Consider the following 56802-nt stretch of genomic DNA (forward strand, 5'->3'; position numbering starts at 1 on the left):
CCCCGCACGAACCACGCCGCCTGCGTCGTCCTGCCGTTCTCGCAGCCCTGGCCGAGCACGTACAGGTCGGTGGCCTTGCCCGGGATGTCGGGGCTGTCCTGCGTGAACCTCACCGACTTGGACCCCGGCCCTGGGGGAGAACCGCGGCGGGCCGGCCCGGCCGGCACCCACTCCGCCACGACAAGGGCCCCGCTCCCGGTGTGGAACCGGGGGCGGGGCCCGCGTGCTTCAGGCGTGCCGTGGATCAGTAGCGGCGCGTGATCAGCGCGCGCTTCACTTCCTGGATCGCCTTCGTGACCTCGATGCCGCGCGGGCAGGCGTCCGTGCAGTTGAAGGTCGTGCGGCAACGCCACACGCCGTCACGGTCGTTGAGGATCTCCAGCCGCTGCTCGCCGGCCTCGTCACGCGAGTCGAAGATGAAGCGGTGGGCGTTCACGATCGCGGCCGGACCGAAGTACTGGCCGTCGTTCCAGAACACCGGGCAGGACGACGTGCACGCGGCGCACAGGATGCACTTGGTGGTGTCGTCGAACCGCTCGCGGTCCTCGGCGGACTGCAACCGCTCCCGGGTCGGCTCGTTCGTCTCCTTGGTGACCAGGAACGGCATGACGTCCCGGTACGCCTGGAAGAACGGCTCCATGTCCACGACCAGGTCCTTCAGGACCGTCAGGCCCTTGATGGGCTCGACCGTGATCGGCTTCTCGGGGTTGATGTCCTTGATCAGCGTCTTGCAGGCAAGGCGGTTCTTGCCGTTGATCCGCATCGCGTCCGAGCCGCAGATGCCGTGCGCGCACGAGCGGCGGAAGGTGAGGGTGCCGTCGACGTCCCACTTGATCTTGTGGAGGCCGTCGAGGACCCGCTCCTTGGGGTCGATCTCCAGCTGGAAGTCTTCCCAGGTGGCCTCCGCCGCGACCTCCGGGTTGAACCGGCGGATGCGGAAGGTGACCGTGATGTAGGGGGAGTCGGCGAAGCCGGGCTCGGGCTGGCCGGCCGCGTCCGCCTTGTCCAGAACAGGGGTAGCCATCAGTACTTACGCTCCATCGGCTGGTAGCGGGTCTGGACGACCGGCTTGTAGTCGAGACGGACGGTTTCCGAGCCGTCGGCGCCGACCTCGCGGTACGCCATGGTGTGGCGCATGAAGTTGACGTCGTCGCGGTTCGGGTAGTCCTCGCGGTAGTGACCACCGCGGGACTCCTTGCGGGCGAGGGCCGACACCGCCATGACCTCGGCCAGGTCGAGCAGGTTGCCCAACTCGATCGCCTCCAGCAGGTCCGTGTTGAAACGCCGGCCCTTGTCCTGGATCGCCACGTTCTTGTAGCGCTCCTTGAGCTCGGCGATCTTCTCGACGGCCGTCTTGATCGTCTGCTCGGTGCGGAACACCATGACGTTGGCGTCCATGGTCTCCTGGAGCTCGCGGCGCAGCGTCGCCACCCGCTCGTTGCCGGTGGAGGCGCGCAGCCGCTCGATCTGATCGACGACGAAGGACTCCGGGGCGTCCGGCAGCTCGACGTAGTCGGCCTTCGCCGAGTACTCGGCGGCGGCGATGCCCGCGCGGCGGCCGAAGACGTTGATGTCCAGCAGCGAGTTGGTGCCGAGGCGGTTGGCGCCGTGCACGGACACGCAGGCGACCTCGCCGGCCGCGTACAGACCCGGGACGACGGTGGTGTTGTCCGCCAGGACCTCACCCTCGACGTTCGTCGGGATGCCGCCCATCGCGTAGTGCGCGGTCGGCTGGATCGGGATCGGGTCCGTGTACGGCTCGATGCCGAGGTAGGTCCGCGCGAACTCGGTGATGTCCGGGAGCTTGGCGTCCAGTTGCTCCGGCGGCAGGTGGGTCAGGTCCAGGTAGACGTGGTCGCCCTCGGGACCACAGCCACGGCCCTCGCGGATCTCCGTGTAGATGGAGCGGGACACGACGTCACGGGACGCCAGGTCCTTCATGACGGGAGCGTACTTCTCCATGAAGCGCTCGCCGTCCTTGTTGCGCAGGATGCCGCCCTCGCCGCGGGCGCCCTCGGTGAGCAGGATGCCCATGCGCCAGATGCCGGTCGGGTGGAACTGGAAGAACTCCATGTCCTCCAGCGGGAGGCCGCGCCGGTAGACCGCCGCCTGACCGTCACCGGTCAGCGTGTGGGCGTTCGACGTCACCTTGAAGAACTTGCCGGTGCCGCCGGAGGCGTAGATGACGGCCTTCGCCTGGAAGACGTGGATCTCGCCGGTGGCGAGCTCGTACGCCACCACACCGGCCGACCTCTTGACGCCGTCGACCTCGGTGATCAGCTGGTCCAGGACGTAGAACTCGTTGAAGAACTCCACGCCCTCCTTGACGCAGTTCTGGTACAGCGTCTGGAGGATCATGTGGCCGGTGCGGTCCGCGGCGTAGCAGGACCGGCGGACCGGGGCCTCGCCGTGGTTGCGGCTGTGACCGCCGAAGCGGCGCTGGTCGATGGTGCCGTTCGGCGTCCGGTTGAACGGCAGGCCCATCTTCTCCAGGTCGAGGACGGCGTCGATGGCCTCCTTCGCCAGGATCTCGGCGGCGTCCTGGTCGACCAGGTAGTCACCGCCCTTGACCGTGTCGAAGGTGTGCCACTCCCAGTTGTCCTCCTCCACGTTGGCCAGCGCGGCGGCCATGCCGCCCTGCGCGGCGCCCGTGTGGGAGCGGGTGGGGTAGAGCTTGGTCAGGACCGCGGTGCGGCTGCGCTTCGTCGCCTCGATGGCGGCGCGCATGCCCGCGCCGCCGGCGCCGACGATGACGGTGTCGTACTTGTGGATCTTCATGATTCTCGCAGCCCCGTGCCTAGCGGATGTTCGGGTCGAAGGTGAAGATCACCAGCGTGCCCAGCAGGATGGTGAACACCGTGGCGGTGTAGAGCAGGCCCTTCAGCCACAGCCGGCTGTTCGGGCGCTCCGCGTAGTCGTTGATGATCGTGCGCAGGCCGTTGGCGCCGTGCAGCATCGCCAGCCACAGCATCAGCAGGTCCCAGACCTGCCAGAACGGGGACGCCCAGCGGCCGGCCACGAAGGCGAAGCCGATCTTGGAGACGCCGCCGTCCAGCACGAGCTGGATCAGCAGGTGGCCGATGACGAGGACGACCAGCACGATGCCGGACAGGCGCATGAACAGCCAGGCGGCGAGCTCGAAGTTGCCCCGGGTCGACTTCGGGGACTTCTTGGTGCGCTTGCGCGGCGCCTCGATCAGCGGGGCCGGGTTGTCGACGGTGTACACGGGAGCGCCCTCGACGGGGCCGACTCCGGAGGCCGCGGTTTCAGTCGTGGACATCGGCGTCAGCTCCCAAACAGGACACGGTAGGCGTGGCCGAGGACCGGGTAGATCGCCCCGAGCATCAGCACGATCCAGACACCCATCACGGTCCAGAACATCTGCTTCTGGTAGCGCGGGCCCTTCGACCAGAAGTCGACGGCGATGACGCGCAGGCCGTTGAGCGCGTGGAAGAGGATGGCGGCGACGAGGCCGTACTCCAGCAGCGCGACGATCGGCGTCTTGTACGTGGCTACGACCTTGTCGTAGTCCTCGGGGGAGACACGCACGAGAGCGGTGTCCAGCACGTGAACGAACAGGAAGAAGAAGATGAGGACGCCGGTGACTCGGTGAGCCACCCAGGACCACATTCCTTCCCGGCCGCGGTACAGCGTTCCAGCCGGCACGGAAGAACCCTCCGGGAGCGGGGACTAGGGCCGCGCCGGCTTCACTGTCGGTCGGGCCCGGCCGGGTACGGTCCACCGGCCCTCTGCATGGTATCCACGTGCCACCGTGGTGCTTACGGGGGGCCTACCGGTGTGATCAAAGTGGCACGCGGTTGGGCTAGCGGGTGCGGTCGGCGGGGCGGGTTCGACTGTCATTTGCCGGATGCGGGGGTGTTTGGGCTGGTCGCGCCCACGTGGCGGCAGCCACAAATCGAACACAGCCCCGCGCCGCTGAGCAGGGCGAGCAGCCGTCCCCGGGCGAGACGCCGGAGCTCGTCCGCCGCCACCACCCGTTCCTCCTCGGGATCGTTTGCCAATCGTGACCGGATCGCTTCGAGGATGTGGTCGATGACCTCGCCCGGGGCGGCATCGCCCGGATAGATGACGAACGCGTGTCCGAATCGGGCCTCGTACGCGGCGTGCGCGGCGCTCAGGGCCATGTGGGCCGCCGAGTAGGTGCCCGCGGGCAGCTCGGGGAGGGGCTCACCGGCCAGGGCCTCGGCCAGGTCGCCGGGGGAGAGGTCGTACGCCGCCTCGTCCGCCGCGGCCAGCAGGGCGGCCAGGTCGGGGTAGGGGCGGTGGTCGGCGATCCGGTGCGACCAGCGCGGGCTGTGCAGGCAGTGCAGGAGAAGGGCGCGCGCCTCGTCCGCGGGCGCGGTGTTGAAGGCGTCGAGGGGGGTGGGGAGATACGGCAGGCGGTGGGCGGGCAGCGTGGGTCCTCGCGTCACATGCGGTGTGGCAGGGGATGCTGTGAAAAGTGTGACGTCAGGTTATCGAGAGCGGTCACGCTGTGTCCGAGGGATGCCTGAAATTCACCCGGACGGGAGAGTTTCGGAACGCCTGGATGACAGCTGAGCGGGCGATCGGTCGTACGTTGGCAGGGTGATCCAGCACAGGCACAGGCGCCGGGGCCCGGCGCGGCAGGTGAGACGGAAGCGGGCGGTGGTGGCCGCCGCGTTCGCCGGGACCATCGCGCTCGGCACGGGCGTCGGCGTGTGGGCCGCCTCGGACGGGGGCGGCGGACAGCCGGACGGAAGCGCGCGGCAGTCGTCGTCCGGCACCGGCTCCGGCGATCCGGGCACACCGTCGGCGAGCCCCGGCCCGAGCCGCTCCTATCCGCTGTCGCGGGCGCCGCGCACGATACCGGCGGTGCGCTCGCACACCCCGGCGCGCGGCCCCGGCTGGACACCGCGGCCGGGCGGACGGGTGGTGGTGAGCGACCCGGAGCTGGCCGACGAGGGGCGGCTCATAGCCGGGGAGCTGGGACTGCGCTACGCGGGGGAGAAGGACGACGTGCGGGCGGGCGACGTACGGCTGGCGCTCGGCGGCGGGGGCGGGAACGAGGAGTCGTACACCATGACCGTCCGCGGCGGGCGGGTCGACATCAGCGGACCCGGCGAGGCCGGCGTCTTCTACGGCACCCGCACCCTGAAGCAGGAGGTCCACGGCGGCGGTACGGCACCCGAGGGCGTCGTACGGGACGAGCCCGCCAAGCCGGTGCGCGGGTTCATGCTGGACATCGCGCGCAAGCCGTACGGCGAGACCTGGATCGAGGACCGGATACGCGAGCTGGGGGACCTGAAGTTCAACGAGCTGGGCCTGCACTTCTCCGACGACCAGGCATTCCGGATCGAGTCCGACAGCCACCCCGAGATCGTCTCCACGGACCACCTGACCAAGGCCCAGGTCAGGAAGATCATCGCGCTGGCGGGCAGCCGGCACATCACCGTCGTCCCCGAGATCGACTCGCCGGGGCACCTGGGCGCCGTCATCGCCGCCCACCCGGACCTCCAGTTGCGCAACGCGAGTGGCGTGCCGACGCGGGGTGCCGTCGACATCTCCGAGGACGCCTCCGCGAGGATCGTCGACGACCTGCTCGACGAGTACGCCGGGCTGTTCACCGGCGGCCAGTGGCACCTGGGCGGGGACGAGTACCAGGCGCTGACCGTCAGGGACCCGCAGGCGTCGTACCCGCAACTGGCCGCCGCCGCCCGGCGGGCCTTCGGCGCCGGCGCGACCGTCGCCGACCTCGCCACCGGCTGGCTGGGCGACCGCGCCGCCACCGTCCGCGCCCACGACCGGACCGTCCGCGCCTGGAACGACGGCTTCTACCGCGGCACCTCCGTGCGGCCCGACCCGGACATCCAGGTCGCCTACTGGACCGGCAAGGAGATCGGCGCCCGGCAGCCCGTGGAGTACCTGAGCGCGGGCCGGAAGGTGCTCAACTACAACGACGAGTTCCTCTACTACGTGCTCGGGCAGCCGCAGACCTTCGTCTACCCGACCGGACAGCGGATCTACGAGCAGTGGAACCCACGCGTGCTGCGCGGCACGACCGCCGTGCCGGAGCGCTACGACGGGCAGATCCTCGGCGGCTCCTTCGCGGTCTGGTCCGACTTCCCGAACGCGCAGACGCAGGCACAGGTCGCCGCCGGCATCCGGATGCCGCTGCGGGCCACGGCGCAGAAGCTGTGGGACCCGGGCACGCCCGCACTGTCCTGGGCCGACTTCCGAGGGCTGGCGGACCGGCTGGACCGGTAACCGGGTGGACGCGCGGCGGCGTCCGACCATATGTTCCGGTGTCCGCGCGCGTCCTCGTGACGCGCGCGTCCGTACCAGTGGCCGCGCCTCGCCTCGGGGAGAGCCGACGCGCCGGCCCGGCTCTCGTCGTCCCGGGGGAACTCCGTCATGACCTCACCCATGCCCACGCCGCCGTACCCGACGCCGCCGTACCCCGGGCCGCCGTATCCCGCCCCGCCCGGGGCCTGGCTGCGCTCGCCGGCCGCGCTCGGGCGGGCCACCGCCGTACTGCTCGGGCTCGTCATCGCCACCGACCTGTTCGCCTGCCTCGCGGACCTGCTGGAACTCGACGTCACCGGCGACATCGCCGACGGCGCCGGCGGGACCGGCGTCGTCGACCGGGCCGACCGCGCGGACGCGCTCTACGCGGTGGCCGGCGTCTCCCAGACGGTCGCGCTGGTCGCCACGATGGTCGTCTACCTGTGCTGGCTGTGGCGGGTCCGGGTGAACGCCGAGGTGTTCGACGCCTCCCGGCACCGGATGAAGCGCGGCTGGACGATCGGCGGCTGGTTCTGCCCGGTCGTGAACCTCTGGTTCCCGCGCCGGATCGTCGCCGACAGCTGGGACGCCAGCGCCCCCTGGGGCGCGCGGTCCGGGCACACGCCGGTCAACGCCTGGTGGACGCTGTGGATCGTCAGCCTCCTCGCGGGCCGGTACGCGTACACCACGTCCCGGAACGCCGAGACGGCGGTCGAACTGCGCGACGCCGCCCGGGTGATGCTGTTCTCCGACGGAATCGACATCGCGGCGGCCGTCCTCGCCATCGTGGTGGTCGTCCGGCTGACCCGTATGCAGGAGCGCAAGGTGCTCTCGGGCGAGTTGCCGGCCCCCGTCTTCGGCTGACCCCGCCGCGTCGCCTTTGGCTGAAATACCTCTGCTGTGACACTCCCGCGCCGTCGCGCGCAGTAAGGGGAAGTGTGGGCTCCGTACCGGTCGGTGCCCTGGCGAGGGAGGCATTCATGAGCCTGGTGGGACTGATCGCACAGGCCGACGAACGCGGACTGGCCGCCAGTGGATTGGCTTGTTTGGATCGGTGCCTGCCACTGCTCGGGGGTGACGACGAGCTGCTGCGCCCGCTGTGGGCCCGCCTCGCCGACGGCTCCGACTGGTCCGCCGGCCTGGCCCTGGCCCGTACCGCGCTCGGCCCCGCGGACCCCGCCGACGACGAGGCCGCGCGGCTCACCCGGCGCATGCTGGAGTCGGCTCCGGCCGAACGCACCGCCGGCGCGGTACGGCCCTGGGCCGACGCCTGCTCGGTCGCCTCGCTGCGCGTCCACGGGCTGCTCGACCCCGCCGCGGACGGCGGCCCGGCCCCGGACTGCGTCGACGCCGGGCGCGCGGGCGACCCGGCGGACCTGCCGCCGCTCGTCGCCGCCGAGCTGCGCCGCCAGGCCGCCGTGCTGGAACTCCTCGCGGGGCACGGCGCGCAGGGGCTGCGCCGGGCGCTGGAGGTGTCGGCGGAGGGCCGGCGGGTGCTGCGCGCGGTGGTCTCGCGCCGGGCGCGCAGCGTCGCCGAACCGGGGGCGTGAGGGGAGCCTGTGACTCTCGTGCGGCGGAGGTGGGATGGTCCTGCGACGGTTGGCCGAACGTCGGGAGGAACGTTTCGAACGACAGTGACGGAACTCCGCCCCGGCTCGCTCTTCCCTGTGTGACAGCCCAAGTGACGACTCATGTGACAGCTCAGGCGGCCGACCCGTCCCCGGCGGCACGGCAGGAGACCAGGCCGAGTGCCGCGGCCAAGCCCGTGCGGTGGGCGGCGGACGCGGTGGCGACCATGCGCGAGGGCGCGCGGGTGCGGCTCGACTACTCGGCCCAGAGCCTGTGGCGGGTGGACCGGATGATCGAGGAGATACGGCGCGAGGGGCCGCCGTACGAGGCCGTCGAGGGCGCGCTGCGCGGCTTCGGCGCCTACGCCGGCGAGGTGATCGTGCGGCAGACCGGCGCCGAGTGGTGGGCGACCGGCGGCGAGCACTGGCTGCGCACCCCCGACGGCCGGATGTGGGACCCCCTCGACGAGGCCCGCCGCTGCTACGGCGGCCACGGCTCGCTGCGGCTGCTGTGCCGGGACGCGACCGCCCCCGGCTGACCGGTCCGGCCCGGCTGTGACACTTCCGTCGGGGCCGACGCTGATGATCGTGAAGGGCGGGGACACGGCCGGAGCGTGTCGCACCGTGAGGCAAGCGCCACGCAGTGGCCAGGAACTCGGCACGAACGAGGACGGTCTTGGGCCAGGGAGGGGAACCCCGCCGCCCGCAGCCGCGGGACGGGGAGCTGGGCGCGGCCGTCGCGCGGGCCCAGGACGGCGACGAGACCGCGTTCGCGGTGGCCTACCGGATCGTGCAGCCCGGCCTGCTGGGCTACCTGCGGGGGCTGGTCGGCGAGGACGCGGAGGACGTCGCCTCCGAGGCCTGGCTGGAGATCGCGCGCGACCTCGGCCGGTTCCGGGGCGACGGCGCGGGCTTCCGCGGCTGGACCGCGACCATCGCCCGGCACCGCGCGCTGGACCATCTGCGCCGGCAGCGGGTACGGCCCCGGGCGGCGCTGCTGGAGCAGGACGCCCTGGAGCTGCCCGGCCGGCACAGCACCCACGACCAGGCCCTGGAGTCGCTCTCCACCGCACGCGCGCTGGAACTGGTCCGCGCGCTGCCCCGGGACCAGGCCGAGGCGGTGCTGCTGCGGGTGGTCGTCGGCCTCGACGGCCCGGCCGCGGCCCGAGTCCTCGGCAAACGCCCCGGCGCCGTCCGCACGGCCGCGTACCGGGGCCTGCGGCGCCTGGCCCGCCAACTGGGCACGGACGGTGCGAGGGACACGGATACGCCGCCGCGGGGTGAGCCGGGGTGAACGCGCCGGCGGGTGTGGGACGTATCCATAGCGGCGGGCGTCGGCTCCGCGGACGTTGCCGGCAGCGGCGCCGGGGGCGGGGACGTGGCCGTCGGGGTCGTGGCCGCAGGGTCGTTGGGGCCTTGGCCCCGGGTGTTCGGGTGGGGCTTCGGCGGAGTGCGAGGTCCGGGGCGGGTGCGTATGGCCTTCGCTCCCCGGACGCGTTCGCGGCTCGGCTCCGGGGCGTTCGGGGGCTGGGCTTCCGGCGCCCGCGGGGCCTTGGGGGCGGGGACTCACAGGCCGGGGGTGGAGGGTGGCTCCGGGCCGGGGCCGTCATGGCCGGTGGTCGTGGGGCGTACGGCCTGGTGGTCCGTCGCTTCGGGCGCGGGGCTGTCGCGTTCGGTGCCAGGGGCGCGGAGTTGTGATGGTCGGCAGGTGCGGGCGCGTGGCTGTGGTGGTCGGCAGGTGCGGGCGCCCGGGGTTCAGGCCAGTGGGTGCGGGTGGATCGGCGTACGGAGTTCCGGGTGGACCGGGTGAGGGCGGGAACGGGCATGGGTGAACGGCACAGCGGCGGCGGGCTGACCGGTCGTCGGCGTGCGCACCCCGGCGGTACCGTCGCCACGCCGGACCCGGCCGACGCCTCCGGGCTGGAGGCACGGCTCGCCGCCGCGCTGCGCGCCGACGGCGTCGACGCCGAGGCCGAGCGCAGCGCCGTCGCCGCCTTCCGGGCCGCGCGCGACGCGGGAGCGCACGACGCCCGGACCCGCGCCCGGGACGACTGGCGGCCCGGGCGGCCGGCACCCGTCCGCCGCTCGCTGCGGACCACCCTCTCGGTCGCGCTGGCGAGCCTCACGCTGGGCGGAGTCGCCGTCGCGGCCATCGGCTCCGCCGGCTCCGGCACGCACGCCGACGACCGGAGCCGATCGCCACGGTCCACGCGGCCGGCGGCGAGCACTCCGCCCGTCTCGGCCGCCGCCACGGCAGCCGGGCCCTCGGACACCGCGCCCGCGGACCGCCCCGACCGGCCGGCCACCGCCCGGGACACCCTCGCCCACTGCCGTGCCTACGCCAGCGCCGGGGACCGCGGCGGTGCCCTGGAGGCGACGGCCTGGCAGCGGCTCGTCACGGCGGCGGGGGGACCGGAGAAGGTCGCCGCCTACTGCGCCGCCCGGCTGGAGCGGAAGCAGGGCGGGAAAGCCGACGACGCAAGCACGTCCGGCAACTCCGGCAACTCCGGTAACTCCGGCAACTCCGGTAACTCAAGCAACAATGGCAACACCGGGAACGGGGAGGGCAAGGGCGGCGGCAGCCAGGGGAACGCGGGCGCGGGCAACGCGGCCGAAGGGAACTCGGCCGGCGGCGAGGCGGCCGGCGGTGACTCCTCCGGCGGCAAGCCCCAGGCATCCCGTCGGTGATCAGTTCCGGAGAGGCGGGCCGCGCTGCACGGAGTGGTCGGCGTGGCGTCGGACAGCCGAGCCGCCGGGGCCGGAGCGCTGGAACCGAGGCAACGGCCGGGGCCGCCACCCCCCACAGGAGAGGCCCCGGCCGTCGCGCGGACGGGCCGCGCGCGGCCCGTACTCCCTTCAGCGCCGTGGGTGCGGTTTCTGTCACACCTCGCCACAGCGCGGCCACATCGCGACCTCGTCCCGACCTCACGCTGCGCACATCCGGACCCGGTCACGAGTTAGTTGCATCTTCTACAGACATGGACGGCAGCGGGTTCACGCCGTAACGTGCCTTTCGCGCCGACCGAAGACAGGCGTAAAGGGAGTACGGTGCTGGGGGACGACGCGGAGCTGACCACCGCGGTGCGTGCGGCACAGGACGGGGACGAGACCGCGTTCCGTACGGTGTACCGCGCGGTGCAGCCGCGCCTGCTCGGATACGTCCGCACCCTGGTGGGCGACCTCGACGCCGAGGACGTCGCGTCCGAGGCATGGCTCCAGATCGCCCGTGACCTGCACCGCTTCAGCGGTGACGCCGACCGGTTCCGCGGCTGGGCCGCCCGGATCGCCCGCAACCGCGCCCTGGACCACATACGCATGCGGGGCCGGCGCCCCGCCATAGGCGGCGACGAGACCGAGCTGACCGGCCGCGCCGCCGAGTCCGACACGGCCGGCGAGGCCATCGAGGCCCTGGCCACCGACAGCACCCTCTCCCTGATCGCCCGGCTCCCGCAGGACCAGGCCGAGGCGGTCGTCCTGCGCGTGGTCGTGGGCCTGGACGCCAAGACCGCCGCCGAGACCCTCGGCAAGCGCGCGGGCGCCGTCCGTACCGCCGCGCACCGCGGTCTGAAGCGCCTCGCGGAGCTGATCGGCGCCGATCCGGAATCGGCGGGCGGACTGGACGCGCTCCCGCTGCCAAGAGAACCGCGCCGAGGCGCGGTGACGTCCGCAACTGTGACGCATACGCGTGCGCGGACGCAGAAGGACATGTGATGGCCGACGAGCAGTACACGTGGCTGAACCGTGAGACGGCGGAACGCCTGCTGCGCGGTGAGTCACTGGAAGCCGTCGACCCCTCCGCCCGTGACCAGGCCGAACGTCTCTCCCGGGCGCTCGGCGCGCTGTCCGCGGAGGCGGCTTCCGCCCCCGGTGAGCTCCCCGGCGAGCAGGCGGCCCTGGCCGCGTTCCGCAAGGCCCGCGAGGCCGCCGAGGCGGAGCGCACCGCCGCCGCGCACGCCCCCACCGCCCCCCGCACCCCGGCACGCGGCGCCGACGCCGGCCTGGTCCGCATCGGTGCCCCGGCCCGTACCGGAACCCGCACCCGGCGCCCCCGCTGGGCCCGCCCGGTACGCCTGGCCCTCGCCGCGGCGGTGGCCGCGGGCACGCTCGGCGGGGTCGCCGTGGCCGCCGGCACCGGAGTGCTGCCCACGCCGTTCGGTGACGATCACCCCCGCCCCGCCACCTCCGTCTCCCCCGACACGACCACCGGACAGCCGCTCACCTCACCGTCCGCACCGGGCGGCGGGACGGGCACCGGCGCACCGGACGGCGGTACGCGGGGGCATCGCGGCGGCACCGATGACGAGGCCGCGGGGACGGGCGACGGCACCGGTGCCCCCTCCGCGACGTCCGGCACCGGGTGGCTGGGCGCCACCGCGGCCTGCCGTGCGCTGCGGGACGGCAAGGACCTGGACGCCGGCCGCCGGCGCGCGCTGGAACACCTGGCGGGCGGCCCCGGCCGGGTGACCACGTACTGCAAGGTGCTGCTGGGCACCGGCGACTCCGCCTCCGGCGGCACGGGCGGCGTGAACAGCGGCGGCAGCGGCGATAAGACCACCGGCCAGGGCTCGGGCAACGGCAAGGGCGGGGGCAAGGACAACGGCAAGGACAACGGCAAGGGCGGCGAAGACGGCCCCGCCGACCCGGACGGCGGCAAGGGCAGCGGCAAAGCCGGGGGCAACGGCAACGGCAGCGGCGGAGACAACGGCAAGGGCAACCGCAACGGCGGCGGCAACGGCAAGGGCGGAGACGAGGACGGCGGAGAAGGCAACGGCAAGGGCGGCGGTCGGCAGCACGGTGGCGCCGACCCCGCTCCCTCGGCCTTCGCGCCCGCGCACCGCGGCACACCCGGCAACGGCTCCACGACCCCGTCACCGACTCCGACGTACACCGCGCTCTGATCGTCATAACCCCACCTGACCTGCACTTTTGCGGTCACCGAAAGTTTTTCGGCGCGAGGTGTGACGTTTCTGGAGCCCGGGACGCAGTAATGAGTGAGCCGACTGGTCATCGGCCGTCGCACGGAGCCGGGGTTCCCCCCGTACCCGCGGCTCGTGCACCTGGCGCGGGCGGGACACGTTCCCCCGGTCCCGCCCGCGCCCCGCAACGCACAGCCCTCGGCAGGACGTCTCACCAGGACACGACGACCTTGTCGCCGATCCTCACCTGCGCGAAGAGCCGGGCGATCGCCGTCTCGTCCCGGACGTTGACGCATCCGTGGGAACCGCCCGCGTAGCCGCGCGCCGCGAAGTCGTACGAGTAGTGGACCGCCTGGCCACCGCTGAAGAACATCGCGTACGGCATCGGCGAGTGGTAGAGGGTGGACACATGGTGCCGTGACTTCCAGTAGACGGTGAACACCCCTTCGCGGGTCGGGGTGTACTGCGCGCCGAACCGCACCGCCATCGTGGACAGGGTCCGTCCGTCGACCATCCAGCGCAGGGTCCGGCTGGTCTTGCTGATGCACAGCACCCGCCCGGTCCTACAGCGCGGATCCGCCGCGGCGGCCGGCCGGGCAGCCCCCGGATACAGCTCCCCCCTGCCGGGCGGACGGGTCATCGCCACCAGCCGCTGCCAGGTGACGGCGTCCGTCGCGCCGGTCCGGGGCAGTCCGCGCTTGCCCTGGAAGCCCTTGACGGCCCGCTCGGTCGGGCCGTCGTACGACCCGGTCGGCCCCACGGCCAGCCAGGCCACCTGGCGCAGCCGCGCCTGGAGTTCCCGCACGGCCGGACCGTTGTCCCCGCGCGACCACAGCACCCGTGGCGCGGGCACGGCGGGAGTGACGCTCGGCGGGGCGGTCGGCGTGCCCGTCGGCGGGGTGGCCGGTGCCGTACGGGTGACGCCGGGCCCCGGACCGCTTCCGGCGGTGCCCGGCCCCGGACTGCTCCGGGTGGTGCCGGGACCTGGGCTGCCCGGCAGTTCCCCATGCACCGGCAGGCCCTGTTTCCCATCGGCGCCCGCCGGCTGCACGGTGCACCCGCAGAGCGCGGCGAGTGCGGCGGCCGAGGCGAGCAGAGCGGCAGGTCTCCCCGGGATCCTCATGCCCGGGATGCTTCCCCGCGTGACCGCCGCCGAACTAGGGGGCATGGTGAGGTGTACCCGTCCTACCGCGCGGAGGCAGCGATGGCACAGCAGTCGGCACGTCAGTCGGAGTCGGGCCTGCCCATCGAGCCGGTCTACGGGCCGTCCGGCCTGACCGGCTGGGACCCGGCCCGGAAACTGGGCGAACCGGGCGCGTACCCGTTCACCCGCGGGGTCTACCCGACCATGTACACCGGCCGGCCCTGGACCATGCGCCAGTACGCGGGCTTCGGCACGGCGGCGGAGTCCAACGCCCGCTACCGGCAGCTCATCGCCCACGGCACCACCGGCCTGTCCGTCGCCTTCGACCTGCCCACCCAGATGGGCCACGACTCCGACGCGCCCCTCGCGCACGGCGAGGTCGGCAAGGTGGGCGTGGCGATCGACTCCGTCGAGGACATGCGGGTGCTCTTCGACGGCATCCCGCTGGACCAGGTCTCGACGTCCATGACGATCAACGCGCCCGCCGCGCTGCTCCTGCTCCTGTACCAGCTGGTGGCGGAGGAACAGGGGGTGGCCGCGGACCGGCTGACGGGCACGATCCAGAACGACGTCCTGAAGGAGTACATCGCCCGGGGCACGTACATCTTCCCGCCGAAGCCGTCCCTGCGGCTGACCGCGGACATCTTCCGGTACTGCACCGCCGAGATCCCGAAGTGGAACACGATCTCGATCTCCGGCTACCACATGGCCGAGGCGGGCGCGTCCCCGGTGCAGGAGATCGCGTTCACCCTCGCCGACGGCATCGAGTACGTCCGTACGGCGGTGGCGGCCGGCATGGACGTGGACGACTTCGCCCCGCGCCTGTCGTTCTTCTTCGTGGCCCGTACGACGCTGCTGGAGGAGGTCGCCAAGTTCCGCGCGGCGCGCAGGATCTGGGCGCGGGTGATGAGGGAGGAGTTCGGCGCGCGGAACCCCAAGTCGCTGATGCTGCGCTTCCACACCCAGACGGCGGGGGTCCAGCTGACGGCCCAGCAGCCGGAGGTGAACCTGGTCCGGGTCACCGTCCAGGCCCTGGCGGCGGTCCTCGGCGGCACGCAGTCCCTGCACACCAACTCCTTCGACGAGGCCATCGCGCTGCCGACGGACAAGAGCGCGCGGCTGGCCCTGCGGACGCAGCAGGTGCTGGCGCACGAGACGGACGTCCCGGCGACGGTGGACCCGTTCGCCGGTTCCTACGCGGTCGAGCGGATGACGGACGACGTGGAGGAGGCGGCCGTCGACCTGATGCGCAGGGTGGAGGACCTGGGCGGGGCGGTCGCCGCGATCGAGCGGGGTTTCCAGAAGGCCGAGATCGAGCAGAACGCGTACCGCATCGCGCAGGAGACCGACTCCGGTGACCGGGTGGTGGTCGGGGTCAACCGCTTCCGGCTGGACGAGGAGGAACCGTACGAGCCGTTGCGGGTGGACCCGGCGATCGAGGCGCGCCAGGCCGGGCGCCTGGCCCGGCTGCGGGCCGAACGCGACCGGGCCGCGGTGACCACGGCACTGGACGCGCTGCGGAAGGCGGCGGAGGGCGAGGACAACGTCCTCTATCCGATGAAGGAGGCGCTGCGGGCGCGGGCGACGGTGGGGGAGGTCTGCGGCGCGCTCCGCGAGGTCTGGGGGAGCCACGTACCGAGTGACACCTTCTGAACCCCCGGGCGCCCTGCTGGACGCGGAGGACCGTGTGTCGTACCCGCGTGCGACACTCCCTCCATGTTCGGCGTCATCGACCTCCCCACTTATCTCGCGGGCCTGATCCTGATCGTGCTGCTGCCCGGCCCCAACTCCCTCTACGTCCTTTCCGTGGCCGCCCGCCGCGGGGTGCGGGCCGGCTACACGGCCGCGGCCGGTGTGTGGTGCGGGGACACCGTGCTGATGACGCTGTCCGCCGCCGGGGTCGCCTCGCTGCTCCAGGGGAACGCGCTGCTGTTCGGGATCGTGAAGTACGCCGGCGCCGGATATCTGAGCTGGCTTGCCATCGGCATGCTGCGGGCCGCCCGGCAGATGTGGCGGACCCGGCGGGAGCGGGCCGTCGAGGAGACCGCGCCCGCCCAGGGCCCCGGCGAGCGGCCCTTCCGCCGGGCCCTCGTCGTCAGCCTCATCAACCCCAAGGCGATCCTCTTCTTCGTCGCCTTCTTCGTGCAGTTCGTCGACCCGGGCTACGCCTATCCGGCCCTGTCCTTCGTCGTCCTCGGCGCCTTCGCCCAGCTGGCCAGTTTCCTGTACCTCAGCGCCCTGATATTCAGCGGCACGCGGCTCGCCGCGGCGTTCCGGCGGCGCAAGCGGCTGTCCGCGACGGCCACGTCGGCGGCCGGGGCGCTGTTCCTGGGGTTCGCGGTGAAGCTTTCGATCGCCAGCGCGTGATCGTTTCACCAGCCTGCGGCCCGGGACGGTCAGGTGTTGGTGCCGACGTGGAGGGTGCCGTCGGGGGTGGCGGTGGCGTAGGTGCCGAAGATGCCCGAGGCATCGTGCCCGTGATCGCCAGACGCGGAACTCCGCACGGAACCGGCCTGGGCACCTACCGGTGGGTGGTCGAGCGAACGATCGCCCGGCTCCACGGCTTCCGGCGGCCTTTCCGCTTGGCGACCTACACGGAGATTTCAGGTGTACGAGACCTTTTCAGCATTCCTTTCAGGCGTGGCCCGAACGGTTTCTCCACGAACCGGTGGATCAGCCACGCCAACGTCAGCATGCCCAGCACGGTCACGGCGAGCGTCGGCCACGGCGGCAGCCCGAGCCCCCGGTGCAGCACCCGGATGGCGAACCAGCCCAGGTGCTCGTGGACCAGGTAGAACGGGTACGTCAGCGCGCCTGCCGTGACGAGCCAGCGCCAGGAGGCCCACTGCGTCCAGCCCACCGCCACCGCGGCCACGGCGGCGAAGGCGAGGGTGACGACGGCGATGATGACGTACGGGCTGCGGTGGAAGTCGCCCTGCGCGCCGGCGTGCCACAGACTCTGCGTGGCGGTGCTCTGTCCCAGCAGCCAGGACACCGCGACGATGCCCCACAGCAGCAGGTCGCCGCCGAAGCGGTGGATCAGGTACAGGGCGAGGCCGCCGATGAAGAAGGGGGCGTACTCGGGCATGACCAGCTGGTCGGTGAGCGCGTTGCCGGAGGTGCGGCACACCACCGCCGCCAGCGTCCACACGCAGCAGAAGAGCACCACCCGGCGGTAGGTGACACCCCGCAGGACCACGAACAGGGCGAACAGGGCGTAGAAGCGGACCTCCACCCAGAGGGTCCAGCACACGCCGAGGACGCGGGTGGCGCCCATCGGCTGTTGCAGCATCGTCAGGTTGACCAGGAACTCGTCCGGCCGGACCGGGTGGACGACCACGGGCAGGGCCACGGCCGCCGCGGTGACCAGCACCAGGGCGACCCAGTAGGCGGGGTAGAGGCGGGCGACCCGGGAGCGGAAGAAGTCGCCGAGGGTGCGGCCCCAACTGCTCATGCAGATGACGAAACCGCTGATGACGAAGAAGAACTGCACGCCCAGGCAGCCGTAGGTGGCCAGCTGGGACAGGGTCGGGAAGACATGGGCCGGACTCTGGTGCCAGGACGCGGAGACCGCGCCGCCGCGTCCGGCGTAGTGGTAGAGGCAGACCATCAACGCGGCCAGCAGGCGCAGTCCGTCCAAGGCGTGCAGACGACTCTGGCGTGCATGGGCCGTTGCGCGGGCCGGGGGAGCGGGCACGGCGGCAAGGACGGAGGAGGAAACAGGCATGGTTCTCGGGACCCAACCCGACCGGCGTTAATCCTCTTTGTATTTCAAGTGAAGATTCACCTCCAAGGACGATCGTTACATCGCTACCTGGGCGAATCACAGGAACGACTTGAAAGGGCGGGCCCGACCCGGGCCCGCCCCGCCGCAAGGGTCGCTCAGCGCCGTACGGCCTTGCCCAGACTGCGCGCCTTGCGCGCCACCCGGCGGACCGTCGCGTTGCGCGGGAGGAACGACAGCTGGGACGGCACCCCGCCCGGCAGGGCCAGCGAGGTCAGCCGCTTGCGCTTGAAGTAGCGCAGCGTCCGCTCGTTCAGGTTCTTCGCCAGCCAGCCCTCGGTCTCCGCGCGGAGCCTCGGCAGGATCCTCGGCTGCATCGCGAAGCCCACCGCGCGCACCAGCGCGCCCAGCGTCTCCACGTCCATGCCCCGCCGCTGCTCGGTGACGGCCGCGTTGTCGGTCAGCTCGGGCAGCAGCGCGTCCACGATCGTGACCGGCACGCGGTTGCTGTTCTCGTACGGCGTCAGCCGCTCCAGCAGCAGGTCGGTGCCGACCCGGGCGACCGGGAGGCCGTACAGCGCGGACGCGGTGAGCAGGGCGGTGGAGAAACAGCCGACGACCAGCGCGGGACGCATCCGCTGGTACAGCACCTCCGCGAGCACCGGAGTGTCCAGCACGGTCAGCTCCACCTTCAGCCGTTCCGCCTCCTGTTCCAGGGAGCGGGTGAAGCGGGCCGGGGCCGACGGGTGCGACTTGAACACCACCGTGGTGTGGCCGAGCGCGGCTGCTCCCTTCAGCATCAGCACGTGCAGGTTCTCCTCCTGCTCGGCGGTGAGGATGTCCAGCGCGGACAGGTACTGGCCGAGCAGCAGCGCGGGCTCCTGGACGTCCGGCAACTCATCGCCGAGCGACGTCAGTTCGGCGAGGACCTTGGTGAAGGCGGCCGTCGGCAGGACCTCGCCTGGCACGCCGAACTCGGTGAGCAGCAGCGGCTTCAGACCCGGCACCAGGTCCAGGTGGAGGACCCGGTCCACGCGGGTGCCGACCAGCGGGTCGATCTTGTTGCGGGTGGGGCCGTAGCTCATCAGGCCGTCGGCGTAGACGGTGACCGGAGCGCCCGTGAAGATCTGCGCGAGCGCCAGTGACGGGTTGACCTGGATCGACTCGACGGCCAGCTCGACGTCGTCGGTGCCGAGCTGCCACTCGTGGCGCAAGTACCGTTCCCAGAGCGGCAGATCATCGCCGCGGGGCGCCCAGCCGCCCGGGTGGAACGGGAAGATCGCCTCGTTGTACGACACCACGTCGTCGAACCGGTCCCGCAGCCGCTCGAAGCCCGGCATCTCGTTCAGCGCCGGTGACGTCTCGGGCGTGGCCGCGTTGTTGCAGACCAGCAGGATCCGCCGGTCGGCCGGGCGGAAGCAGCCGGAGTCCAGGGCGGCGGCGAGTGTGGCCGTGCCGTACAGCGTCGACGCCTGGAAGATCTGGGTGGTCACGCGGCGGCTCCCGCGGGGGCGGGACGGCGGCGCAGCCGGCGCAGCCGGGTGGAGCGCTGGAGGTCCATGGAGTCCAGCGCCTCGTCCAGCACGTCCTGCGGCATGCGCCGCAGGGCGGCCGCACTCAGGGATTTCAGCTGCTTCGCCACCGCCGGCTCGAACCTTTCGATGGATCCCAGGTGATGGGAAATGATCGCGCAATAGGTGCGAACGGCCTTGGGCAGCAGGACGTCGGCCTCCCGATCCGCCGCCGTCTCCGCGATGACCTGATCGAACGCCCGGATGAAGTCCAGCTGCCGCACATCGCCGATCTGGGTGAGCGACGAGGCGACCCCACGCCGGTAGAACACACCGAGCAGGCTCACCGCGGCGAAGGACTCCGCCTCCCGGTGCAGCTTCCAGATCCACGGCCGGTCCTCGGCCGTGCGCAGCCCGTCGGTGAAGCGCAGCAGCCCCTTGTCCAGCAGCCGGCGGTGATAGATGCCCGCCCACGCGTACGCGTAGTCCACCGAGGTGGACCGGTCGGCGGGCAGTATCGCCTCCCGGGGGCTGAGCACCGTGTTCCGCCGGCCCACCGGCACCCGGTGCACGCTGCGCGCCCGGGCGGTGCACTGCACATGGTCGGTGCGCAGGAAGTCGCAGCCCAGCTCCTCGATGGCGGCGAGCAGCCGCGGGTAGTAGCCGGGGGCGAGCCAGTCGTCGCCGTCCAGGAAGGTCAGATACTGACCGCGCGCCCTGTCGATCCCGGTGTTGCGCGCGGTCGCCAGCCCTCCGTTCTGCTCGTGCCGGACCAGGACCGCGCCCGGCAGCTCGCGCTCCGCACGCGCGAGAATCTCTGGTGTCCCGTCGCGGGAGCAGTCGTCGACGAGAATGAATTCGAAGTCCTCACGCGCATTCGACTTCAGACTCCTGAGCGTGTCTGGCGCGTATTGCTGCACGTTGTAGAACGGCACGATGACGGAGAGCTTGACCACGTCAGGGACGTTAGGGCGCGGCCCGTCATTCGTCTTGACGGCCTGCTTGATGCCGGGTGAACGCCACGTGGCGAAGCTGTGAACCAGGCTGTTTCGCGCACCGCTCGCGGCCCGATTCGCCATTCGGCGATGTGCTGTTAACCGTTTGTTGCGTTCGGGTTGGGCGGAACCTCGGAATCGCTTCCTAGCGTCTTCGACGTGCCAGCAAGTGCTACGAAGTCCCTGCGGGTCGCCGTCCTCGCGGACTCCGACACCCGGTGGAAGTGGGGCGCGCTCACCGCGCAACGCCTCACTCCCGCGGCTGCCGAGGTCCGGCTCGACGGCTACCTCCTGCGAGGACGCGCCACCCCCACCGCCCGCCAGCTGAAGGAAGTCGGCGTCCAGGCCGACTCCCTGCGCGAGGTCACCGGCGTCGAGTTCCTGCGCGCGATGAGCGAGGTCCCCGGCGACCGGTACGACGTCCTCGTGCTCGCCCTGGTCGGCGGAGGTGTGCAGGCGATGCTGCACGGACTGCGCGCCGCCTGGGGCTCCGGGAAGCGCCCCGTGGTCGTCACCGGCTACGTCGGCGTCGTCTACGAGAAGCTCACCGACGGGCTGCTGCTGCGGCACGGCGCGGACCTCGTCCTCGCCAACTCCCGCCACGACGCGGACCGGTTCCGGGCCGTGTACGAGGGCGTCGGCGCCGACGCCTCCTCGGTCACCGAGGTCGCGCTGCCCTTCCTCGGCGGCGAGCCCTACACCGGTGAACACGACCCCTACACCGTGGTGTTCGCGGCCCAGCCGTCCGTGCCGGACAACCGCCGGGACCGTACCTACCTGCTGAACCGCCTCATCGAGCACGCCCGGAAGCACCCCGGGCGCGAGGTGCTGCTCAAGCTGCGCTCCAAGCCCGGCGAGCACACCACCCACATCGAGGAGCTGCCGTACCAGAAGCTGGTCCAGGACCAGGACCCGCCGGCCAACTTCCGCCTGGTGTACGGGCACATGGGCGAGGTGCTGGACCGCACCGACCTGCTGGTCACGGTCAGCTCCACGGCCGCCCTGGAGGCCCTGCACCGCCGGGTCCCGACGGCCGTCCTCACCGACCTCGGGGTCCGCGAGGTGCTCGGCAACCACCACTTCACCGGTTCCGGCTGCCTCGCCTCCTGGGACCAGCTCGACGCCGGGCACCGGCCCGTGCCGGACGAGGCGTGGGTGGCCCGGCAGGGAGTCGCGGCCGACGGAAGCTACGCCACGGCGTTCGACGGCGCCCGCGAGCGCATCGCCCAGCTCCTGGACCGGCCGGGCGGGCTGCCGCCCCTCACGCCCTACTACACGTCCGAGACCGCGCCCGGCTACCTGCCCGGCATCCTCGCCCGCCACCACCTCGGCCCCGACGGCGTACCGCTGCCCGGAGCGCCCGCCGCCGACAAGGCGCCCGGCGCCGTCCGGCAGATCGTGCGCCGGGCCGCGCGCGGCGCCTACCGGCACGGCGTCCAGCGGGTCGCCCCCGTGATCCGGCGGATGGGCGAGCTGTGACCTCACCCCAAGGAGTAGACCCCATGTCCAACCCGGCAGCGGGCCCAGGCGCTTCGATCCGCCGGGTGCTCGCGGTGATCCCCGCGCGCGGCGGCTCCAAGGGCGTGCCCGCGAAGAACCTCGCCCCGGTGGGCGGTGTCCCGCTGGTGTCCCGCGCGGTGCGCGAGTGCCGGGCGAGCCGGCTGGTGACCGACGTCGTCGTCTCCACCGACGACCAGGCCATCGCCGCCGCCGCCCGGGAGGCCGGCGCCGAGGTCGTCCTGCGGCCCGCCGCCATCGCCGGGGACACCGCCACCTCCGAGGCCGCGGTCCTGCACGCCATGGACACTCACGAGACGCTGCACGGCGCCCCCGTCGACGTGGTCCTGCTCGTGCAGTGCACCAGCCCGTTCCTCGTCCGCGAGGACATCGACGGTGTCGCCGCCGCGGTCGCCGAGAACGGCGCCGACACCGCCGTCACCGTGGCCCCCTTCCACGGCTTCGTCTGGCGCGAGGCCGACGAGCCCACCGAGGGCGGTCGTGGCGTCAACCACGACAAGTCCTACCGCCCGCGCCGCCAGGACCGCCCCCAGGACTTCCTGGAGACCGGCGCCGCCTACGCGATGGACGCGGCCGGCTTCCGCGAGCACCACCACCGCTTCTTCGGCCACACCGAGCTGGTCCGCACCGACCCGGCCCGGGTGCTGGAGATCGACGACCCGCACGACCTCGCGCGGGCCCGGGCCCTCGCGCCCCTCTTCGACGCGGATCGCCCCGGTTCGCTGCCGACCGCCGACGACGTGGACGCGGTCGTACTCGACTTCGACGGCACCCAGACCGACGACCGGGTGCTGATCGACTCCGACGGACGGGAGTTCGTCGCCGTGCACCGCGGCGACGGCCTCGGCATCGCGGCCCTCCGCAGGAGCGGCCTGAAGCTGCTGATCCTGTCCACGGAACAGAACCCGGTCGTCGCCGCCCGCGCACGCAAGCTGCGGATCCCCGTGCTGCACGGCATCGACCGGAAAGACCTCGCGCTGAAGCAGTGGTGCGAGGAGCAGGGCATCGCGCCGGAGCGCGTGCTCTACGTCGGCAACGACGTCAACGACCTGCCGTGCTTCGCCCTCGTGGGCTGGCCCGTGGCGGTCGCGAGCGCTCACGACGTCGTACGCGGCGCCGCACGCGCGGTCACCACCGTCCCCGGCGGTGACGGCGCGATCCGAGAGATCGCCAGCTGGATCCTCGGCCCCTCTCTCGACTCCCTCCCCAAGTAAGGACACCCCCTGATGAGCACCAACTCCCGTCTGCGTACCTTCGGTTCGCGCGAGGTCGGCCCCGGCAAGCCCGTCTACATCTGCGGCGAGATCGGCATCAACCACAACGGTGAGCTGGAGAACGCCTTCAAGCTGATCGACGTGGCCGCCGAGGCCGGCTGCGACGCCGTCAAGTTCCAGAAGCGCACCCCCGAGATCTGCACCCCGCGCGACCAGTGGGACATCGAGCGCGACACCCCCTGGGGCCGGATGACCTACATCGACTACCGCCACCGGGTGGAGTTCGGCGAGGACGAGTACCGCCAGATCGACGAGTACTGCAAGGAGAAGGGGATCGACTGGTTCGCCTCCCCGTGGGACACCGAGGCCGTCGCCTTCCTGGAGAAGTTCGACGTCCCCGCCCACAAGGTGGCCTCCGCCTCCCTGACGGACGACGAGCTGCTGCGCGCCCTGCGCGCCACCGGCCGCTCCGTCATCCTCTCCACGGGCATGTCCACCCCGCGCCAGATCCGCCACGCGGTGGAGGTCCTGGGCTCGGACAACATCCTCCTGTGCCACGCCACCTCCACCTACCCGGCCAAGGCCGAGGAGCTGAACCTCCGCGTGATCAACACGCTGGAGAAGGAGTACCCGAACGTCCCGATCGGCTACTCCGGCCACGAGACGGGCCTCCAGACCACGCTGGCGGCGGTCGCGCTGGGCGCCACGTTCGTCGAGCGCCACATCACCCTGGACCGCGCGATGTGGGGCTCCGACCAGGCCGCCTCGGTCGAGCCGCAGGGCCTTCAGCGCCTCGTCCGCGACATCCGCACCATCGAGGCCTCCCTCGGCGACGGCGTCAAGAAGGTCTACGACTCCGAGCTGGGCCCGATGAAGAAGCTGCGCCGCGTCACCGGCGTCGTCGCCGAGGCGGACATCGCCGCGGCGGCGGGCGAGCCGGTCTCGGTGTGAATCCAGGTCACTTACGACGGGACGGTCGTACGCCGATGAGCCCCCGCGCCGGTCAGGCCGGCCACCCCGCCCGCACGCTCGCCTTCGTGGAGAGCCCGGTACAGCTGCTGAACGTACTGGAGTGGGCACACCTGCACGGCCTGCACGACCCCGGCCCTTCCGGCCCGGCCGAGCCGTCCGGCCCCGGCCGGGCGGAGCCGGGGGTGCTGTCCGGTGCCGGCGGCGCGGAGTCGGCTGTGCCGTCCGGCGCCGACGGCGCGGGGGCGGCCCCGGCCCCCGTGCCGACGCCGGCCCTGCCCACGCAGCCCGGCCCGGCGCACATCGGCCCCGCATACGCCGGCCAGGCGTCCGCCGTGCCCGCGCAGGGCCGGCGGTTGCCGGCCGTGGCGGTGCCGGCCGGCGCGGCGGCGGGCGGTGCGGCGGCGGGCGGTGCGGAGCTCACCGTCGTCGTGCTGTCCCCGACCGACCCCATGACCCGGGGCCAGCTGCGCCGCATGGCGGACCTGGCCCGGGACGAGGGGTACCGGGTGCGCTGGGAAGAGGCGCGGGGCGGTACGACCGCGCCCTTCCACACCATCGGCGGCCTGGCCGGTTCCCTGCGCCGGGCCGACCGGATCGTCATGGGAGACCCCTTCTCCCGCTACGTACAACTGCTGCTGACCATCACCCGCGCCCGCGACCTCGTGGTCGTGGACGACGGCACGGCGACGATGGAGTTCGTCGCCCAGCTGGCCCGCGGTGAACGTCTGGTCCGCTGGCACCGCAAGGGTGGCCGGCCCGGCGCCCGCGACCTGCTCTTCGCGCCGGTCTCCTCCTCCGCCCGGCGCCGCCTCACCCCGAGCGACCGCCGGCGCGTCGAGGTCTTCTCCTCCATGCCGGTGACCGAGATCCCGGACGGCGTGACCGTCACCGCCAACGACTTCGCCTGGACGCGCGCCCGCTTCGGACCCCCGCGCATCACCCAGAGCGCCGACCTGGTCGGCACCTCCTTGGTGGAGACGGGGGTCGTGGACGGCGACCGCTATCTGGAGGCCGTCCGGAACCTGGCCAAGGCCCACGGCGCCACCCGCTACTTCGCCCACCGCCGCGAGAGCGTCGAGAAACTGCACCGCCTGGCCGCCGAGACGGGCCTGGAGATAGTCCGCCCGGACCTCCCGCTGGAGCTGATCGCCCGCCGCGGCCCGATCGGCCGGACGATCCTCAGCTTCCCCTCCACCGTCGTCCACACCCTGCCGCTGGCCCTGGCCGGCACAGGCGTGCGCGTGGCGGTCTGCGACATCGACCCGACCTGGCTCACCGACACCGCCTCCCCACGCGCCCAGGGCTTCCTCTCCGGCGTGACCGGCACCGCCCGGGACGTCCACCGGCTGGCGGCGGTGAGCCCGGCCTAGCCGTGGCTCGTGGGGGCTGTTGACCATATGCCTGAGTACGGATACTCAGGCAGCCCCCGGCACCGCGCCCGTAAGCTCCGTCACCGAGGCGGCACCAGATCGTCACGGCACCACCACGCCGCCGCAGGACAGGGGGAGGGAGCGCGGATGGCGTGGGACGAGTGGGAGCAGTTGAAGGCGCAGGCCGCGACCCGTGGCTCCGCACGGATGCGGCTGAACCACGTTCCGATGGATCCGGGTGGCGGCGGCACCGTGGCCGGTGACCTGAAGTCGGACAAGAAGGTCTGGGCCAAGGCCGGCGAGGACACCAAGGGAATGCGGGACGACATCGGCAAGGCCCTGGGCAAGCTGGACGGCGGGCAGTCGGGGCTGGGGGACACGTCGGGCGTGCAGTCGGCGGCGGCGCAGCAGGAGCTGTACGAGTCCTGGAAGAAGTACGTCGGGGACGTGAAGGGCCGCTGCGGGGAACTGGGCGGGCTCATGGAGCGCTCCGGGCACGACCTCGCGCTGTCCGACGCCGAGGTGAAGACGGAGCTGGACAAGATCAGGGGGAAGTACCACGACACCGAGGCCGTCGGCGGCGACGCGAAGGGCCGGTGACGGGGATTCATGGACATCGCGACGTTAAAGGCCCTGAAACCCTCCGAGTACCAGGAGGCGGCCGACGGGTACCGGGCCACGAGCGAGATGGCGGGCACCGCCAAGGACACGGTGGAGAACCGCATCTCGGCCGGTATCCGCAACCAGCTGAAGGGCGAGACGGCCGAGGCGGCCCTGCGGGAGCTGAAGGAGCTCGGCAAGAACTTCCACTACGTCCAGACCGAGTGCGCCCTGGCCAGTACCGCGCTGAACTCGTTCGCGTACGACATGGCGGCGGCCAAGCGGAAGCTGGAGGCGGCCCTGGCGGACGCCGAGGCGGCGGGCTGCAAGGTGGGTGCGGACGGCTCGGTCACCTTCCCGGCCGGCGGCACGGAGGTCGACGGCAAGGTGCCCGAGGGCGGGACCGTGTCGCCCTCGACCAGCTTGACGGATCCGACGGCCAACGCGATCGAGCAGCAGGCCGTCCACCAGCACCCGAACCCGAACTTCGGCAAGGCCATCGGCTTCGCGAACCGGATCGGGGACGCGCTTGAGGAGGCCGCGGCAGCGGACGCCAAGTGGGCGCCGAAGCTGCGCGCGCTGAAGGCCGACGACGACCTGGTGGTGTCCGACCGGGACTGGTCCGACGCCAAGTCCGACCAGGACGGGGTGGGCGAGGCCGGCAAGAAGTACCTCGACTCCCTGCCCCAGCCGCCCAGGGACGGCAGCCCGAAGGACAACGCGGCCTGGTGGAGCGGGCTCAGCGACGAGGAGCGCGCGACCTGGCTCTCCCTCCGCCCGGACACCGTGGGCACACTCGACGGTCTCCCCTCCACTGCCCGCGACGAGGCCAACCGTGTCGTGTTCGACGAGACCCGGGCCCGCTACCAGCTGGAGCTGGACTCCATCCCGAAGCCGCCGGTCAACGAGTGGACGTTCATCGCCACCAACGGCTGGGCGTCCAAGGTCCACACCGACGAATGGATGGACTGGTACAAGCAGCACGGCGAACGCTACGACCACCTCACCAAGTCGCTCCACGGCATGCAGAGCATCCAGGCTCGCTTCGACGCCACCGGTACGGCCACCGACAAGGACCACAGGGGCCTGCCTGAGGCGTACCTGCTGGGGTTCAGCCCGGAGGGCAACGGCCGGGCGATCATCGCCAACGGCAACCCGGACACGGCCCGACACCAGGCCGTCTATGTGCCGGGTACTACGTCCAACCTCAGCAACATCACCGGCAACGTAGACCGGATGACCGCCACCTGGCGCGTGGCTACCGACGAGGCCGACGGACAGCCCGTCTCCACGATCACCTGGCTCGGCTACGACGCCCCGCAGGACATCGTGAAGGACTCGCCGTTTCGGCACTATGCGGACGACGGCGCACCGGCCTTCAACCGCTTCCTCGACGGGCTGGAAGCCTCGCACACCGGCGAGACCCCGCCACACCGCACCGTGATCGGACACTCGTACGGCACCACCCTTGTCGGCTCGGCCGCCGACCACGGCACGCTGAACGCCGACGACGTAGTCACCGTGGGCAGTCCCGGTGTCACGGTGCCCAAGGCGGAGCAGCTCGACGTGCCCAAGGGCCACGTCTGGAACGAGGAGGCCGATGGGGACGTCGTACCCGACATCGGCCGCTTCGGCCACGGCGGCAGCGACTGGGACGGCCCCTGGACCGTGCCCAGCGACGAGCGGTTCGGGGCGAATCAGATGACCACGGACACGAAGGGTCACAGCGGGTACTGGGACGAGGGCTCCGACAGCCTGCTCAACCAGGCCCTGGTCGTCGCGGGGCACGGGGAGGACGTGACACTGAAGGAACCGACCCCGACCTGGAAGTACACCCGTTAGGCAGAGCGAGGCCCGTCGATCTTGAAGAACCGTACGAGCGCTGCCGCGCTCCTCCTGTCCACCGTCCTCACCACTCTCACAGGATGCAGCATGAGCTCCAGTACGGAATCCGACGACGTCCCGTCCGCCGGCACCAGCACGTCACGTGACGCGGCCGCGCGGGCCCAGCAGCTGTCCAGTCGGCTGCGCGACCTGATCGACGTCGAGGGAAAGGCCTCCGACGGCAGCCCCGGAGTCCAGGGGTGCGCGGGCAAGGACCGGGACACGTACTTCCGGATCTTCCACAAGTGGAGCTTCTACCCCGCCTCGGCGGCCGATCTCGGTGTCGCGATGGAGAACCTCAAGGAGGGGCTGCCGAAGCAGGGCTGGAAGATCGTCCAGTACGGCCCCGACACCAGTGCGAACAGGAACGTCGTTCTGATCGCCGACAACGACGAGGAGCGGGCCGGCGTGCACATCGCCCAGATGGAGAAGAGGAACCCCCCGAAGCTGAGCCTGACCGTCGTCTCCGGCTGCTACCAGGTCCCCGACGGCCAGGAGGTCGAGCACTTCTAGCCGCCCGCCCCGCCTCACCCCCGGCGGGCCGGCACGAACCCCCCGTGGGCGGGTCTCCTCCGCGGTCGGCTCCCGCAGGACCGTCGCGACCAGGTCCAGACCCGCCCCCGTCAGGGCCTCGGCGACCTGCTCCGGCGTACGCCAGTAGTAGTCGAGGTCGATGTCGTGGCCGAACCGCTCGGTCAGGTGCAGCCGGCCGGGCTCGGGGCCGGACTGGAAGCCGAGCAGGGCGTGCCCGCCGGGGGCCAGGGTGCGGCGGAACTCCGCGCAGGCGGTCGGCAGCTCCTCGTCCGGCAGGTGGATGGTCGAGTACAGGGCGAGGACGCCGCCCAGGGTGGCGTCGGGCAGGTCCAGTGCGGTCATCGAACCGACGTGGAAGCGCAGGGCGGGGTACGCCGCACGGGCCAGTGCCACCATGGCGGGGGAGAGGTCGACCCCGAACACCGGCACCCCCTGCTCGTGCAGCAGCGCGGTGATGTGCCCGGGCCCGCTGCCCAGGTCGGCGACGGGGGCGGAGCCGTGCACCGTGACCAGCTCGGCGAAGGCCCTGATCAGGGTGCGGTCCAGCGGGTGGAGGCCCCCCGGAGGGAAGCGGGCGCCGTAGTCCTCGGCGATCGTGTCGTAGGAGGTACGGGTCGTCCGGAGGAAGTCCGCGGTCGGGTCGCTCACGTCGGCGGACCCTACCGGGAGGGCACCGCGGCGGGGGTCCGGTTCGTGGACATCGCGCGCGTGACCCCCGCGAGGCGTGGTATCCGTGGAAGAGGAAACAGAGGTTTTACCCATCAGAGTTCACCGCCATGCGTCCGCCGGTCAGATTTTATTCCCCTAACGGGCTGAACTTTTGTTGAACGAGGGGTAGTTGACCAGCCGGGCGTCCTACCCTTCAGAGGGTGAAGCAATTGATGTCCCTAGAGTCCCAGGCCGGCCTCCCGGGGGATGTGCTCCCCGGCGTGCTGAGCGAGTCCCTGCACGCCGAACTCGTCGCCTTCCGGCGCGACTTGCACATGCACCCGGAGCTGGGCAACCAGGAGTTCCGTACGACCGCCGCGATCAAGGAGCGGCTGGAGCAGGCCGGGCTCAAGCCCCGTGTCCTGAGCACGGGCACGGGACTCGTCTGTGACATCGGTCTCGCGGAGGGTGAGCACCCGTCCGTACCCCTGCTGGCCCTGCGCGCCGACATCGACGGCCTGCCCATTCCGGACACGAAGAGCGACTGCCCGTACCGGTCCACCGTGCCCGACCGGGCGCACGCGTGCGGTCACGACGTGCACACCTCCGTCGTCCTCGGCGCCGGGCTGGTCCTCGCCGACCTGCACGCCAAGGGCCTGCTGCCCCGGCCGGTGCGGCTGCTCTTCCAGCCCGCCGAGGAGGTGCTGCCCGGCGGCGCCCTGGGCGCCATCGAGGACGGCGCGCTGACCGGCGTCGGCCGCCTCCTCGCCGTGCACTGCGACCCCAAGGTGGAGGCCGGGAAGGTCGGGCTGCGGCACGGACCGATCACCAGCGCCTGCGACCGTCTGGAGATCGCGCTCGACGGCCCCGGCGGGCACACCGCCCGCCCCCACCTGACCACCGACCTGGTCACGGCCGCCGCCCGGGTCGCCGTCGACGTCCCCGCGCTGATCGCCCGCCGGGTCGACACCCGCGTCGGTCTCGCCCTCACCTGGGGCCGCATCGAGTCCGGCCACGCCCCGAACGTGATCCCGCAGCACGCCGAGCTGTCCGGGACCGTGCGCTGCCTGGACCTGGACGCCTGGCGGCAGGCCCCCGACATCGTGCACGCGGCGATCGACGAGGTCGCCACCCTGCACCGGGCCAAGTCCGAGATCACCTATGTGCGCGGGGTGCCGCCGGTGGTCAACGACCGGGAGTCGACCGAGCTGCTGCGCCGGGCCATGGTCGCCCGGCGCGGCATGAAGTCCGTGGAGAGCACCGAGCAGAGCCTCGGCGGCGAGGACTTCTCCTGGTACCTGGAGCACGTCCCGGGCGCCATGGCCCGGCTCGGGGTGCGCCGGCCCGGCGAGCGCACGGTGCGCGATCTCCACCAGGGCGATTTCGACGCGGACGAGTACGCGATCACGGTGGGTGTCGAGATGTTCACCGCCGCCGCGTTCCTGGACGTCAACGGCTCGCAGAGCTGAGCGGGCGGCCCCCGGCGAGCCCCTTCGCGGGCCGGCCGGGGGCCGATTTCCCGCCCGGCGCAACACGGATGCAAGCCAATCGTGCACTGTCCGCAACACTGGCGTGAGAGGACCAAGACACCGAGTTCAGGCAGTGTTTGCCTCGAATCGATAACGGCTTCCCGAGAGGGTTTTTTGCGACATCTACGCGCGTTACGATGCCGCGAAGCCGACGCCGCCGGGGCGTTTCGGCCGGAGCACCGACACGGTGCTCACATCAAGCGCCGCCAAGGCGCTCAGGTCAGGTGAAGGAGCCTTCCCGTGCGCCGGGTAGCCAAGCTTTCCGCTGCGTGTATCGCCTCCGCAGCACTCGCACTGACTGCCACTGCCTGTGGCAGTACCTCCTCCGACAACGACTCCGGCTCGCCCGCCTCGGGTGACGGCAAGGGCGTCAAGGTCGGTATCGCCTTCGACGTCGGCGGCCGTGGCGACCGCTCGTTCAACGACTCCGCCGCACGCGGTGCCGACAAGGCGAAGAAGGAGTTCGGCGGCGACATCAAGGAGCTGACCGCGAAGACCTCGGACACCGAGGCCGACCGCGAGCAGCGCCTGTCGGACCTGGCGGACGCGGGCTACAACCCCATCGTCGGTGTGGGCTACGCCTACGCCGCCTCGATGACCAAGGTCGCCGCGAAGTACCCGAAGACCACCTTCGGCATCGTCGACTCGGTGGTCAACGGCAAGAACGTCGACAGCATCACCTTCACCGAGGAGCAGGGCTCCTACCTGGCCGGTGTCGCCGCCGCGCTGAAGACCAAGACCAAGCACGTCGGCTTCATCGGCGGCGTCGACGTCCCGCTGATCAAGAAGTTCGAGGCGGGTTACGTCCAGGGCGTCAAGGACACCGACCCGAAGATCAAGATCGACACGCAGTACCTGTCCCACGGCTCGGACACCTCCGGCTTCGCCAGCCCCGACAAGGGCAAGGAGGCCGCGCAGGGCATGCTCGACAACGGCGCGGACGTCATCTACTCGGCGGCCGGCTCCTCCGGCAACGGCGCCATCGAGGCCGTGGCCGGCAAGAAGGGCGCCTGGGCCATCGGCGTGGACTCGGACCAGTACGGCATCCCGGGTCTGGCCAAGTACAAGAACTCGATCCTGACCTCGGTCGTCAAGAACGTCGACGTCGGTGTCTACGACCTGGTCAAGTCCGTCCACGACGGCAAGCCGCTGACCGGCACCAACACCTACTCGCTCGCCAAGGACGGCGTCTCGCTGTCCACCAGCGGTGGCTTCATCGACGACATCAAGGCCAAGCTGGACGCGGCGCAGAAGAAGATCGTCGACGGCTCGATCAAGGTCAAGACCACCCCGTGACCTGACGGGTCCCGTCGGACCCCGGCTCGGCGGGGGCGCCCTTGGGAGCTCCCCCGCCGAGCCATAACAATGTGTCAACTCTACGCGTGTAGCGCGGAGTTGCCGCGCTAGCGTCGCCGACGCCTGCCCCCTCCCCGCAGCCCCTTTCCCCGAGGAGAGTGCGCCATCAACGCGTCCAGCCCTCCCGCTGCCGTCGAACTGCGCGGCATCACCAAGCGTTTCCCCGGCGTCGTCGCCAACCGCGACATCGACATCACGGTCCGTACGGGCACCGTCCACGCCCTGTGCGGCGAGAACGGCGCCGGCAAGTCCACCCTCATGAAGATCCTCTACGGCATGCAGCAGCCGGACGAGGGCACCATCACCGTGGGTGGCGAACAGGTCGTCTTCCACAACCCCGGCGATGCCATCGCCCGCGGCATCGGCATGGTGCACCAGCACTTCATGCTCGCCGACAACCTCACCGTCCTGGAGAACGTCGTCCTCGGCGCGGAGAAGCTGCACGGCATCGGGGGCAAGGCACGCGCCCGGATCAAGGAGATCTCCGACGCCTACGGCCTGGGCGTCCGGCCCGACGCCCTGGTCGAGGAACTCGGCGTCGCCGACCGCCAGCGCGTGGAGATCCTCAAGGTCCTCTACCGGGGCGCCAAGACCCTCATCCTGGACGAGCCCACGGCCGTCCTCGTGCCGCAGGAGGTCGACGCCCTCTTCGACAACCTGCGCGAACTCAAGGCCGAGGGCCTCACCGTCATCTTCATCTCGCACAAGCTGGGCGAGGTGCTCTCCGTCGCCGACGAGATCACCGTCATCCGGCGCGGCACCACCGTCGGCACCGTCGACCCGCGCGGCACCACCCCCAAGCAGCTCGCCGAGCTGATGGTCGGCAGCGAGCTGCCCACCCCGGAGACCCAGGAGTCCACGGTCACCGACGTCCCGATGCTCACGGTGGACGGCCTGCACCTCGCGCAGACCGACCTCGACGGCATCGAGCGGATCATCCTGGACGAGATCTCCTTCACCATCCACAAGGGCGAGGTCCTCGGCATCGCCGGTGTGGAGGGCAACGGCCAGTCCGAACTGGTCGAGGCGATCATGGGCATGCGCCGGCCCGGCGCCGGCGCCGTCACCCTCGACGGCGCCGACATCTCCGAGGCCCCGACCCGCGACCGCCGCGAGTCCGGCATCGGCTACATCCCCGAGGACCGCCACCGCCACGGCCTGCTGCTGGAAGCGCCGCTGTGGGAGAACCGCATCCTCGGCCACGTCACCGAGAAGCCCAACTCGCGCGGCGGACTGCTCGACCTCAAGGCCGCCCGCGTCGACACCCAGCGCATCGTCGAGTCCTACGACGTCCGCACCCCCGGCATCGACGTCACCGCCGCCTCCCTGTCCGGCGGCAACCAGCAGAAGCTGATCGTCGGCCGGGAGATGAGCCACAGCCCCAAGCTGCTGATCGCCGCCCACCCCACCCGCGGTGTGGACGTCGGCGCGCAGGCGGCCATCTGGGACCACATCCGCGAGGCCCGCCGCGAGGGCCTGGCCGTGCTGCTGATCTCCGCGGACCTGGACGAGCTGATCGGGCTCTCCGACACCCTGCGGGTGATGTACCGCGGCCGTCTGGTCGCCGACGCCGATCCCGCCACGATCACCCCCGAAGAGCTGGGCTCCGCCATGACGGGTGCGGCCACCGGCCACCTGGAGCACACAGAGGACGACGCGCGATGAACAAGCTGACCTCACGGATCGACAAGGAGCGGCTGCTCCTCGGCGTCGCCGCGCCCCTGCTGGCGGTCGTCGCCGCGCTCGTCGTCACCACCCTGGTGATCCTCGCGACCGGCAAGAACCCCGGTGACGCCTTCAGCGACATGGTGACCTACGGCTTCGCCAGCGACAGCCAGGTCTACATCCTGAACAAGGCGACGACGTACTACCTCGCGGGTGTCGCGGTGGCCATCGGCTTCCGCATGAACCTGTTCAACATCGGTGTCGACGGCCAGTACCGGCTCGCCGCGTTCATAGCCGCCGTCCTCGGCGGGGCGCTCACCGTGCCCGGCTGGATCGCCATCCCGCTGATCATCCTCTGCGCCATGGCGACCGGCGCCCTGTGGGCGGCCATCGCCGGCATCCTCAAGGTGACCCGGGGCGTCAGCGAGGTCATCGCGACCATCATGCTGAACTCGATCGCCACCGCGGTCATCGCCTACCTGCTCCAGCCCGGCAAGCTCGGCCAGCTGGACCAGGCCGGCACCCTCGTCTCCACCAAGCCGCTGCCGTCGTCCTCGTACTTCTTCAGCTTCGACGCCGGCCCGGCCGGTGAGCTGTGGGGCTTCATCGTGATCGCCGTGCTCGTCGGCGTCGCGTACTGGTTCGTGCTCGGCCGCACCCGGTTCGGCTTCGACCTGCGCACCGTCGGCCAGTCCGAGACCGCCGCCGCCGCGAGCGGCGTCGGGGTGAAGAAGATGGTCGCCACCAGCATGATCATCTCGGGTGCGGTGGCCGGTCTGATCGGCATGCCGACCCTGCTGAACGACAGCCACCAGTTCAGCAACGACTTCCCGGCGGGCATCGGCTTCACCGGTATCGCCATCGCCCTGCTCGGCCGCAACCACCCGATCGGCATCGCGCTGGGCGCGCTGCTCTGGGGCTTCCTGGAGCGCACCACCAACCACCTGGAGTTCCAGGGCTACGACAAGGAAATCCTCGGCGTCATCCAGGGCGTCATCGTGCTGTGCGTCGTCATCGCCTACGAGGTCGTACGCCGCTACGGCCTGAAGCGCCAGCAGCAGCGCGTCGGCGCCGAACTCGCCGCCCAGGCCGCCGCCCCGACGAAGAAGCAGGAGGTGGCGTGATGACTGCCACGATGACCGACGCGCCGCCGCCGGCGGCTCCCAAGGCGGCGGGCGCGCCGCAGCGCTCCGGCCGCTCCCTCGGCCTGACCCTCATGATCGTCGCGGGCGCCCTGCTGCTCCTGGCCGCCGTCCGCGTGATCACCGGCGCCAACCAGCTCGACTCCGCGGGCCAGGTCGGCGCCGCCCTCGGCCTCGCCGTACCGATCGGACTCGCCGGACTCGCCGGCCTGTGGTCGGAGCGGGCCGGCGTGGTCAACATCGGCCTGGAAGGCATGATGATCCTCGGCACCTTCGGCGCCGGCTGGATCGGCTGGCAGTCCAGCCCCTGGCTCGGCCTGCTGTGCGGCATCGCCTTCGGTGTCCTCGGCGGCCTGGTGCACGCCGTCGCCACCGTCACCTTCGGCGTCGACCACATCGTCTCCGGTGTCGCCGTCAACCTGCTCGCGCTCGGCGCCACCCAGTACCTGGCCAAGCTGTTCTTCGCCGACGGCAAGGCCGCCGAGGCGGGCGGCAACCCCAAGCAGTCCCCGCCCGCGGACACGCTGCCCGACGTCACCGTCCCCGGCCTCTCGGACGGCCTCGCGTCGATCGAGAAGCACCACTGGTTCCTGGTCTCCGACCTCGCCGGCATCATCGGCGGTCTGATCACCAACCTGTCCGTGGTGACGATCATCGCCGTGCTGCTGTTCGTGGGCAGCTGGTGGCTGCTGTGGCGCACCCCGTTCGGGCTGCGGCTGCGCTCCTGCGGTGAGAACCCGATCGCCGCCGAGTCCCTCGGTGTCAACGTCTACCAGTACAAGTACGCGGCCGTGGCCGTCTCCGGCGGCCTCGCCGGCCTCGGCGGCGCCTTCCTCGCGCTGGTCACCTCGCACACCTACCTGGAGGGCCAGACCGGAGGCCGCGGCTACATCGGTCTCGCCGCCATGATCTTCGGCAACTGGCGCCCCGGCGGCCTCGCCATGGGCGCGGGCCTGTTCGGCTACTCCGACGCGCTCCAGCTCCGCAACGGCGGCGTGACCGTCCACGCCCTGCTCCTGCTGCTGGTCGTCCTGCTCGCGCTGCTGGCCGGCTGGAAGCTCTACAAGAAGGCCCTGGTGCAGGGCGTGGTCAGCGCCGTCATGGCCGCGCTGGTCCTCGTCTGGTACCTGCTCACCGACGAGGTCCCCAGCGACTTCGTCGGCGCCACCCCGTACGTCGTCACGCTGCTGGTGCTGTCGCTGTCCGCGCAGCGCCTGCGGATGCCGAAGGCGGACGGCATGCGCTACCGGAAGGGGCAGGGCAAGTGACCGGGCGAGCCGCCGACTTCGACTGGGAGGCCCTGCGCGCCGAGGCGCGGGAGGCCATGACCCACGCCTACGCCCCCTACTCCGGCTACCCGGTCGGGGTCGCGGCCCTGGTCGACGACGGCCGCACGGTCACCGGCTGCAACGTCGAGAACGCCTCCTACGGCCTCGGCCTGTGCGCCGAGTGCGGCCTGGTCTCCCAGCTCCAGCGCACGGGCGGTGGCCGGCTGACGCACTTCACGTGTGTCGACGGCACCGGCGCCCTGCTGGTCCCGTGCGGTCGCTGCCGCCAGCTGCTCTACGAGTTCGGCGGACCGGACCTGCTGCTGGACACCCCGGCGGGCGTCCTCCCGCTCTCCGAGATGCTGCCCCAGGCCTTCGGCCCGGACCATCTCACCCAGTAATGCCGTACGGCCCCCCTGCCCCGCTCGCAGGGGGGCCGCACACTTCGCACCTCCCGGAAGGAACCACCCCCGCCATGGCCATGGACGCCATCTCCGTCATCCGCACCAAGCGGGACCGCGGTGAGCTGACCGACGAGCAGATCGACTGGGTCATCGACGCCTACACCCGGGGCGAGGTCGCCGACGAGCAGATGTCCGCGCTCGCCATGGCGATCCTGCTGAACGGCATGAACCGCCGCGAGATCGCCCGCTGGACCGCGGCCATGATCGCCTCCGGCGAGCGCATGGACTTCTCCTCGCTGTCCCGCCCGACGGCCGACAAGCACTCCACGGGCGGCGTCGGCGACAAGATCACCCTCCCGCTGGCCCCGCTCGTCGCCGCCTGCGGCGCGGCCGTCCCGCAGCTCTCCGGCCGGGGCCTCGGCCACACCGGCGGCACCCTGGACAAGCTGGAGTCGATCCCCGGCTGGCGCGCGCTGCTCTCCAACGAGGAGATGCTGAACGTCCTGGACACCACGGGCGCGGTGATCTGCGCGGCGGGCGACGGCCTGGCCCCCGCCGACAAGAAGCTCTACGCCCTGCGCGACGTCACCGGCACGGTCGAGGCGATCCCCCTGATCGCCTCCTCGATCATGTCGAAGAAGATCGCCGAGGGCACCGGCTCCCTGGTGCTGGACGTGAAGGTGGGCACCGGCGCCTTCATGAAGACGATCGAGGACGCCCGCGAGCTGGCCTCCACGATGGTCGGCCTCGGCACCGACCACGGCGTGAAGACGGTCGCGCTGCTGACGGACATGTCCACCCCGCTCGGCCTCACGGCGGGCAACGCCCTGGAGGTCCGCGAATCGGTCGAGGTCCTGGCGGGCGGCGGCCCCGCGGACGTCGTGGAACTGACCATCGCCCTGGCCCGCGAGATGCTCGACGCGGCGGGCATCAAGGACGCCGACCCCGCGAAGGCCCTCGCGGACGGCTCGGCGATGGACGTCTGGCGCCGGATGATCGCGGCGCAGGGCGGCGACCCGGACGCGCCGCTGCCCACCGCGAAGGAGCAGCACGTCGTCAAGGCCCCGGCCTCCGGCGTCCTGACCCGCCTCGACGCGTACGACATCGGGGTCGGCGCCTGGCGCCTCGGCGCCGGCCGGGCCCGCAAGGAGGACCCGGTGCAGGCGGGCGCGGGCATCGAGCTGCACGCCAAGCCGGGCGACACGGTGACGGAGGGCCAGCCCCTGCTGACCTTGCACACCGACACCCCGGAGCGCTTCGAGTACGCGCTCCAGGCGGTGGCGGGCTCCTACGACATCGCGGCCCCGGGCACGGCCTTCCAGGCCACGCCGGTGGTGCGGGAACGTATCGCCTGACCTGCGCCCGCGGCCGTGGGCCGTTGATGTCACGTCCCTTTCGGGTGAACGGGACCGGTGGACCTCCGCCGGTCCCGTTCGGCATGCTGGGATCGGCGACGCACCGATAGGAGACCGCCAGTGCGACAGGAAGTCGCTCCACCCAAGTGGATGACCCGCAGGAGGGAAGAAGGTCATGAGCAGGTCATCCCGGACCAGTGTCCAAGGTCCGTCCCCACTTCCGCATGCGTCGCTGGCAACGGCGGGGTGTGAAGCCGGAAGCGCAAGCCCAAGAGCGGCACGACCATCGGGCCGCAACAGGCGAGGGGAAGGCCGGACGGGCTAATGCAAATGAACCCTTGACGAAATCTCGTAACTCCTGTGCCGCGTCGATGGTGAGCTGTCGGCGGCAGACAGGCCCTGGCGCGGAAGAGCGCACGACGACCCCAGAGGATTGGCGCCGAAGGGGGAGGACACCGTCGGGCCCGGGATTAAGAGGGAGCCCACCCCGGCCGCATCTTGTGTGAGCGGAACGTGGAAACCCCGTTGGAGTCCGGGAGCGATCCCGGTAAGCCGGAGGTAACGAAGGACCAAGCCTCCAGCGGGACAGGATGATCCGAGAAGCAAACGCCGATAGGGCGAAAGTCCAGGGGAAAGGGACGTGGATTCCTCTACCGCGTCACATAACTCGTCGGATACGGGGGGGCGATGCCCCGGCCCGAAAGGGAGCCCACGCGGATCAGGTAGGCCCGTGAAGAAGAACTGCGAAGAACCCCGAACCGAGGGCAAGTTGGATGCCGAAGGCAGGTGTGGCAGCGACGCCTGTGGCGGCGATGCCTCCTACGACGGCGAACGGACCGGAGGACTACGCCCAAACCTGGCACAGCATCGACTGGGCCAAGGCGGAAGCGTCGGTACGGAGACTGAGGCAGCGCATCTTCACAGCCACGCAGGAAGGGGACCTGAAGAAGGTCCGCAACTTGCAGAAGCTGATGTTGCGATCCCACTCGAACACGCTCGTGAGCGTGAAGCGGGTGACGCAGCAGAGCACAGGCCGTCGGACAGCAGGGATTGACCAAGAACGTGCGCTCACTCGGAGCGCGCGTGGGCGACTGGCCGCTGAGATCGCAGCGGAGCGTTGTCCTGGAAAGCCCCTGCCCGTCCGGCGCGTGTACATTCCCAAAGCCAACGGAAAGCAGCGCCCCTTGGGTATTCCAGTCATCCGTGACCGAGTCCGCCAGGCCCGCGTCAAGAATGCACTGGAACCCGAGTGGGAAGCCCGGTTCGAGCAACGAAGCTACGGCTTTCGCCCCGGCCGGGGCTGTCATGACGCGATCGGCGCCATCTTCAATATCGCGGGCCAGAGACGGGCCAAGCGGCTATGGGTGCTCGATGCTGATCTGACAGCGGCGTTCGACCGTATTTCGCACGACCACCTGATGACCCTCATCGGTAACTTCCCGGCACGGGAAGCGATCCGGGGGTGGCTCAAGGCGGGAGTGATGGACTGCGGACGAATCTCGCCCACCGATGAGGGGACCCCTCAGGGGGGTGTGATCAGCCCCCTGCTGCTCAACGTGGCCTTGCACGGCGTGGAGACGGCGGCCGGGCATCTCACGGAGGGACGTTCCCACAAGTCCCGACGAGATACTCCGGTCCTGGTCCGGTACGCGGATGACTTCGCGGTGTTCTGCCACAGCGAAGACGAAGCACACCGGGTCAAGGAGCAACTGGCTGTCTGGATGACTCCGCGCGGGGTCGCCTTCAACGAGGAGAAGACGTCGGTCCTCCACCTTGAAGAAGGCTTCGACTTCCTCGGGTTCAACATCCGGCGATACAGCGGGACTCTGCTGATCAAGCCGAGTAAGGCGGCTGTGAAGAGGGTCCGGGAACGGCTCCGCAGTGAAGTGATCGGCCTGAGAGGGGCGAACGCTGCGGCTGTGGTGAGGAAGCTCGACCCGATCATCAAGGGCTGGGCCACCTACTACCGGACGGTGGTGTCCAAGGAGACCTTCAAGTCCCTGGACTTCTACGTGTGGACGCTCACGCAGAAGTGGGTCAAGCACTCCCACCCGAACAAGCCGAAGAGCTGGCGCCTGGCCAAGCACTACGGCGTTTTCAACTCGACCCGGAAGGACCAGTGGGTATTCGGTGACCGGGACACCGGCACCTATCTCTACAAGTTCAACTGGACCAGAATCGTCCGGCACGTGATCGTCAAGGAGGGCAACTCCCCTGACGACCCCTCGCTGGCCGACTACTGGGTGAGCCGTCGACGCAAGAGGATGCCCGGGACCGCCGACAGGTGGACCATCACCCTCGCATCCCGCCAGAAGGGGATCTGTCCGTTGTGCAAACAGCCATTGATCCCCGATGCCGAGTACACACCGGACAACCCCCGCGAGTGGGCCGCGTGGTTCTCGGCATCGATGAAGCCGCTGCATAAGCACCACTTCATCTATCGGCGCGACGGCGGCACGGACGAGCGGACGAACCTTCGCCTCGTACACGCTGACTGCCATCGCCAGCACCATGCCGGCGATCACAGAAGGGCCAAGCAAGATGACCGACCCGCGTGACTCCAGGGGCCCGCTTGAGCCGGATGCGGTGAACAGCCGCACGTCCGGTTCTGAGGGGGCCGGGGGGCGGCAACGCCCTCCGGCTACCCGACTGAGCGCACTCACCGTCAGCCAGGACTCCGACCAGAACTGGGACGACCTCGTCCGGTACTGGGAGGAGATGGAATGGCCCGAGGGCAGCAAGGTGGAGATCATCGAGGGGATCATCACCGTGTCACCTGCTCCCGCGTTTCGCCACAACGTGATCGCGGCCCGCATCCAGCGTCGCCTCTACTCCGTGATCCCCGAGGACTGGGAGATCTTCCAGACACTGGCCATCGCCGTGCCGTCACGGCTGGGCATGCTCATCCCTGACCTGGTGGTTGCGCCGGTGCCGGAACATCCCCGCCGCCCTCGCGGAACTCGTCGTCGAGGTCACCTCCAAGTCCAACGCCGACCACGATCGCGTCAGCAAGCCCGCCGCCTACGCCACCGCCGGTATCCCGCTGTACCTCCTGGTCGACCGCTGGGCCCCCGGAGGCCCCACCGCGACGCTCTACGGCGAGCCGAAGGGCGACGTCTACCGGGTTCTCAAGGCGGTCAAGTTCGGTGACCTCATCGAGCTGCCGGAGCCGTTCGGCCTCACCATCGATACGAGCGAGTTCCCGGTCGACTGACCCGGCGTCATCCCCGCGGCCGGCGTAGGTGCGGAGGACGTAGCCGGAGCACAGCGCCCCGATCGTCGTACGGCCCACACCTCAGCCCCGTACCGCCCCGACCGCTACGAAGACCCCGGCGACCCCGGCGACCCCGGCCGTACTGAGCGCCGTCACCAGCAGACCGCCGGAGAAGAGGATTGCTCGACGCGGCGGGCTGCGATCCCCGCCAAGCGGACCGGCACCGCGGCACGCCACCGCCCCCGATGAGTTCCGCCCGCCCCGCCGGTCTACCGCACGTGGATGCCGAGACCCCCGCCGTGCTGGTGCTGCCCGGGCCCGTGCGCCGGGACGATGTGCCGGGGCTGTGTGCCGATGTGCGGGCGCTGCTGGAGGCCGGCCGGACCGGGGTGGTCGTGTGCGACGTGGGCGGGCTCGGGCCGCCGGGCCTGGCGGCCGTCGACCTGCTGGCCCGGCTGGAGCTGACCGCCCGCCGGGCCGGCGGGCGGATACGGCTGCGGGACCCCGATCCCGCGCTAGGCGTCCTTCTCGACCTCGTCGGACTCCGCTTCCAGGTGGAGGGGCAGATCGAAGAGCGGGAACCAGCGCTGGGTGTCGAGGAAGCAGTGGAATCCGGTGATCCTGCCGTCTGAGATCTCCAGCACCTGCACCGCCCACGGGCTGAACCCGCCGTTCTCCGGGTCCGGCTTGTAGTGCGCGAAGCCCGGCAGTCCGTTGGCCCGGACCGGCAGCAGCCGGGAACCGGCACAGGAGGCGCCCAGGGTGGTCATGAAACCGGTGATGTCCGCCGTGCCGCGCAGCCACAGGTCGAACGGCGGCATCGTCATGATGGCGTCCTCGTGCAGCAGCGCCGTCAGCGCCGCCATGTCATAGCCCTCGAACGCCTTGACGTAACGCTCCAGCAGCTTCTGCTGCTCCTCGTCCAGCGGATCGGACACCGCCCCCTCGGCACCCGCGTCCCCGCGCTCCGCGAGCGTGGCCCGCGCCCGCTGCAAGGCGCTGTTCACCGAGGCGACCGTGGTGTCCAGCAGCTCGGCCACCTCGCTCGCCCTCCAGGCCAGCACCTCGCGCAGGATCAGCACCGCCCGCTGCTTGGGCGGCAGCTGCTGGAGGGCCGCCATGAAGGCGAGCCGGATCGACTCCTTCGCGACCGCCGCCTCCGCAGGGTCCTGCACGGCCGGCAGCACGCGCGCGTCCGGCATCGGCTCCAGCCAGGTGTTGTCCGGGCGCGGGGAGAGCGCCGCCCGCGCGAGCGGGGTCGCCTCCGACAGGTCCATCGGCCGGGCCCGCTTGCTGCCCGCCGCCAGCATGTCCAGGCACACGTTCGTCGCGATCCGGTACAGCCACGAGCGCAGGCTGGAACGGCCCTCGAACTTGTCGTAGCTCCGCCAGGCCCGCACCAGGGTGTCCTGCACCGCGTCCTCGGCCTCGAAGGAGGAACCGAGCATCCGGTAGCAGTACCCGGTCAGCTCGGTCCGGTGCTTCTCCAGTGCGACGTCCAGATCCGCCGTCGCCGTGCTGTTGCCCATCGTCCACCCACCCCTGTGGCCGTCCCTGTAGCGCGCCTTCGCGCCCCAGCACTTGGGAAGCTACCGCAGCCCACTGACAATGGCCCCCGGAGTGGGGAAAGGCCCAGCTCGGAATGGTTGCTCGGGGAAGCCGGGCGGCGTGCGCCGGGTCAGTGCGCGGCCACCGGCTCCCGCCGGGCCGCCACCCGGGCCGCCCGCGAGCCGAGCACGGTGATCGTGACGACGCCGAGGACCGCGAGGAGGCCGACGCCGACCGTGCCCGACCAGCCGTTCGCGTGGAACGCCAGCGCGCCGACCGTACTGCCGACGCTGGAGCCGATGTAGTACGCGGACTGGTACAGCGCCGACGCCTGGGCCCGGCCGTGCGTGGCCGTCTTGCTGACCGCCGAGGAAGCCACCGCGTGCCCGGCGAAGAAGCCCGCCGTGATCAGCACCAGGCCCGCCAGCACCAGCACCAGGGAGGCGGTCAGGGAGAGCAGCAGCCCCGCCGCCGTCGTACTGCCCGCCAGATACAGCGCGCCCCGGCGGCCGAACCGGCCCACCAGCCGGCCCGCGGTCGACGCGGAGACCGTACCCACCAGGTAGACCAGGAAGATCGAGCCCACGATGCCCTGCGGCAGCCCGAACGGCGCCGCCGTCAACCGGTAGCCGATGACCGTGTAGACACCGCCGAACACCGTCATGAACAGCGCGCCGATCGCGTACAGGCGGCGCAGCAGCGGGTCGGAGAGGTGACCGCGGACGGTGCCGAGCAGCACCCGCGGGCGCAGCGAACCCGCCGTGAAGTGCCTCGGGGCCGGCAACAGCAGCCGGAACGCCACCGCGCACGCGACCGCGAGCGCGCCGATCACTCCGACCGACATCCGCCAGCCCCACTCCTGCGCGACCCAGCCGGTGATCACCCGGCCGCTCATGCCGCCCACGCTGTTGCCCGCCACGAACAGCCCGATCGCCGTGACCAGTGCCTTCGGCCGCACCTCCTCCGCCAGGTACGCCTGCGCCGAGGCCGGCAGCCCGGCCAGCGCGGCGCCCTGCACCGCCCGCAGCACCACCAGCGCGCCGAGCGACGGCGCGAAGGGCACCAGCATGCCGACCGTGACGGCCACGGCCAGCGAGGCGGTCATCACCGTACGGCGCCCGAACCGCTCCGACAGCGCGCTCATCGGCAGCACGAACAGCGCCAGACCGCCGGTCGCCGCGGCCACGGTCCAGCTCGCCTCGCTCGCCGCGACCCCGAACTCCCCGGAGATCAGCGGCAGCAGGGCCTGGGTGGAGTACAGCAGGGCGAAGGTCGCGACTCCGGCGAGGAACAGGGCGAGGCTCATCCGGCGGTAGCCGGGGCCGCCAGGGGTCAGCCGGGAGTCGGAGTCCGAGTCGGGGGTGCGGACGGGGGAAACGGCGTCCACGCTGGTGGACGCCCCGGTACTGGCGGGAGACATGCTTCGACCGTAGACACGGCCCACTCATGCGTCCAATGCATGGAATCGCCATAATCGTTCCCATGGTGCATCAGCAGAGCTCACAGGCGCGACTGTCACCGTCCAGTGACACAGAAGACATGGCGCTGTTGCTCGCGCCCCGTCTCGCGTACTTCGCCGGCGTGGCCCGCACCGAGCACGTCACCCGGGCCGCGCGGGAGCTGAACGTCCCCCAGTCCACCCTGTCCCGGGCGATGGTCCGCCTGGAGCAGGACCTGGGCGTCGACCTGTTCGCCCGCCACGGCCGCACGGTCTCCCTGACCACCGCCGGCCGCACCTTCCTCGCCTCCGTCGAGCGGGCCCTCGCCGAGATCGGGCGCGCCGCCGAGGAGGTCCGCGCGGACGCCGATCCGGCCACCGGCAAGGTCGCCTTCGGCTTCCTGCACACCATGGGCGCCGAGACCGTACCCGGCCTGCTGCACGCCTTCCGCGCCGACCACCCGCGCGTGCGCTTCAGCCTCGTCCAGAACTACGGCGAGGCCATGCTGGAGGGGCTCCGCGCCGGCGCACTCGACCTCTGCCTCACCTCGCCCGTCCCCGACGCCCCCGACCTGGTCGCCCGCCGCCTGGACGAGCAGAAACTGCGCCTGGTCGTCCCCGCGGACCACCGTCTGGCGGCCCGCCGCCGCATCCGCCTGGCAGAAGCGGCCGAGGAAACCTTCGTCACCCTGGAACCGGGCTACGGTCTGCGCCGCATCACGGACGACCTCTGCCGCGAGGCCGGCTTCAAGCCCCGTATCGCCTTCGAGGGCGAGGAGGCGGAGACGCTGCGCGGCCTGGTGGCGGCGGGCCTCGGGGTCGCCCTTCTGCCACCCCCGACCGTCCCGCGCCCGGGTGTGGTGGAACTGACGGTCACGGCCCCCAGGGCGGTCCGTGAGATCGGCGTGGCCTGGCTGGCCGACCGCCCCGACACCCCACCGGTGGCGGCCTTCAAGAAGTTCCTCCTCTCCAGGAGGGGCACCTTGCTGCCGGCCTGAGGGGCACTCCGCCCTACCGTTTCCAGGACCTGCCGAACCCCGCGGCCAACGGCATCCTCAAGCCGATCGGCGGCGGCGCCGCCAACGCGTCCTCCACGGGGCGCGACACGGTGTGCCCGAACAACGCGCCCATCACGAAATCCACCGCCAGACACAGCACTTCGTCCCGGTGCCCGTGCAAACCGTGCCCGTCGGAGTGCACTTCGAACCGGCACACCTCCCGGTTCACTTTCTTCGCCCGCGCCGCGAACCGGAACGACAGCTCGGGATCGGTCCGTTCGTCGTTCGTGCCGTGGGCGATCAGCACCCGCCGCCCGACGAGCTGCTTCACCGGCTCGGCGGGCGCGGCGACGTCCTCCTCCGGCAGCCAGGGGGCCAGCGCCACCACGGAGTTGACCGCCTCGTGCCCGCCGGCCCGCAGCGCCGCGCGTCCGCCCATGTCCACGCCCACCAGGCACACGGCAACGTCCCCGTACCGTCGTACGACCTCGTCGGCGGCCCACTCGGCATCCGCCGCCAGGTGGGCCTCGCTGCCGTTCCAGCCGCGGTAGCGGTACCGCACGGGATGGACGGCCAGCCCCTCGTCCCGGCCGGCGCGGGCGAGCGCGCGTCCCAGGGAGCGGGCGAGGGTCATCGCCCGGACAGGGGACGGCCGGCGGACGGAGACCTCCTCTCCGCCGGGGAGCAGCAGCACCGCTCCGCTCACCGACGTCGGCTCCGCGCCGACTGCCTTCCCCAGCCCGGCCGTTCGGACCGGCGTCGCTTGCTGTCCCATGGCAGAACAGTGTCAGAAGGCGCGGTGTACTAAACCCGTGCGCCCGGTCACCGTTGCGTATCGACGGAAAGGTGCCGGGAAATCGTCGTCGCGCACCGGGTGCTCTACGCGCGTAGGAGTTAGAGTGCGGAAATGACGAGCCAGACCGCACCGACCGGGAACGCCCCCACCGCGGACCAGATCCGCCGGGCGCCCAAGGTACTGCTGCACGATCATCTCGACGGCGGGCTCCGCCCGGGTACCGTCGTAGACCTCGCCCGGGAGACCGGGTACGCCGACCTTCCCGAGACCGATCCGGACAAGCTGGGCATCTGGTTCCAGGAGGCCGCCGACTCCGGCTCGCTGGAACGGTACCTGGAGACCTTCCGGCACACCGTCGGCGTGCTCCAGACCAAGGAGGCCCTGGTCCGGGTCGCCCGCGAGTGCGCCGAGGACCTCGCCGAGGACGGGGTCGTCTACGCCGAGGTGCGGTACGCGCCCGAGCAGCACCTCGACCGAGGGCTGTCCCTGGAGGAGGTCGTCGAAGCCGTCAACGAGGGGTTCCGGCAGGGCGAGCGGCTCGCCCGCGAGAACGGCCACCGCATCCGGGTCGGCGCCCTGCTGACCGCCATGCGGCACGCCGCCCGCTCCCTGGAGATCGCCGAACTCGCCAACCGCTACCGGGACGCGGGCGTGGTCGGCTTCGACATCGCCGGTGCCGAGGCCGGCTACCCGCCCACCCGGCACCTGGACGCCTTCGAGTACCTCAAGCGCGAGAACAACCACTTCACCATCCACGCCGGCGAGGCCTTCGGGCTGCCGTCCATCTGGCAGGCGCTCCAGTGGTGCGGCGCCGACCGGCTCGGACACGGGGTGCGGATCATCGACGACATCGAGGTCCGCGAGGACGGCTCGGTGCAGCTGGGCCGGCTCGCCTCCTACGTGCGGGACAAGCGGATCCCGCTGGAGCTGTGCCCCAGCTCCAACCTCCAGACCGGGGCCGCGCCCTCCTACGCCGAGCACCCCATCGGGCTGCTGCGCCGGCTGCACTTCCGGGCCACCGTGAACACCGACAACCGGCTGATGTCGCACACCACGATGAGCCGGGAATTCGAGCACCTCGTCGAGGCGTTCGGTTACACGCTCGACGATGTCCAGTGGTTCTCCGTCAATGCGATGAAATCAGCGTTCATTCCTTTCGATGAACGACTCGCGATGATCAATGACGTCATCAAGCCCGGATATGCCGAGCTGAAATCCGAATGGCTGTTCCGTCAGACCGTGTCCACCAGCGGTTCTGGCGGTTCTGAGGCATAGCGGCCGGGTCCTCGCCGGAACGGAACGCGGGCGCACTTTCACAAGGCGTCCGCATTTCGGTGTTTGCGGCGGGTGGCCGGGGATGTTTACGGTCGTGGACCGCTCAGATCGTTTGTGATCTCCCGTCTCCGCATGCAAGGACGCATTCACCATGAAGCAGTCTGCTGCCAAGACCCTCGGTGTCGCCGCCCTCGGCGCCGCTTTCGCCGCCGTCGGTGCGGGCGCGGCCGACGCGGCCCCGGCCAGTCCGGACGCCGGCAAGACGCTGAACACCGTCACCAAGATGCTGCCGCCCGAGCAGGTCATCGAGGCGCTGCCGGACAGCGGTGCCGTGAAGACGGTGAAGCCCGTGGCCAAGACGGGTGTCGCCGCGGCTCTGCCGGTCGTCGGCAAGGGCGCGGCCACCGCGCAGCCTGTCGTCGAGAGCGTCCTCGCCGAGGGGCCGACCAAGCCGGTCGCCGGTCTGCTCGGCGGACTGCCGTTGCGGGGTCTGCCCACGCACGGGGTGCCGATCAACGGGCTTCCGGTCGGCTGAGCCCGGCTTCCGTCCGACCCGCGCGGGGCGCTCCGGTAGGTCCGGACGCGCCCCTGTGGCGTGCCCGCGCCCGTGTCCGCGCCGGGGCCCCGGCTCACCAGGCGGTGCGGGCCTTGTCCTCGGACGGCAGCAGCAGCCACAGCGCTATGTAGAGCAGGAACTGCGGGCCCGGCAGCAGGCAGGACACCAGGAAGATCACCCGCATCGTCGTGGCCGAGGTGCCGAAGCGGCGGGCCAGTCCGGCGCAGACTCCGCCGATCACGCGGCCGTGGGTGGGGCGGGCAAGGGCGGTCATGTCGGCTCCTCCGTGGTCGTCGGCTCGCTCACGAGCCGGTGGCGGGCCCCGTCCGGGACCCCTCAACTGCCTTCAACGGTACGGAGAAGAAGGGGACGAAGCATCACTCTAAGGGGCGATACCGACCCTGGGAATCGTCGGGGTACGGCCCTGAGACAGCTCCTCCTGGACGGAGACCGCCGGTTCGGGAGCCCCGGGTTCCCGCGCGTCCCGGCGCCGCAGCCAGGCGCGGGCCGCCGGTACGACGGCCAGGTGGGCGAGGACGACTCCCGCCGTGTTCAGCAGCAGCGAGTCGACGTCCACGACCCTGCCCGGCACGCCGGTCTGCAACAGGGCGATGCCGAGGGAGAGGAGGGCGCCGGCCGCGGCCGTACGGATCAGGGACGCGACCGGGGAGACGGTGAGCCTGCCGTGCGCCATCGGCAGCAGCACGCCCAGCGGCGCGAGCAGCGCCAGTCCCTCACCGAGGGGTCTGACCGCCCGCGGCCAGCCCAGCGCCAGGTCGGCCCGGATCCCTGCCAGCGGGCGCAGGTTCGGGGGCATCACCCAGGGGACGTCCAGGGGGCGCAGCATCAGCCAGGCGACGAGGGCGAGATGTGCGACGAGGAGGACACCTCCCGTCACACGGATGCGGATCGCGGCGCTGCCGCCGATGGAGCCTTGACGCTGCACGACCCCCTAGACGCGGGGGTGGGGCCGATTGGTTCCGCCGTGGAAACGTTTTGCCTCGTGCGGCGCGCGGCGGCTGGACGACGGGGCCGGCTCACGTGCCCGGTACCGGTACGTGCGGGGCGCCCCGAAGGGGCGCGGGGAACCGCGCGAGCGCCCACCACCGACGTGCAGCCGGACGACGGCCGGAGCCCGTACGGCGGCTAGCCGCGCCGCCGCCCCACCGGGCGCAGCTGTCACACCGACCCTCGCCAGAGGCAACCGCGACGCCACCCCCTCGCCAAGACAACCCCGACGCCACCCCCTCGCCAGAGGCAACCGCGACGCCCCCCCGGGGCACACGCGGCCGTCGCGTCGGCCCCCGCCGAAGGTGAACGGCACCCGAGCTCCCGCGCAAGCCCAGCGCAGCGCTACGCGTTCGGTACCCCGCTCGACGGTGGCTGTGTGGTGCCCGGGTGGTCGCGGACCTCGTCCGTGCAGGCGTAGCGGCGGAGGGGGTCCGGGGCGGGGCCGGCCAGGATGACCGAGCCGTCGTCCTCCGTCGCCGCCGAGTCGGACAGGGTGCACACCAGCTGGGCCAGGGCGTAGGAGGTGAGCCGCGACGGTGCCGTGCCCAGCCGGAGCGTGTCCTCGGGATCCTTCGGGCCGGGCCCGCTCACCCGGAGGCCGCCCGGCACGTACGTCGTATAGCCCGCGGAGCGCTCCGCCGCGGACGGTGACGTGGCCAGCTGGTCCAGCAGTCCCTGCGCCACGATCACCCGCCGCTGGGCGTCCGGGGTGCCTTCCGGGACCCGCACGGTCCGGTCGACGGCCACCAGGGACGCCCCGCACAGCAGGAACACCTGCACCGGCACCCCGCGCGCGGACTGCGCGGACGCATCGGGTCCGGCCAGCGAGCACGGCACCCGGGACGGCGCCGGCCCGAAGTCGGTCGGCACCTCCGTGGCCCGGATGCCGCAGCCGGTGAGCAGCACGCCCAGGAGGGGCAGCGCCAGCAGGCGTCGCACGGTCATGACCCCTCCTTCCCCGAGCTGTCGTGGCCGGTCTCGCCGCCCTTGGTGTCCCCGCCGTCCTCCTCGGTCAGCCGGGAGACGTCCCGTGGCAGCCGGAGCGTGAACACCGCGCCGCCGTTGGGGGAGTTGGCCGCGGTGATCCCGCCGCCGTGGATGTGGGCGTTCTCCAGGGCGATGGACAGGCCGAGCCCGCTGCCCTCGGAGCGCGGCCGGGAGGCGCTCGCCTTGTAGAAGCGGTCGAAGACGTGCGGGAGGACGTCCTCCGGGATGCCGGGCCCGTGGTCGCGGACCTGGATCTCGACCGAGTCGTCCGCCTCCCGGACCGACACCCGCACCGGCGACCCGCCGTGCTTGAGCGCGTTGCCGATCAGGTTGGCCAGGATGACGTCCAGGCGGCGCGGGTCGAGCTGGGCGTGGATGCCGCGCTCGGCGTCCAGCTCGACGGCGTCCAGCCAGGCGCGGGCGTCGATGCACGCGGTGATCTGGTCGGCGATGTCGACGTCGTCCAGGACCAGCCGGGCGGTGCCGGCGTCGAAGCGGGTGACCTCCATCAGGTTCTCGACGAGGTCGTTCAGCCGCCGGGTCTCGCTGACCACCAGCCGGACGGCGGGCTCGATCATCGGGTCCATGCTGCCGGTCTCCGCCTCCAGTTCCTCCTCCAGCACCTCCGTGACGGCGGTGATGGCGGTGAGCGGCGTCCGCAGCTCATGGCTCATGTCGGCCACGAACCGGCGCGAGGCCTCGTCCCGCGCGGCCATCTCCGCGACCCGCTGCTCCAGCGCCTCGGCCGCGTTGTTGAACGTCCGGGACAGATCGGCGAGTTCGTCGGTGCCGGACACCCGCAACCGGGTGTCCAGCCTGCCCTCGCCGAGCCGTCGCGCGGCCACGCCCAGCCGGTGCACGGGCTTCAGCACGGTCGTGGCGGCGGCCTGCGCGAGCAGAGCGGCGCCGATCAGCGCGAGCCCGGTGGCGATGCCCAGCGACCAGGCCAGCGAGTTGAGGTCCTTCGCCTCCGGCTCCAGGGACTTCGCCATGTAGCCGGTCGGACCGCCGCCGATCACGCGCGTACCGGCCACCAGGTAGGGCGTGCCGTGGTCCACGACCCGCTGCCAGTACAGGTGGTACGGCTCCTTGTTCGAGTCGGTCACATTCTGCCGCTTGGTCACGGCGGCCCGCAGCGACCGGGGCACGTCCTCCAGCGAGAAGCCGTTGATGCCGCCCGAGTTGCCGTACACGGTCTTGCCGTCGGCGTCCTGGGCGACCAGGAGCACGCTGAAGTGCTGGCTGCTGGCGGCCATCTGGCCGGCCGCGCGCTGCACCTGGTCCTGCGTCGGGTGTTCCGGCAGCGCGCCCGCGCGGTTCTGCATCTCCTGCCGGAAGTCGCGCAGCACCGCGTCCTGGGCGCGGGTGAGCACGGCCTCCCGGTTCAGCCAGTAGGCGATGCCGGACGCCGACACGGCGGCCGTGAGGGCCACCAGCCCGAAGACGACGACCAGGCGCAGCCTGAGGCTGGTGAACCTGAGCCGCGACAGACTTCCCTTGCGCCCCGCGGCCCAGCCGCGCAGCCCCCCTTGCGTATCGGTCACTGAGGGGCGTCCAGGCGGTAGCCGACACCACGGACGGTACGGATGAGCGTCGGCGAGGACGGCACGTCCTCCACCTTCGCGCGCAGCCGCTGCACACACGCGTCGACCAGGCGCGAGTCACCGAGGTAGTCGTGCTCCCACACCAGCCGCAGCAGTTGCTGCCGGGACAGCGCCTGACCGGGCCGCCGGCTCAGCTCCAGCAGCAGCCGCAGCTCGGTCGGGGTGAGCTGGAGGTCCTCGCCGTTCTTCGTGACGGTCATCGCCGACCGGTCGATGACGAGGTTGCCGAAGGTCGCCGAGTCGCTGGACTCGCGCTCCCCGCGCCGCAGCACGGCCCGGATCCGGGCGTCCAGCACCCGGCCCTGCACCGGCTTGACGACATAGTCGTCGGCGCCGGACTCCAGCCCGACCACGACGTCGATGTCGTCGCTGCGCGCGGTCAGCAGGATGATCGGCAGCTGGTCCGTGCGCCGGATGCGCCGGCACACCTCGAACCCGTCGATGCCGGGCAGCATCACGTCCAGCACGATGAGGTCCGGCCGCTGCTCGCGCAGCAGCTTCAGACCGTCCTCGCCGCTGGCAGCGGTGGCCACCCGGTGTCCCTGGCGCGTCAGGGAGAGCTCCAGGGCCGTACGGATGGCGTCGTCGTCCTCGATCAGCAACAGGGAAGGCACGGGCTCATTCTGGCCCATGGAGGGGTCACCGTACGACCTGCCGGCACCAGGGCATCCGTAACGCCACCGCCTGTGCGCGGTGTGTGACCTGCCCGGGCGGGACCCCTGTGACAGGTCTGTGACAGTCGGCAGACATGGCCATGAAGTCACCCCGGCAGTCTTTTGGGCACGGGCAAGGCCGCCGGCCGGAACCAGCCCGGGCAGGACAGAGTCACCGGAAGTCCACGACGGGGAGCGCGAGATGAACACGCTGCACAGCATCAGCACCAGCGCAGTGGTCACGCGTCTGCACGACGTGCACCGGGGATCGGAGAAGTCCGGTGCTGTGAGCGGGCGGGGGTGCGCTCGCGGCACCGGGCGTCAGCACACCGCGTACATGGCGGTGGTTGACACGCGGGGGGAAGCTCACGGGGGAGCCGCGTACGGGGAGGACCCGGGGGAGCGCCGTTCGCTGACCGAGACTGTAGATGCCGAAGCGGCGTTTACCGCCTACGTCCAGGAGCGCCGCGCCTCCCTGTACGCCACCGCCTACCACCTGACCGGCGACCGCTTCGAGGCCGAGGACCTGTTGCAGAGCGCGCTGTTCTCGACCTACCGGGCGTGGGACCGGATCAGCGACAAGGCCGCGGTCGGCGGATACCTCCGCCGCACCATGACCAACCTGCACATCAGCGCCTGGCGGCGCCGCAAGCTCAACGAGTACCCGACCGAGGAACTGCCGGAGACGCCCTCCGACACGGACGCGATGCGCGGTACCGAGCTGCGCGCGGTCCTGTGGCAGGCGCTGGCCCGGCTGCCCGAACTCCAGCGCACCATGCTGGTCCTGCGCTACTACGAGGGCCGCACGGACCCGGAGATCGCGGAGATCCTCGGCATCAGTGTCGGCACGGTGAAGTCCAGCATCTGGCGCTCGCTGCGCCGGCTGCGCGAGGACGAGGTCCTCAGCTTCGGCCGTGACGAGGAGGACGCCTTCGGCGAGCTGGTCGCCTGAGGTCCGGGGGGAACAACGGGGGAAAGCGGGGGGCCACTGGGGGGTGGACCTTCGGGGGAACACGGGGGAAAACGGGGGAGCGAAAGGAACGGGGCTGGTGGGTCGGGGGTCCTGCCGGCCCCGTTCCTTTCGTGCGTACGGGGGTACGAGCGTTACGCCGCCGTCCGCTGCCGTACCTGCCGGCCCGCCGCCGCTGCCGAGAGCCGGCCCAGCGCCTCGTCCCGGTCGCAGGGATGCGCGCCGAGCGACACCTGGCGGGCGACGATCGACCGCTCCGCGCGCATCAGCCGCCAGCCGCGGCGCAGCAGGAACGGCACCGACTTGCGGCCCTCCTTCAGATCGCGCAGGAAGCGCCGCCGGAAGGTGGTGGCCGGGCCCCGGGACAGGCACAGCGCGTCCGCGAGCAGGCCCAGTTCCCGGCAGCGCTCGACGATCTCGGCGGCGAAGATGCCCTCCGCGATGAACAGCGGGGTACGGCCGATGTGCAGCGCCTCCTCGCCGGTACGGGCGCTCAGCGAGATGTCGTACACCGGCACCGGCGTCGATCCCGTGGCGCACAGCCGGGCGATGGCCTCGACCGCGACGTCCGCGTCCCACGACTCCGGGTGGTCCCAGTCGATGTCCGAACTCCCCTCCACCAGCGGCAGAGTCGGATCGTCACCCTCCTTGTAGAAGTCGTCCAGGCGCAGCACGGGGAGCCCGGAACGGGCGGCGACGAGTGACTTGCCCGAGCCCGAGGGGCCGCACAGCAGCACGACACGGGCGGGATACGGGGGATGAATGCTCACGGAACACCAGTTTGACGCATGGGGGCCGCCCTGCCGACCCCGCGGGTCGGCTTTTGAGCGTGAGTCTCGCCTCAACTACCCTACGTGTCGACACCCTTACCCTGCGCACCAGAAGGTGGCACCAGCGATGGCCCGACACACCTCCCCCCGGCACTCCACCGCGCAGCGCGCCCTGATCGTCCTCGCGACCGCCGGAGCGGCCCTGGGCGCGGGAGCGGCGACGGCGTCCGCCGACTCGATCCCCGGCGTGGGCCTCAACTACCGCCCCGTGAACCTCGGCAACGTCGATCCCCAGGCGGGCGCGCGCGCCCTGACCGGCGTGGTGGGCTACGTGACCGGCCCGGTCGCCGGTCTCAAGCCCAACCCGCTCGCGGGCACGGGCGTGGACCCGCTCGACAACGGCGTGGGCACCCAGCTGGCCGACTTCAAGCCGGTCGGCTCCCAGATGCTGACGCGCCCGCTCGCGCAGGCGCAGTCACTCGGCAGCGTTCCGGTGGTGGGCCAGGCCCTGGGGGGCCTGGGCCACTGAAAGCGCCTTGCGAGGGGCGCGGGGCGAGTCCGGCATGCGGCTCCGCCGCGCGGGCGCGACCAGTCACTGCGCACCCGCGGCCGGCGGACGACGGCGGTTCTCCGCCGGACCCCGTCAGTAGGAGGAACCGCTCGCGCCCAACGCCCCCGTCGGATGCCACACCGTCTTGGTCTCCAGGAACGCCGTCATCCGCTCGGTCCCCGGCGTCTCGAAGTAATCCACAGCCTGTGGACGGAGCACCCGCTTCAGGTTGTCGGCCGCCGCGATCTCCAGTTCCTTCGCCAGGCCCTCGTCCGCGCCCGCGAGGTCGATCGCGTTGACGTCCTGGTGCGCGGCCAGCGGCGCCGCGATCTCCGCCGTGCGGCCGGACAGGACGTTGACGACACCGCCCGGGACGTCGGAGGTGGCCAGCACCTCGCCCAGCGACAGGGCCGGCAGCGGGGCCTTCTCCGAGGCGATCACGACCGCCGTGTTGCCGGTGGCGATCACCGGGGCCACGACCGACACCAGGCCGAGGAAGGACGACTCCTGCGGGGCCAGGACGGCGACCACGCCGGTCGGCTCCGGGGAGGAGAGGTTGAAGTACGGGCCCGCGACCGGGTTGGCGCCGCCGATCACCTGGGCGATCTTGTCGGTCCAGCCCGCGTACCAGACCCAGCGGTCGATCGTCGCGTCCACGACGGCCGCCGCCTTCGACTTCGACAGGCCCTCCGCGTCCGCGACCTCCCGGACGAACTGCTCCCTGCGGCCCTCCAGCATCTCCGCGACGCGGTAGAGGACCTGGCCGCGGTTGTAGGCGGTCGCGCCGGACCAGCCGCCGAACGCCTTGCGCGCGGCGACCACCGCGTCACGGGCGTCCTTGCGGGAGGACAGCGGAGCGTTGGCCAGCCAGTTGCCCTTCGAGTCCGTCACCTCGTACACCCGGCCGCTCTCGGAACGCGGGAACTTCCCGCCGACGTACAGCTTGTAGGTCTTGAACACACTGAGTCGGTCAGACATCGAGGTACGCCTCCAGGCCGTGACGGCCGCCCTCGCGGCCGAAGCCCGACTCCTTGTAACCGCCGAACGGCGAGGTCGGGTCGAACTTGTTGAACGTGTTGGACCAGACGACACCGGCGCGCAGCTTGTTCGCGACGGCCAGGATCCGCGAGCCCTTCTCGGTCCAGATGCCGGCCGAGAGGCCGTACTGGGTGTTGTTGGCCTTGGCGACGGCCTCGTCGGGCGTACGGAAGGTGAGGACCGACAGCACCGGGCCGAAGATCTCGTCGCGGGCGATGGTGTGCGCCTGGGTGACGTTCGTGAACAGCGTCGGGGCGAACCAGTAGCCGGCGGAGGGGAGTTCGCAGGCCGGCGCCCAGCGCTCGGCGCCCTCCGCCTCGCCCTGCTCGGCCAGCGCGGTGATCCGGGCCAGCTGCTCGGCGGAGTTGATCGCGCCGATGTCGGTGTTCTTGTCCAGCGGGTCGCCGAGGCGGAGCGTGGACAGGCGGCGCTTGAGGGAGTCCAGCAGTTCGTCCTGGATCGACTCCTGGACCAGCAGGCGGGAGCCCGCGCAGCAGACCTGGCCCTGGTTGAAGAAGATGCCGTTGACGATGCCCTCGACGGCCTGGTCGATCGGCGCGTCGTCGAAGACGATGTTCGCGCCCTTGCCGCCCAGTTCGAGGGTGAGCTTCTTGCGGGTGCCGGCGACCGTGCGGGCGATCTCCTTGCCGACGGCCGTGGAGCCGGTGAAGGCGACCTTGTTCACGTCGGGGTGCGCGACCAGCGCGGCGCCCGTGTCGCCGTACCCCGGGAGGATGTTGACGACACCCTTGGGCAGGCCCGCCTGGCGGCAGATGTCCGCGAAGAACAGGGCCGACAGCGGGGTCGTCTCGGCGGGCTTCAGGACGACCGTGTTGCCGGTCGCGAGGGCCGGGGCGATCTTCCAGGCCAGCATCAGCAGCGGGAAGTTCCACGGGATGACCTGGCCGGCCACGCCCAGCGGCTTCGGGTCCGGGCCGAAGCCGGCGTGGCCGAGCTTGTCGGCCCAGCCCGCGTAGTAGAAGAAGTGCGCGGCGACCAGCGGGAGGTCCGCGTCGCGGGTCTCCTTGATCGGCTTGCCGTTGTCCAGCGTCTCCAGGACCGCCAGCTCACGGCTGCGCTCCTGGATGATCCGGGCGATGCGGAACAGGTACTTGGCGCGCTCGGAGCCGGGCAGCGCGGACCACTTCTCGAACGCCTTGCGGGCGGCCTTGACGGCACGGTCGACGTCGTCGGAACCGGCCTGGGCGACCTCGGCGAGGACCTCCTCCGTCGACGGCGAGACCGTCTTGAAGACCTTGCCGTCGGCCGCCTCGGTGAACTCGCCGTCGATGAACAGGCCGTACGAGGGCGCGATGTCGACGATCGCGCGGGACTCGGGGGCGGGTGCGTACTCGAATGCCATGGGGGATCAGTCCACCGTCACGTAGTCGGGACCGGAGTAGCGGCCGGTGGCCAGCTTCTGGCGCTGCATCAGCAGGTCGTTCAGGAGCGAGGAGGCGCCGAAGCGGAACCAGTGGTTGTCCAGCCAGTCCTCGCCCGCGGTCTCGTTGACCAGGACCAGGAACTTGATCGCGTCCTTGCTGGTGCGGATGCCGCCGGCCGGCTTCACGCCGACCTGGACCCCGGTCTGGGCCCGGAAGTCGCGGACCGCTTCCAGCATGAGGAGGGTGTTCGCGGGCGTGGCGTTGACGGCGACCTTGCCCGTCGACGTCTTGATGAAGTCGGCGCCGGCCAGCATGCCGAGCCAGGAGGCACGGCGGATGTTGTCGTACGTCGACAGCTCGCCGGTCTCGAAGATGACCTTCAGCCGGGCGCTCGTCCCGCAGGTTTCCTTCACGGCGACGATCTCGTC

General features: G+C 71.4%; 53 protein-coding genes and 2 pseudogenes (2 of these 55 running past the window's edge). 32 read left to right on the forward strand and 23 right to left on the reverse strand.

From position 1 onward, the window contains the following. The 6 genes from IE273_RS26950 to IE273_RS26975 form a co-directional block, all read right to left on the reverse strand. Nucleotides 1-113, reverse strand: the beginning of a protein-coding gene (locus tag IE273_RS26950) for a hypothetical protein (protein WP_189817772.1). Its footprint begins 250 nt before the window's first position; only the first 113 of its 363 coding nucleotides appear in the window; it begins with the start codon at nucleotides 111-113; its stop codon lies beyond the left edge, outside the window. Nucleotides 114-244: 131 nt separating this feature from the next. Beyond that, a complete protein-coding gene (locus tag IE273_RS26955; protein ID WP_189817773.1) occupies nucleotides 245-1024 on the reverse strand; it encodes a succinate dehydrogenase iron-sulfur subunit in 780 nt (259 codons plus the stop codon). Next, on the reverse strand, nucleotides 1024-2778 hold the full coding sequence (gene sdhA, locus IE273_RS26960; RefSeq protein ID WP_189817774.1) for a succinate dehydrogenase flavoprotein subunit: 1755 nt from the start codon (nucleotides 2776-2778) through the stop codon (nucleotides 1024-1026). The genes IE273_RS26955 and sdhA overlap by 1 nt, the downstream gene beginning before the upstream one ends. A gap of 19 nt (nucleotides 2779-2797) precedes the next feature. Further along, a complete protein-coding gene (locus tag IE273_RS26965; RefSeq protein WP_103816282.1) occupies nucleotides 2798-3280 on the reverse strand; it encodes a succinate dehydrogenase hydrophobic membrane anchor subunit in 483 nt (160 codons plus the stop codon). A 5-nt stretch (nucleotides 3281-3285) separates the two neighbouring features. Then, the gene (sdhC, locus tag IE273_RS26970) at nucleotides 3286-3666 is read right to left on the reverse strand and encodes a succinate dehydrogenase, cytochrome b556 subunit (RefSeq protein WP_043195476.1); all 381 of its coding nucleotides are present in this window, start codon (nucleotides 3664-3666) and stop codon (nucleotides 3286-3288) included. A gap of 191 nt (nucleotides 3667-3857) precedes the next feature. After that, on the reverse strand, nucleotides 3858-4433 hold the full coding sequence (locus IE273_RS26975; protein ID WP_189817775.1) for a 2-oxo-4-hydroxy-4-carboxy-5-ureidoimidazoline decarboxylase: 576 nt from the start codon (nucleotides 4431-4433) through the stop codon (nucleotides 3858-3860). Between the two features lie 196 nt (nucleotides 4434-4629). On the opposite strand from IE273_RS26975, the gene IE273_RS26980 reads away from it, so the two are divergent. From IE273_RS26980 to IE273_RS27015, 8 genes are all read left to right on the forward strand, one after another. Continuing rightward, nucleotides 4630-6246: a beta-N-acetylhexosaminidase gene (locus IE273_RS26980; RefSeq protein WP_189817776.1), complete on the forward strand. Its 1617-nt coding sequence runs from the start codon at nucleotides 4630-4632 to the stop codon at nucleotides 6244-6246. A gap of 147 nt (nucleotides 6247-6393) precedes the next feature. Then, a complete protein-coding gene (locus tag IE273_RS26985; RefSeq protein ID WP_189817777.1) occupies nucleotides 6394-7128 on the forward strand; it encodes a DUF4328 domain-containing protein in 735 nt (244 codons plus the stop codon). Nucleotides 7129-7244: 116 nt separating this feature from the next. Next, nucleotides 7245-7814 carry a hypothetical protein gene (locus IE273_RS26990; protein ID WP_189817778.1) on the forward strand — a complete coding sequence of 190 codons (570 nt, stop codon included), beginning with the start codon at nucleotides 7245-7247 and terminating at the stop codon, nucleotides 7812-7814. Between the two features lie 143 nt (nucleotides 7815-7957). Further along, nucleotides 7958-8371 (forward strand): hypothetical protein, encoded by a 414-nt coding sequence (locus IE273_RS26995; protein WP_229887586.1) that lies wholly within the window; start codon nucleotides 7958-7960, stop codon nucleotides 8369-8371. Between the two features lie 137 nt (nucleotides 8372-8508). Continuing rightward, on the forward strand, nucleotides 8509-9126 hold the full coding sequence (locus IE273_RS27000) for an RNA polymerase sigma factor (RefSeq protein WP_189817779.1): 618 nt from the start codon (nucleotides 8509-8511) through the stop codon (nucleotides 9124-9126). Between the two features lie 530 nt (nucleotides 9127-9656). Beyond that, nucleotides 9657-10520, forward strand: a complete 864-nt coding sequence (locus tag IE273_RS27005; RefSeq protein ID WP_189817780.1) for a hypothetical protein — start codon at nucleotides 9657-9659, stop codon at nucleotides 10518-10520. A 360-nt stretch (nucleotides 10521-10880) separates the two neighbouring features. Then, nucleotides 10881-11543, forward strand: coding sequence for an RNA polymerase sigma factor (locus tag IE273_RS27010; RefSeq protein ID WP_189817781.1), 663 nt, complete (start codon nucleotides 10881-10883; stop codon nucleotides 11541-11543). Further along, entirely contained in the window at nucleotides 11543-12730 is a 1188-nt protein-coding gene (locus IE273_RS27015; RefSeq protein ID WP_189817782.1) for a hypothetical protein, read from the forward strand. Before IE273_RS27010 ends, IE273_RS27015 begins: the two co-directional genes overlap by 1 nt. Before the next feature lie 229 nt (nucleotides 12731-12959). Here the strand turns inward: IE273_RS27015 and IE273_RS27020 are convergent, their stop codons facing one another. Beyond that, on the reverse strand, nucleotides 12960-13871 hold the full coding sequence (locus tag IE273_RS27020; protein WP_189817783.1) for a L,D-transpeptidase family protein: 912 nt from the start codon (nucleotides 13869-13871) through the stop codon (nucleotides 12960-12962). An 81-nt stretch (nucleotides 13872-13952) separates the two neighbouring features. Between IE273_RS27020 and IE273_RS27025 the strand changes: the two genes are divergently transcribed. The 3 genes and pseudogenes from IE273_RS27025 to IE273_RS27035 form a co-directional block, all read left to right on the forward strand. Beyond that, complete coding sequence (locus tag IE273_RS27025; RefSeq protein WP_189817784.1) at nucleotides 13953-15545, forward strand: acyl-CoA mutase large subunit family protein; 1593 nt, start codon at nucleotides 13953-13955, stop codon at nucleotides 15543-15545. 63 nt (nucleotides 15546-15608) lie between these two features. Further along, complete coding sequence (gene leuE, locus IE273_RS27030; protein ID WP_189817785.1) at nucleotides 15609-16259, forward strand: leucine efflux protein LeuE; 651 nt, start codon at nucleotides 15609-15611, stop codon at nucleotides 16257-16259. 95 nt (nucleotides 16260-16354) lie between these two features. Further along, nucleotides 16355-16465 (forward strand): annotated as a pseudogene (locus tag IE273_RS27035) (IS5/IS1182 family transposase); the annotation flags it as partial. Between the two features lie 17 nt (nucleotides 16466-16482). Here the strand turns inward: IE273_RS27035 and IE273_RS27040 are convergent. The 3 genes from IE273_RS27040 to IE273_RS27050 all read right to left on the reverse strand — a co-directional run bounded on the left by IE273_RS27040 (nucleotide 16483) and on the right by IE273_RS27050 (nucleotide 20083). Next, entirely contained in the window at nucleotides 16483-17532 is a 1050-nt protein-coding gene (locus IE273_RS27040) for an acyltransferase family protein (RefSeq protein WP_189817786.1), read from the reverse strand. Nucleotides 17533-17774: 242 nt separating this feature from the next. Continuing rightward, entirely contained in the window at nucleotides 17775-19109 is a 1335-nt protein-coding gene (locus IE273_RS27045; protein ID WP_189817787.1) for a polysialyltransferase family glycosyltransferase, read from the reverse strand. After that, the gene (locus tag IE273_RS27050) at nucleotides 19106-20083 is read right to left on the reverse strand and encodes a glycosyltransferase family 2 protein (RefSeq protein ID WP_189817788.1); all 978 of its coding nucleotides are present in this window, start codon (nucleotides 20081-20083) and stop codon (nucleotides 19106-19108) included. Before IE273_RS27050 ends, IE273_RS27045 begins: the two co-directional genes overlap by 4 nt. A 198-nt stretch (nucleotides 20084-20281) precedes the next feature. Between IE273_RS27050 and IE273_RS27055 the strand changes: the two genes are divergently transcribed. The 6 genes from IE273_RS27055 to IE273_RS27080 all read left to right on the forward strand — a co-directional run bounded on the left by IE273_RS27055 (nucleotide 20282) and on the right by IE273_RS27080 (nucleotide 27638). Then, nucleotides 20282-21601: a DUF6716 putative glycosyltransferase gene (locus IE273_RS27055; RefSeq protein WP_189817789.1), complete on the forward strand. Its 1320-nt coding sequence runs from the start codon at nucleotides 20282-20284 to the stop codon at nucleotides 21599-21601. Nucleotides 21602-21624: 23 nt separating this feature from the next. Further along, the gene (locus IE273_RS27060) at nucleotides 21625-22854 is read left to right on the forward strand and encodes an N-acylneuraminate cytidylyltransferase (RefSeq protein ID WP_189817790.1); all 1230 of its coding nucleotides are present in this window, start codon (nucleotides 21625-21627) and stop codon (nucleotides 22852-22854) included. Between the two features lie 12 nt (nucleotides 22855-22866). Then, nucleotides 22867-23805 (forward strand): N-acetylneuraminate synthase family protein, encoded by a 939-nt coding sequence (locus tag IE273_RS27065; RefSeq protein ID WP_189817791.1) that lies wholly within the window; start codon nucleotides 22867-22869, stop codon nucleotides 23803-23805. A gap of 35 nt (nucleotides 23806-23840) precedes the next feature. Then, on the forward strand, nucleotides 23841-25196 hold the full coding sequence (locus tag IE273_RS27070; protein ID WP_189817792.1) for a hypothetical protein: 1356 nt from the start codon (nucleotides 23841-23843) through the stop codon (nucleotides 25194-25196). Between the two features lie 147 nt (nucleotides 25197-25343). Further along, complete coding sequence (locus IE273_RS27075) at nucleotides 25344-25796, forward strand: hypothetical protein (RefSeq protein WP_189817793.1); 453 nt, start codon at nucleotides 25344-25346, stop codon at nucleotides 25794-25796. Between the two features lie 9 nt (nucleotides 25797-25805). Continuing rightward, nucleotides 25806-27638: an alpha/beta hydrolase gene (locus IE273_RS27080; protein ID WP_189817794.1), complete on the forward strand. Its 1833-nt coding sequence runs from the start codon at nucleotides 25806-25808 to the stop codon at nucleotides 27636-27638. A 141-nt stretch (nucleotides 27639-27779) separates the two neighbouring features. On the opposite strand, the gene IE273_RS45255 is transcribed toward IE273_RS27080, so the two are convergent. Then, nucleotides 27780-28862 (reverse strand): class I SAM-dependent methyltransferase, encoded by a 1083-nt coding sequence (locus IE273_RS45255; RefSeq protein WP_373309402.1) that lies wholly within the window; start codon nucleotides 28860-28862, stop codon nucleotides 27780-27782. 233 nt (nucleotides 28863-29095) lie between these two features. On the opposite strand from IE273_RS45255, the gene IE273_RS27090 reads away from it, so the two are divergent. The 10 genes and pseudogenes from IE273_RS27090 to IE273_RS27135 all read left to right on the forward strand — a co-directional run bounded on the left by IE273_RS27090 (nucleotide 29096) and on the right by IE273_RS27135 (nucleotide 41427). Beyond that, nucleotides 29096-30331 (forward strand): amidohydrolase, encoded by a 1236-nt coding sequence (locus IE273_RS27090; protein WP_189817795.1) that lies wholly within the window; start codon nucleotides 29096-29098, stop codon nucleotides 30329-30331. A 300-nt stretch (nucleotides 30332-30631) separates the two neighbouring features. After that, the gene (locus IE273_RS27095) at nucleotides 30632-31687 is read left to right on the forward strand and encodes a BMP family lipoprotein (RefSeq protein WP_189817796.1); all 1056 of its coding nucleotides are present in this window, start codon (nucleotides 30632-30634) and stop codon (nucleotides 31685-31687) included. Between the two features lie 165 nt (nucleotides 31688-31852). Beyond that, on the forward strand, nucleotides 31853-33412 hold the full coding sequence (locus tag IE273_RS27100; protein WP_229887619.1) for an ABC transporter ATP-binding protein: 1560 nt from the start codon (nucleotides 31853-31855) through the stop codon (nucleotides 33410-33412). Next, nucleotides 33409-34536 carry an ABC transporter permease gene (locus IE273_RS27105; protein WP_189817797.1) on the forward strand — a complete coding sequence of 376 codons (1128 nt, stop codon included), beginning with the start codon at nucleotides 33409-33411 and terminating at the stop codon, nucleotides 34534-34536. Before IE273_RS27100 ends, IE273_RS27105 begins: the two co-directional genes overlap by 4 nt. Continuing rightward, on the forward strand, nucleotides 34536-35822 hold the full coding sequence (locus IE273_RS27110) for an ABC transporter permease (protein WP_041665460.1): 1287 nt from the start codon (nucleotides 34536-34538) through the stop codon (nucleotides 35820-35822). Before IE273_RS27105 ends, IE273_RS27110 begins: the two co-directional genes overlap by 1 nt. Continuing rightward, nucleotides 35819-36223 (forward strand): cytidine deaminase, encoded by a 405-nt coding sequence (locus IE273_RS27115; RefSeq protein ID WP_030641509.1) that lies wholly within the window; start codon nucleotides 35819-35821, stop codon nucleotides 36221-36223. Before IE273_RS27110 ends, IE273_RS27115 begins: the two co-directional genes overlap by 4 nt. Before the next feature lie 80 nt (nucleotides 36224-36303). Next, entirely contained in the window at nucleotides 36304-37581 is a 1278-nt protein-coding gene (locus tag IE273_RS27120; protein WP_189817887.1) for a thymidine phosphorylase, read from the forward strand. Nucleotides 37582-38354: 773 nt separating this feature from the next. After that, on the forward strand, nucleotides 38355-40139 hold the full coding sequence (gene ltrA / locus IE273_RS27125; protein WP_229887589.1) for a group II intron reverse transcriptase/maturase: 1785 nt from the start codon (nucleotides 38355-38357) through the stop codon (nucleotides 40137-40139). A gap of 91 nt (nucleotides 40140-40230) precedes the next feature. Next, nucleotides 40231-40795, forward strand: a pseudogene (locus IE273_RS27130) (Uma2 family endonuclease). A 245-nt stretch (nucleotides 40796-41040) separates the two neighbouring features. Beyond that, entirely contained in the window at nucleotides 41041-41427 is a 387-nt protein-coding gene (locus tag IE273_RS27135; RefSeq protein ID WP_189817798.1) for an STAS domain-containing protein, read from the forward strand. Here the strand turns inward: IE273_RS27135 and IE273_RS27140 are convergent. After that, nucleotides 41311-42324 (reverse strand): sigma-70 family RNA polymerase sigma factor, encoded by a 1014-nt coding sequence (locus IE273_RS27140; RefSeq protein WP_189817799.1) that lies wholly within the window; start codon nucleotides 42322-42324, stop codon nucleotides 41311-41313. The two genes, IE273_RS27135 and IE273_RS27140, sit on opposite strands and share 117 nt — an antisense overlap. A 149-nt stretch (nucleotides 42325-42473) precedes the next feature. Then, nucleotides 42474-43763: an MFS transporter gene (locus IE273_RS27145; RefSeq protein ID WP_189817800.1), complete on the reverse strand. Its 1290-nt coding sequence runs from the start codon at nucleotides 43761-43763 to the stop codon at nucleotides 42474-42476. A 62-nt stretch (nucleotides 43764-43825) separates the two neighbouring features. Between IE273_RS27145 and IE273_RS27150 the strand changes: the two genes are divergently transcribed. Beyond that, nucleotides 43826-44779, forward strand: a complete 954-nt coding sequence (locus IE273_RS27150; RefSeq protein ID WP_189817801.1) for a LysR family transcriptional regulator — start codon at nucleotides 43826-43828, stop codon at nucleotides 44777-44779. Nucleotides 44780-44792: 13 nt separating this feature from the next. Here IE273_RS27150 and IE273_RS27155 read toward each other — a convergent pair whose 3' ends face one another. After that, the gene (locus tag IE273_RS27155) at nucleotides 44793-45554 is read right to left on the reverse strand and encodes an alpha/beta hydrolase (protein WP_189817802.1); all 762 of its coding nucleotides are present in this window, start codon (nucleotides 45552-45554) and stop codon (nucleotides 44793-44795) included. A 132-nt stretch (nucleotides 45555-45686) separates the two neighbouring features. Here IE273_RS27155 and IE273_RS27160 point away from each other — a divergent pair, with 132 nt between their 5' ends. Together IE273_RS27160 and IE273_RS27165 are read left to right on the forward strand one after the other, a co-directional pair. Further along, the gene (locus IE273_RS27160) at nucleotides 45687-46850 is read left to right on the forward strand and encodes an adenosine deaminase (protein WP_189817803.1); all 1164 of its coding nucleotides are present in this window, start codon (nucleotides 45687-45689) and stop codon (nucleotides 46848-46850) included. A gap of 151 nt (nucleotides 46851-47001) precedes the next feature. After that, the gene (locus IE273_RS27165) at nucleotides 47002-47385 is read left to right on the forward strand and encodes an ATP-binding protein (protein ID WP_189817804.1); all 384 of its coding nucleotides are present in this window, start codon (nucleotides 47002-47004) and stop codon (nucleotides 47383-47385) included. Between the two features lie 94 nt (nucleotides 47386-47479). On the opposite strand, the gene IE273_RS27170 is transcribed toward IE273_RS27165, so the two are convergent. From IE273_RS27170 to afsQ1, 5 genes are all read right to left on the reverse strand, one after another. Then, entirely contained in the window at nucleotides 47480-47680 is a 201-nt protein-coding gene (locus IE273_RS27170) for a PspC domain-containing protein (RefSeq protein ID WP_189817805.1), read from the reverse strand. A 108-nt stretch (nucleotides 47681-47788) separates the two neighbouring features. Further along, nucleotides 47789-48352, reverse strand: a complete 564-nt coding sequence (locus IE273_RS27175) for a VanZ family protein (RefSeq protein WP_189817806.1) — start codon at nucleotides 48350-48352, stop codon at nucleotides 47789-47791. A gap of 407 nt (nucleotides 48353-48759) precedes the next feature. Then, the gene (locus IE273_RS27180; RefSeq protein WP_189817807.1) at nucleotides 48760-49362 is read right to left on the reverse strand and encodes a hypothetical protein; all 603 of its coding nucleotides are present in this window, start codon (nucleotides 49360-49362) and stop codon (nucleotides 48760-48762) included. Next, nucleotides 49359-50948 (reverse strand): ATP-binding protein, encoded by a 1590-nt coding sequence (locus tag IE273_RS27185; protein ID WP_189817808.1) that lies wholly within the window; start codon nucleotides 50946-50948, stop codon nucleotides 49359-49361. The genes IE273_RS27180 and IE273_RS27185 overlap by 4 nt, the downstream gene beginning before the upstream one ends. After that, on the reverse strand, nucleotides 50945-51622 hold the full coding sequence (gene afsQ1 / locus IE273_RS27190; protein WP_106980762.1) for a two-component system response regulator AfsQ1: 678 nt from the start codon (nucleotides 51620-51622) through the stop codon (nucleotides 50945-50947). Before afsQ1 ends, IE273_RS27185 begins: the two co-directional genes overlap by 4 nt. 241 nt (nucleotides 51623-51863) lie before the next feature. Between afsQ1 and IE273_RS27195 the strand changes: the two genes are divergently transcribed. Next, entirely contained in the window at nucleotides 51864-52613 is a 750-nt protein-coding gene (locus IE273_RS27195) for a SigE family RNA polymerase sigma factor (protein WP_189817809.1), read from the forward strand. Between the two features lie 152 nt (nucleotides 52614-52765). On the opposite strand, the gene IE273_RS27200 is transcribed toward IE273_RS27195, so the two are convergent. Beyond that, nucleotides 52766-53368, reverse strand: a complete 603-nt coding sequence (locus IE273_RS27200) for a uridine kinase family protein (RefSeq protein ID WP_189817889.1) — start codon at nucleotides 53366-53368, stop codon at nucleotides 52766-52768. Nucleotides 53369-53528: 160 nt separating this feature from the next. On the opposite strand from IE273_RS27200, the gene IE273_RS27205 reads away from it, so the two are divergent. After that, on the forward strand, nucleotides 53529-53930 hold the full coding sequence (locus tag IE273_RS27205) for a hypothetical protein (RefSeq protein ID WP_189817810.1): 402 nt from the start codon (nucleotides 53529-53531) through the stop codon (nucleotides 53928-53930). Nucleotides 53931-54044: 114 nt separating this feature from the next. Here the strand turns inward: IE273_RS27205 and IE273_RS27210 are convergent, their stop codons facing one another. The 3 genes in view from IE273_RS27210 to deoC are tightly spaced (at most 6 nt apart) and all read right to left on the reverse strand, a layout consistent with a single transcriptional unit that may run on beyond the window. Beyond that, nucleotides 54045-54929 carry an aldehyde dehydrogenase family protein gene (locus IE273_RS27210; protein WP_189817811.1) on the reverse strand — a complete coding sequence of 295 codons (885 nt, stop codon included), beginning with the start codon at nucleotides 54927-54929 and terminating at the stop codon, nucleotides 54045-54047. Continuing rightward, nucleotides 54922-56352: an aldehyde dehydrogenase family protein gene (locus tag IE273_RS27215; protein ID WP_189817812.1), complete on the reverse strand. Its 1431-nt coding sequence runs from the start codon at nucleotides 56350-56352 to the stop codon at nucleotides 54922-54924. Before IE273_RS27215 ends, IE273_RS27210 begins: the two co-directional genes overlap by 8 nt. Before the next feature lie 6 nt (nucleotides 56353-56358). Then, nucleotides 56359-56802: the 3' end of a deoxyribose-phosphate aldolase gene (deoC, locus tag IE273_RS27220; protein WP_189817890.1), read on the reverse strand. It continues 516 nt past the right edge of the window; only the last 444 of its 960 coding nucleotides appear in the window; the start codon falls outside the window, past its right edge — the gene reads right to left on this strand; the stop codon is at nucleotides 56359-56361.

The sequence above is a fragment of the Streptomyces olivaceoviridis genome (genome assembly GCF_014650115.1).
Classification (GTDB): Bacteria; Actinomycetota; Actinomycetes; order Streptomycetales; family Streptomycetaceae; genus Streptomyces; species Streptomyces olivaceoviridis.

Excerpts from the sequence above, each read along its gene's own strand:
- IE273_RS26965 (WP_103816282.1), bottom strand. The coding sequence starts at position 3,280 with ATGTCCACGACTGAAACCGCGGCCTCCGGAGTCGGCCCCGTCGAGGGC.
- IE273_RS27160 (WP_189817803.1), top strand. The coding sequence starts at position 45,687 with ATGACGAGCCAGACCGCACCGACCGGGAACGCCCCCACCGCGGACCAG.
- IE273_RS27165 (WP_189817804.1), top strand. The coding sequence starts at position 47,002 with ATGAAGCAGTCTGCTGCCAAGACCCTCGGTGTCGCCGCCCTCGGCGCC.
- IE273_RS27195 (WP_189817809.1), top strand. The coding sequence starts at position 51,864 with ATGAACACGCTGCACAGCATCAGCACCAGCGCAGTGGTCACGCGTCTG.
- leuE (WP_189817785.1), top strand. The coding sequence starts at position 15,609 with ATGTTCGGCGTCATCGACCTCCCCACTTATCTCGCGGGCCTGATCCTG.
- IE273_RS27150 (WP_189817801.1), top strand. The coding sequence starts at position 43,826 with ATGGTGCATCAGCAGAGCTCACAGGCGCGACTGTCACCGTCCAGTGAC.
- IE273_RS27025 (WP_189817784.1), top strand. The coding sequence starts at position 13,953 with ATGGCACAGCAGTCGGCACGTCAGTCGGAGTCGGGCCTGCCCATCGAG.
- IE273_RS26955 (WP_189817773.1), bottom strand. The coding sequence starts at position 1,024 with ATGGCTACCCCTGTTCTGGACAAGGCGGACGCGGCCGGCCAGCCCGAG.
- IE273_RS27070 (WP_189817792.1), top strand. The coding sequence starts at position 23,841 with ATGAGCCCCCGCGCCGGTCAGGCCGGCCACCCCGCCCGCACGCTCGCC.
- IE273_RS27060 (WP_189817790.1), top strand. The coding sequence starts at position 21,625 with ATGTCCAACCCGGCAGCGGGCCCAGGCGCTTCGATCCGCCGGGTGCTC.
- IE273_RS27015 (WP_189817782.1), top strand. The coding sequence starts at position 11,543 with ATGGCCGACGAGCAGTACACGTGGCTGAACCGTGAGACGGCGGAACGC.
- IE273_RS27110 (WP_041665460.1), top strand. The coding sequence starts at position 34,536 with ATGACTGCCACGATGACCGACGCGCCGCCGCCGGCGGCTCCCAAGGCG.
- IE273_RS27215 (WP_189817812.1), bottom strand. The coding sequence starts at position 56,352 with ATGGCATTCGAGTACGCACCCGCCCCCGAGTCCCGCGCGATCGTCGAC.
- IE273_RS27155 (WP_189817802.1), bottom strand. The coding sequence starts at position 45,554 with ATGGGACAGCAAGCGACGCCGGTCCGAACGGCCGGGCTGGGGAAGGCA.
- IE273_RS27090 (WP_189817795.1), top strand. The coding sequence starts at position 29,096 with ATGTCCCTAGAGTCCCAGGCCGGCCTCCCGGGGGATGTGCTCCCCGGC.
- IE273_RS26985 (WP_189817777.1), top strand. The coding sequence starts at position 6,394 with ATGACCTCACCCATGCCCACGCCGCCGTACCCGACGCCGCCGTACCCC.
- IE273_RS27145 (WP_189817800.1), bottom strand. The coding sequence starts at position 43,763 with ATGTCTCCCGCCAGTACCGGGGCGTCCACCAGCGTGGACGCCGTTTCC.
- IE273_RS27020 (WP_189817783.1), bottom strand. The coding sequence starts at position 13,871 with ATGAGGATCCCGGGGAGACCTGCCGCTCTGCTCGCCTCGGCCGCCGCA.
- IE273_RS27075 (WP_189817793.1), top strand. The coding sequence starts at position 25,344 with ATGGCGTGGGACGAGTGGGAGCAGTTGAAGGCGCAGGCCGCGACCCGT.
- IE273_RS27120 (WP_189817887.1), top strand. The coding sequence starts at position 36,304 with ATGGACGCCATCTCCGTCATCCGCACCAAGCGGGACCGCGGTGAGCTG.
- ltrA (WP_229887589.1), top strand. The coding sequence starts at position 38,355 with ATGCCGAAGGCAGGTGTGGCAGCGACGCCTGTGGCGGCGATGCCTCCT.
- IE273_RS27135 (WP_189817798.1), top strand. The coding sequence starts at position 41,041 with ATGAGTTCCGCCCGCCCCGCCGGTCTACCGCACGTGGATGCCGAGACC.
- IE273_RS27080 (WP_189817794.1), top strand. The coding sequence starts at position 25,806 with ATGGACATCGCGACGTTAAAGGCCCTGAAACCCTCCGAGTACCAGGAG.
- IE273_RS27105 (WP_189817797.1), top strand. The coding sequence starts at position 33,409 with ATGAACAAGCTGACCTCACGGATCGACAAGGAGCGGCTGCTCCTCGGC.
- IE273_RS27170 (WP_189817805.1), bottom strand. The coding sequence starts at position 47,680 with ATGACCGCCCTTGCCCGCCCCACCCACGGCCGCGTGATCGGCGGAGTC.
- IE273_RS27065 (WP_189817791.1), top strand. The coding sequence starts at position 22,867 with ATGAGCACCAACTCCCGTCTGCGTACCTTCGGTTCGCGCGAGGTCGGC.
- IE273_RS26990 (WP_189817778.1), top strand. The coding sequence starts at position 7,245 with ATGAGCCTGGTGGGACTGATCGCACAGGCCGACGAACGCGGACTGGCC.
- sdhA (WP_189817774.1), bottom strand. The coding sequence starts at position 2,778 with ATGAAGATCCACAAGTACGACACCGTCATCGTCGGCGCCGGCGGCGCG.
- IE273_RS27005 (WP_189817780.1), top strand. The coding sequence starts at position 9,657 with ATGGGTGAACGGCACAGCGGCGGCGGGCTGACCGGTCGTCGGCGTGCG.
- IE273_RS27180 (WP_189817807.1), bottom strand. The coding sequence starts at position 49,362 with ATGACCGTGCGACGCCTGCTGGCGCTGCCCCTCCTGGGCGTGCTGCTC.
- IE273_RS27205 (WP_189817810.1), top strand. The coding sequence starts at position 53,529 with ATGGCCCGACACACCTCCCCCCGGCACTCCACCGCGCAGCGCGCCCTG.
- IE273_RS27140 (WP_189817799.1), bottom strand. The coding sequence starts at position 42,324 with ATGGGCAACAGCACGGCGACGGCGGATCTGGACGTCGCACTGGAGAAG.
- IE273_RS27210 (WP_189817811.1), bottom strand. The coding sequence starts at position 54,929 with ATGTCTGACCGACTCAGTGTGTTCAAGACCTACAAGCTGTACGTCGGC.